Here is a 57,056-nt window from a genome sequence, read left to right on the forward strand (position 1 = left end):
ACTCGAGTTGGCTCTCGACGAGGCCATGATCTTCGATCGGGACGAGAATGCTTTTCATGAGATTATTGTCGCGCGCCAGGCCCCGCTCGGCAAGGGCCTTCGACGAAGGTGGCATCCCGGCCGGCGCGTCGTGTGAAAAACCGGGTCCACTTTTACGCACGATGCGCTAGGCGATGGTGAAGTCGTCGGGGTTCCAGGATACTTTGGGATATTGCGGGTTCATCTCTTCGAGGGTCGCCTTGACGATGGAGGCGATGGCCGCGTTGCGGACCCATTTCCGGTCGGCCGGGATGACATACCACGGCGCATGCTGCGTGGAGCAGCGGTGCAGCATGGTCTCGTAGGCTTCCTGGTATTCGTTCCAGAAGGCCCGGTCCTCGAGGTCGCCCGGGTTGAACTTCCAGTGTTTTTTCGGATCGTCGAGACGCTCCTGGAGACGCTCCTTCTGCTCGCCATTCGAAATATGCAGCATGAACTTGAGAATGGTCGTGCCGTTTTCGGTCAGCATTCTCTCGAAGGCGTTGATCTGGTCGTAGCGCTGCTCGACGGCTTCCTTCGGGGCGAGCTTCCTCACCTTCGCGATCAGGACGTCCTCGTAGTGGGAGCGGTTGAAGATTCCGATGGTGCCGCGCCTCGGGCAGGCCGCATGGACGCGCCAGAGATAGTCGTGCGCAAGCTCCTGTGTCGTCGGGACGCCGAAGGCGGTCACGGAGACCCCCAAGGGGCCGGTTGCGTTGAATACGGTGCGGATCGTGCCGTCCTTGCCCGAGGTATCGGTGCCCTGAAGGACGACCAGGAGGGCGCGCGAGCCCTCCGCATAAAGCCGGTCCTGCAGCACGTCGATGTCCCGGGCGATGGCGTCCGTGGCGGTCTTCGTCTCCTGCTCTGCGCCAAACAGGCTGGAATCGCGTGGGTCGCGATCTTTCAACCTGACGTGTTCTCCCGGTTTGACCCGCAGTCTCTCGATGATGGCACGCTCGTGATCCGTCATACCGGCACTCCAGAAATCCCTCAGGACGATAGGGCGGGCGACCGCGAAAGGAAGGTCCGGACGGGGCCGGGACCATCTTTACGAGCAGCTGTTGCCATCCTAGCAAGAGAGCTCCACGCTCACGAAAGGCGCCCTGCGATGTTGGTCCTCCATTACTATCCCGGCAATGCCAGCCTGCTGCCGCACATGATGCTGCGGGAGATCGGCGCGCCCTTCGAGATGCGTCTCGTCGACCGGGACAACAATGCCCAGAAGAGCCCGGAATACCTGAAGCTCAATCCGAACGGCCGCATTCCCGTGCTGGCCGACGGCGACCTCGTGCTGTTCGAGACGGTGGCGATCGCCCTGCATCTCGTCGACCGGTTCCCCGAGGCCGGTCTCGCTCCGCAGGTAGGAAGCCGTGAGCGGGGGGAGTTCTATAAATGGATGGTTCACCTGACGAACACGCCGCAGGCCGAATATCGCGCCTGGTTCTATCCGGACGAACACGTGACCGACGAGGCTGCCATTCCGGCCGCGCAGAAGGCCGCCGAGCAGCGTCTCTGCCGGATGTTCGACGTGATCTCCGACCAGCTCGGCGACAGGCAATGGCTCCTCGGAGATCGCTTCTCCGCGGCCGATCTCTTCTTGTTCATGCTGATCCGCTGGGGGCGGGCCATGCCGCGGCCGCCGCGGGCGCTTCCCAATCTGAACGCGTTGGCCGAGCGGGTGCTGTCGCGCCCTGCCGTTCAGGAGGCTCTCAAGGTCGAAGGAATTCAGGCGCCTTTCTTCTGAGAGGCGCGCTTCGAACGCCTTGCCTCGGGCAGAACCTGATCGATCGTCGCGATCCGGGCCCAGGGATCCTCCCGCAATGACGTGAGGCGCCGGTTCAGGGTCTCGACCGTAAAGCCGTTCGGCTTGAGGTCCGGCGTCAGCTCTTCCCAGGCGACCGGGGTCGCCACGGGCGCGCCGGGGCGCGAGCGGGTGGAGTAGGGGGCCACGGCGGATGCCTCACGGTTGTTGCGCAGGTAATCGATGAAGATCCTGCCCTCGCGCTCGGTCTTGAGCGATGTAGTTGTGTAGCGCTCCGGCTCGTCCCTCGCGACGGCTTCCGCCAGTTCGCGGGTGAAGGCCAGCACCTCCTTCCAGGACGCCTTCGGGGTCAAAGGCGCGACCAAGTGGAGGCCCTTGCCGCCGGTCGTCTTGACGAAGCTTTCGAGGCCGAGCGCCTGCAACCGCTGGCGGATGGCGAGCGCTCCCTCGATCACCTGGCGCCACGCGACCCCCTCGCCGGGGTCGAGATCGAAGATCAGCCGGTCGGGACGCTCCAGGTCCTCGAGCGTCGCGTTCCAGACATGCATCTCCAAAACGCCGGCTTGGACGAGCGCGACGACCCCTTGGATGTCGCCGACGGTCAGCACCTCCAGCGTGCCGGAGGGAACGGGCGCCCCCGTGCTGCGAACGGCGGGATTCATGCCCGCCCAGGAATGGCGCTGGACGAAGCATTTCTTCTGCGCGCCGCCAGGGCAACGGATCAGGGTCAGGGGGCGGTTGACGAGATGCGGCAGGAGCCATTCGGCGATGCCCGCGTAGAACTCGGCCAGCTCCTGTTTGGTCAGCCCCTGATCGTCCCACAGGACCCGTTCGGGATGGGTAAGAGGAATGCCCGCGACCTCGACGCTGTCGGACTTGGACGTCTCGGGCTTGGACGTCTCGGGCTTGGACGTCTTGTCAGGGGAAGGACGCTTCGCACGGGACGCGGGCTTATCCGCCGGGGAGGCCGCCGATGTCTTCGACGCCGCTTTCGACGCCGCTTTCGACGCCGCTTTCTTGGCCTTGGCGCCTCCGGCCGTCCGGCCGGGCGCAATCTCGTCGAGGGAGCGGCCGGATTTCACGGACAGGGGCTGTTCTTCGAGAATGTCCGGATCCCGATCCGTGCGGGCATAGGCGTCGTCGGCCTTGATCAGCAGCCAGGATTCCTGGCGTTCGCGCGGGCGCTTCGCCATGCGGACCAGATGCCACGTGCCGTGCAGCTTCTCGCCGTCGAGGCGGAACGTGAGACGGCCCTTGTCGTAGCCCTCGTTCGGATCGCCCTCCGGCTCCCAGGTGCCCCGATCCCAGACCAGAACCGTCCCGCCTCCATATTGCCGTTCGGGAATCGTGCCCTCGAAATCCGCATAGGCGAGGGGATGGTCCTCCACCTGGACCGCAAGGCGCTTCTCGCCCTTGACGAGGCTCGGCCCCTTGGCGACGGCCCAGCTCTTGAGCACGCCGTCGAGCTCCAGGCGGAAATCGTAGTGCAGGCGCGAGGCGTCATGCTTCTGAACCACGAAGGAGAAGCCCTTGCGCCGTGCGGCCGTGCCCTCCGGTTCGGAGGTTTTGGTGAAGTCGCGCTTGGCGCGATAGGATGCGAGCTTTGCCATGGCGCGGAGTCAAGTCCGCCCCCTGGATTTCGGTTCCAGCGTCAGGAGGCCAGGGGGCGGCCCCCGGCCCCGGAGGTCTCGCGCTCGGCCAGGAAGGCGGCGGCGATCAGGTCCCGGGTATAGGCCTCGTGCGGGCGTTCGAAGATCGCCTCGGCGCTGCCGCGCTCCACCACCTTGCCGGTCTTCATGACCATGATCTCGTCCGACAGCGCCCTGACGACCGCGAGGTCGTGGCTGATGAACACGTAAGCCAGGCCATGCGCCTTCTGGAGGCCGCGCAACAGTTCCACGATCTCCTTCTGCACGGAGCGGTCGAGGGCCGAGGTGGGCTCGTCGAGCACCACGAGCTTCGGATGCAGGATCATCGCGCGGGCGATGGCGATCCTTTGGCGCTGGCCGCCCGAGAATTCATGCGGGAAGCGGTTGCGCCAGGCCGGGTCGAGCTGCACCTCGTCGAAGGCCTGCGCCGCCCGGCGGTCGCGCTCCTTGCGGGAGATGCTCGGTTCGTGAACGAGCAGGCCCTCGGTGACGATCTCGCCCGCCGTCATGCGCGGGGACAGGGAGCCGAAGGGGTCCTGGAACACGAGCTGGAGATGGCGGCGCAGCGGGCGCATGCCCGAGCGGTCGAGCGGCATGAGGTTGCGGTCCTCGAACCGCACCGTCCCGGAGGCGGGGAGGAGCTTCAGGATCGCGCGTCCGAGGGTGGATTTGCCCGAGCCCGATTCGCCCACGACGCCCACCGTTTCGCCGGCCCGTACGGTGAGGCTGACGTCGTCGACGGCGCGCAGGATGTGCGTCGCCTTGCCGAAGAGGTTCTTCTCGAGGGCGAACGTCACCTTGATGTTCCTGGCGTCCAGGATCACGGGCGCGCCGGCCGGCGCCGGTTCCTTGCGGCCGCGCGGCTCGGCGTCGATCAGCATCCGCGTATAGGGATGCTGGGGCGCGGCGAAGATCTCCGCCGTGATCCCGCTTTCCACCACCTCGCCGCGTTTCATCACATAGGTGCGGTCCGCGAAGCGGCGCACGATGCCGAGGTCGTGGGTGATGAACACGATGGACATCCCCAGGCGCTTCTGCAGGTCGCGCAGCAATTCGAGGATCTGCGCCTGAACGGTCACGTCGAGGGCCGTGGTCGGCTCGTCCGCGATCAGCACGTCCGGGTTGTTGGCGAGCGCCATGGCGATCATCACGCGCTGCCGCTGGCCGCCGGACATCTCGTGCGGATAGGCATCGATGCGGCGGGCGGGATCGGGAATGCGCACGAGTTCCAGAAGCTCGATGGCGCGCCTGCGCGCGGCCGCCTTGCTCATCTTCCCATGAGTCGTCAGGGGCAGGGCGAGCTGATCGCCGATCCGGTAGAGCGGATCGAGCGAGGTCATGGGCTCCTGGAAGATCATGGTGAGCTTCGAGCCGCGATAGGCGTTGAGCTTCTCGGGGGGAAGGCCGATGAGCTCCTGGCCGCGATATTTCACCGAGCCTTCGGCCCAGCCGTTCGACGCGAGGAGGCCCATGACGGACATCATGGTCTGGCTCTTGCCCGAGCCCGACTCGCCCACGATGGCGACGGTCGCGCCGGGCGGAATATCGAGATCGATCCCCTTGACGGCATGGAGGATGCCGTCCCCCGTGCGGAAGCGGACGTGAAGGTCGCGGACGGAAAGAACGGGTTCGGCCATGTCACCGATCCTTCGGGTCGAGCGCATCGCGCAGGCCATCGCCGATGAAGTTGAGGCAGAACAGGATCGCGACAAGCGTGATGGAGGGATAGATCAGCATCCAGGTGGCGCCCTGGATGTTCTTGGCGCCTTCGGAGATCAGCACGCCGAGGCTGGTATTGGGTTCCTGCACGCCGAGGCCGAGGAACGAGAGAAAGCTCTCCAGCAGGATCACCTTCGGCACGAGGAGCGTCATGTAGACCACGACCGGCCCCAGCGTGTTCGGGATCACGTGGCGGCGGATGATGCCCTTCGTCTCGACCCCGAGCGCCTCCGCCGCCTGGACGTATTCCTGGCGCTTGATCGAGAGCGTCTGGCCGCGCACGATGCGGGCCATGTCGAGCCATTCCACCGCGCCGACCGCGATGAACATCAGGATGAAGTTGCGGCCGAAGAACACGACCAGCATGATCACGAAGAAGATGAAGGGCAGCGAGTAGAGAATGTCGACGACGCGCATCATCACGAGGTCGGCGCGCCCGCCGAGATAGCCGGAGGTCGCGCCGTAGATCACGCCGATGAGGATGGCCACGAAGGTGGCGAGCAGGCCGATAGCGAGCGAGATCTGGCCGGCCTTCATGGTTCGGGTCAGGAGATCGCGCCCGTTCGTGTCGGTGCCGAAAAAGAAATGGAGCTGCTTCACGGGCACGTCCACGACGAGCCTGCGGCCTTCGTCCTGGCGCTCGACGACCTTCGCGGCGCCGAAGAAATCGGAGCGTTCGAAATAGGCGAGCAGCCGCTCGTCGATGGGGCGGGTGCTGGTGCTCATCAGGGTGAGATGCACGATGCCGTTGTCGATGCCGATGTTTTCCGCCTTGGCCCGGACCCGTGAGCCGATGCGCTCGATCTGGGGTTCGATCTGGTCGGCCTTGGGATAGGCCTCCATGCTCGCGGGGACCTTCACGTAATCCGGGTAGACCCGGTCGAAGGGGTGGCCCGTGAAGAACGGGCCGAAGATGCAGGCCAATGCGATCAGGCCCAGCACGATGATGCTGGTCAGGGCGGCCCGGTTGCGGACGAGACGCCCGCGTGCCTCGGCCCAGAGGGAGCGGCCCGAGACCACCGGTCCGGTCATGGTTTCGAGAGGAAGAGCGGCGCCTTCGGCCATGATGACCCTCAATCGTAACGGATGCGCGGATCGATCAGCGCGTAGAGGATATCGACCACGAGGTTGAAGAGCAGGACGAAGACGGCCACGACCACGACGGTGCCCATGACGAGCGTGTAGTCGCGGTTGAGGGCGCCTTCGACGAAGTAGCGGCCGATCCCGGGAAGGCCGAAGATCGTCTCGACGACCACCGAACCGGTGAGCAGGGCGGCCGCCGCAGGGCCGAGATAGGACACGACCGGAAGCGCTGCTCCCCGAAGGGCGTGGGCGACGACGGTGCGCGTCGGCAGGCCCAGGGAGCGCAGGGTGCGGATATGGTTCGAGCGCAGGTTCTCGATCATGGCGGCGCGGGTCATGCGTGCGACGACGGCGATCTGGGGCAGGGCCAGAACGACGACCGGCATGACGAGATGGCGCGGGTTCCCGTCGGCCCATCCGGCGACGGGCAGCATGGCGAGCGCGAGGCCGAAGACGAGCTGCAGGATCGGGGCGACCACGAAATTCGGGATGGTGAGCCCGAGCGCGCCGGCGCCGGTGACGAGGTAGTCGATCGTGCTGTTCTGGCGCAGGGCCGCGATGGTGCCGAACGTGCCGCCGACCAGGATGGCGAGCGTCAACGCGAGGGCTCCGAGGGTCATGGAGACCGGCAGCCCGCGCGCGAAGAGCTCGGCGACCGAGAAGTCGCGCAGAATGAAGGACGGGCCGAAATCGCCGTGCATCAAGGCGCTGAGATAAAGCCAGTATTGCTCGATCAGCGGCTTGTCGAGCTGGTAGATCCGGTTGAGGTTCTCCATCACCTTCGCCTCGAGGGGACGCTCGAGATCGAACGGGCCGCCGGGTGCGAGCCGGATCAGGAAGAACGAGATCGTGACGATGATGAACAGCGTCGGGATCGCCGAAAGGAACCGGCGGATGATGAAGGAGAGCACGGCGGGCTCCTCCCCTGAAACGCGGTAACAGATAAAAGAATAGGGCGGTCTATGGATTGGACCGCCCTGTTCCGGACACTATTTTACTGCGTCTTCGAGAGGAAGCGCGACGGATAGACGCCGCGCGTGTTCTGAACGAAGCCCTTGATCTTCGGCGAGATCAGGTTGCTCTTGCCGTAATACATGATCGGGATCCAGGGCATGTCCTTCATGAGGATCGTCTCGGCCTGCTTCATGAGGTCCGCGCGCTTCTTCAGGTCCAGTTCCCTGGCCGCGTCGTCGAGCAGCTTGTCGAACTGCGGGTTGTTGTACTTGCCGTAGTTGAAGCCCTTGTTGTCGCTCTTGAGCAGGAACAGGAAGTTGTTCGGATCCGAGTAATCGGCGATCCAGCCGTAGCGGGCGACGTCGAAATCACCGCCGTCGCGCAGATAGGCGAAGTGGGTCTTGCCGTCGGTGTTGATGAAGGACGTCTCGACGTTGGCGGCCTTCCACTGCTCGGCGACGGCGATCACCGTGTTGCGGTTGTTGTCCGTCGTGTTGTAGCGGATCTCGACCTTCAGCGGCTTGCCGGGACCGAAGCCGGCCTCCTTGAGGAGCTCCTTGGCCTTGTCCTCGCGATCGATCGGCGACGTGTCCTTATAGTCCATATAGGCCGGCTCGCCGTAATTGCCCACGCCCGGAGGCATGAACGAGTAGCCGGGCTGCATGGTCTGGCCCCAGATCTGCTCGGCGATGAACTCGCGGTCGACCAGCATCGAGAGGGCCTGGCGCACGCGCACGTCGCTGAAGGGGGCCTTGGAGGAGTTCACGACGAGGAACCAGGTGCCGAGATAGGGACCGAGCTTGACCTGATCCTTGAAGCGCTCCTTGAGCGACTTGATCTGATCGGCCGGCAGCTCATCCATGGAGTCGAGCTCTCCGGCCTCGTAGCGGCGCACGGCAGCGGCCAGATCCGGATGCGGGATGAAGTTCACCGTATCGATCTGGACGTTCTTGGCGTCCCAGTAATTCTCGTTCTTCACGAGCTTGATGTGGGAGTTCGGGGCGAACTCGGCGAGCTTGTAGGCGCCGTTCGTCACCATGTTGCCGGGCTTCACGAAATCCTTGCCGAACTTCTCGACCGAGGCCCTGTGGACGGGCAGGCTCGTCTGGTGGGTGAGCAGTTCGATGAAATAGGGGGTCGCGGCCTCGAGGGTGATCTCGACCGTCTTGGGATCGACGGCCTTCACGCCCAGCTCCTCGGGCTTGGCCTGGCCCTTGCTGATCTTCTCGGCGTTCTTGATCGGGTAGAGGATGTTCGCGTATTTGGCGCCCGTGGCCGGATCCATGATGCGGCGATAGGAATAGACGAAGTCCTCGGCCGTCACCGGATCGCCGTTCGACCACTTGATGCCGTCACGGAGCGTGAAACGGTAGGTCAGGCCGTCGTCGGACACCTCCCATTTCGCCGCTTGGCCCGGAACGGCCTCGCCCTTGGCGTTGTAGGTCACGAGGCCTTCGAGCATGTCGCGCAGGATGTGGGCTTCCTGGACCGTCGAGGTCTTGTGGGTGTCGAGAGTTTCCGGCTCGCCCGTATTGCCGCGGTTGTAGACCACCTCGGCGGAGGCAGCGTTCATGGCGCCCATGAGGGCTGCCGTAGCGACGGCGGCAAGTGCCGTGCGTTTGATCCATGATGACATCGGACGCGTTCCCTTCTGGTTATATCTTTAAGATTTTTGAATGTTTCGGTCGGAACCTTTGCGGCAGCAACCTTGTCCCATTAGTTGATCAATCAACAGTTCGTGTCCAGTCCCACCCGGGTTTCGGTCCGGAACCCGGGGGTGTCGAGGGGGCCGGATCGCCGGGGGCGTTACGCTCCGGCGTCGAACACGAGGCCCACGGCCCCGATCCCGCCCGCGGCGGCGATCTCGTCATTGTCGGAGGTGTCGCCGGATACGCCGACGGCTCCGAGGATATGGCCCTGGGAATCCTTGATCAGCACGCCGCCCGGCACCGGCACGAGCTGCCCGCCCACCGCGTGGGTGGCGGCGGCGACGAAATAGGGGCGGTCGGTCGCCATCTTGTGGAGGGCCCGCGAGCCGACGCCGAGGGACAGCGCCCCATAGGCCTTGCCCATGGCGATCTCGGCGCGCTTGAGGCTCGTGCCGTCCTCGGACAGGAGTGCTTTCAGGGCGCCGCGCGCATCATAAACGACGACCGAGAGCGGCTTGAACGCCTTGTCGCGGGCGGTCTTCAGGGTCGCTTCGGCGATGGTCTGGGCAGTCTTCAGGCTGAGTTCGGACATGAGGTCCTCCATTGGGGTGTTTGTCGGTGGGGGGTATTTTCGTCCGGAATTCGCGGTTTCAGCGCGCGGCGGTCTCGCGGCTCGCCAGCCAGACGGCGACGGCCTTGCGCTCGTCCGGGGTCATCTCGGTGATGTTGTTGGGCGGCATGGCGTGGGTCAGCACGGCCTGGATCCGTATGATCTCCGCATGGCGGGCGATCTCCTCGGGCGTGTCGAGCCGCACGCCCTTGGGCGCGATGGCGATGCCGTCCCAGACCGGCTCGGCCGCATGGCACATGGAGCAGCGGGACTGGATCGCGAGGGTCGCCTCCTCGAAGGCGGCCGCGGGCTCCACGGCGGTCGCGGCGCTCGCCCGGCCGTCGTTGCCGGGCTTTCCGACGATCGACAGCCAGATCGCGAGCGCCAAGGCGGCGGCGGCGACCCCCCAGGTCCACCAGGGCGAGCCCTTGCCGGCGTGCTGGGAATTGAAGAAGTGCCTGATGATCGCGCCGGCGATCAGGACGAGGCCGATGATGCCGACCGCGTAGCGGGACGACCACGCCAGCGGGTAGTGGTTCGAGAGCATCAGGAAGATGACGGGCAGGGTCAGGTAATTGTTGTGCGTCGAGCGCAGCTTGGCTTCCTTGCCGAGCTTCGGATCGGGCGAACCGCCCGCCAGCAGGGTCGCCACCACCTTCTTCTGGTTCGGAATGATGACGAAGAACACGCTCGCCGACATCCAGGTGGCGATCATCGCGCCCGTATGAAGGAAGGCGGCGCGCCCGTTGAAGACCTGCGTGAACGCGAAGGCGGCGAGAAGAATATAGGCGAAAAGAACGACGCCGAGCACGAGCCCGTTCTTGCCGAGCGGCGAGCGGCAGAGGCCCTCATAGACGAACCAGCTCACCGCGATGCCGCCGATGCCGAGGGCGGCGGCCTGCCACGGGGCGAGGGCCCGCACGGACGGATCGATCGTGTAGAGGTCGGCGTGGAGATAGTAGACCCAGACGATGAGGAAGAAGCCGCTGATCCAGGTGGAATAGCTCTCCCATTTGAACCAGGTGAGCTCCTTCGGCAGCTCCGGGGGCGCGACGAGGTATTTGCGCATGTTGTAGAAGCCGCCGCCATGGACCTGCCAGGCCTCGCCGCCGACGCTTTCCGGCAGCCCCTCCCGCTTCTTCAGGCTCAGATCGAGATGAATGAAATAGAAGGAGGACCCGATCCAGGCGATCGCCGTGATCACATGGGTCCAACGCAGGATCTGGCTGATCCATTCGGAGATTTGCGGGTCGATCATGCAGCCACTTCGATCATGACGGAAACGTTAGCCTAGGGCGATGCCCCTCGTTGCGGAAGGCCTTCCCGGGCGCTTTTTCAACAGGAACACCTCCCTGTAAAACCTGGACTTTCGGATGAGTTGAGCATCGAATGCTTGACCTCGGAGGCGGGACCCCAAAAAGATTCCCTCCTTTCCTCACGCCTTCGGAGGTTCCATGGGCCGTCTGTCCACGCATGTTCTGGATACTGCCTCCGGCACGCCCGCCCAGGGGGTCGCCATCGCGCTCTTCGCCGTCGAGGGCGAGAGCCGCCGCTCCCTGCTGCGCACCGTCACCAACCCGGATGGCCGCACGGACGCTCCGCTGATGAGCGGCGAGGCGTTTCGTCCCGGCACCTACGAACTCGTCTTCTCGGTCGGCGATTACTTCAGGACGCGCGGGACCCCCGCCGCCGAGCCGCCGTTCCTGGACATCGTTCCCATCCGCTTCACCATTGCGGAGGCCGACGGTCATTACCACGTGCCGCTCCTCGTCTCCCCCTGGAGCTATTCCACCTATCGCGGAAGCTGACCCCCATGCCCGACACCACCTATCCCCGCGACCTCGTCGGTTACGGACGCAACCCGCCCCACCCGCGCTGGCCGGACAATGCGCGGATCTGCGTGCAGTTCGTGATCAATTACGAGGAGGGCGGCGAGAACAACATCCTGCACGGCGACCGCGCCTCGGAGGCCTTCCTGTCCGAGATCGTGGGGGCGCAGCCCTGGCTCGGCCAGCGCCACATGAGCATGGAGTCGATCTACGAATACGGCTCCCGCGCCGGCTTCTGGCGCCTGTGGCGGATGTTCACCGCGCGCAAGATGCCCGTCACGGTCTACGGCGTCGCGACCGCCCTCATGCGCAATCCGGACGCGGTGGCGGCCATGAAGGAGGCGGATTGGGAAATCGCCAGCCACGGCCTGAAATGGATCGACTACCGCGACTTCTCGGCCGAGGAGGAGCGGGCGCATATGAAGGAGGCGATCCGCATCCACACCCAGGTGACCGGAGAGCGCCCTCGGGGCTGGTACACGGGGCGCACCTCGGAGCACACCAACCGCCTGGTCGCGGAAGAGGGCGGGTTCCTCTACAGCGCCGATTCCTATGCCGACGAGCTGCCCTACTGGGAACAGCACGACGATCGCCTCCAGCTCGTCGTGCCCTACACGCTCGACGCCAACGACATGCGCTTTGCCACGCCCCAGGGCTTCAACGCGGGCGACCAGTTCTTCACCTATCTGAAGGATTCGTTCGACACGCTCTATGCGGAGGGCGAGAGCGCGCCGAAAATGCTCTCGGTCGGGCTGCATTGCCGTCTCGCAGGCCGTCCGGGGCGGGCCGCGGCGCTTGCCCGTTTCCTCGATTACGTGGCCTCGCATGAGGATGTGTGGGTCGCCCGGCGCATCGACATCGCCCGGCTGTGGACCCGCTACCACCGTCCGGCGGATCTCCGGCCGAGCACGATGAGCAGGGCCGTCTTCGTCGAACTGTTCGGCGACGTGTTCGAGCATTCGCCCTGGATCGCGGAACGCGCCTACGAGTCGGGCTTCACGGCGGCGCAGGACACGGCGGAGGGCCTCCACGCATCCCTGGTGCATGTCCTGTCGGAAGCATCGCGCGACCAGAAGGGAGTTCTCATCCGGGCGCATCCCGATCTGGCGGGGCGTCTGAAGCTCGCCGATCTGACGGCCGATTCGCGCCACGAGCAATCTTCAGCCGGACTCGACAGCCTGACGCAGGAGGAGCGCGAGCGCTTCATCGCGTTGAACGACGCCTATAAGGAGAAATTCGGCTTCCCGTTCATCATGGCCGTGAAGGGGCGGACGAAGGAGGAGATCCTGGCGGCCTTCGAGGAACGGCTGGAACACGACCCGGAGCAGGAGTTCGAGACGGCCATCGTCCAGATCGAGCTGATCGCCCTCCTGCGCCTCAAGGAGCGGTTGCCGTCCCTGGCGGATGTGTTCTCGAACCTGGCCTGAAACGGAACTCTTCCCCGCGATCGCGCGTCTTCGTCTCACCTTGGCCGGACACAGGGAGCCGGTTCGAGAGGAGGAGGACATGGGTCTTTTCAAGTTCATCAAGGATGCCGGCGCCAAGCTCTTCGGCGGCAGCGCCGCTGCGGCAACGCCCGAGACATTGGAGAAGGAAGTCCAGGGACACGGCTTCGACGCGAGCAAGCTCGGGATCCAGGTCGATGGCGACAAGGTGAAGCTCTCCGGTCATGCGATGAGCCAGGAAGAGGCGGAGAAGATCATCCTCTCCCTCGGCAACACCTATGGCGTTGCCGAGGTGGACACGAGCGATCTTCAGATCCAGCAGCCCTCCGCGCCCGCGACCATGTACACGGTCCAGAAGGGCGACACGCTCTGGGAGATTGCAGAAAAGCATTACGGCAAGGGCAAAGGCGCAAAGTATACGGAAATCGTCAAGGCGAATTCTCCGCCGGTCAAGGATCCGGACATGATCCAGCCCGGCTGGGTTCTGCGGATTCCGCCTCTCGCATGAGCCGTTCCATCGTGCAGATGGGAGGTTTAGCATCTGCACGATGCGCCGGTCGAAAAGGGCATCGGGGCAACCGCTTTCGAACCCCCGTCGCACGCGGGCGATTGTCATCCTTCCTCCAAAACCGATATGAAGAAGGCCTTGGAGGAGGGAGTGTTTGATGAGCGCATCTATGCCGGGGATCGTCGATCTCGATCGTGACGACATCAGGAAAGGGCTTCAGGACGGCTCGATCCTGCTCGTCGATGTTCGCGAACCCCACGAATACGCGGCGGGCCATATCCCCGGAGCGATCCTGCACCCGCTCTCGTCCTTCGATCCCGCGTCTCTTCCGAAGGATAAGCGGATCGTCTTTTCCTGTGCGGCCGGGGTCCGGTCGGCCCGTGCGCTCGAATACGCGCAGGCCGCCGGGCTCGACATTCGCGAACATTACAAGGGCGGCTTCAAGGATTGGGCGGCCGCGGGAGAGCCGGTCGAGTGAACGTCCCTCACAGAGATTTGTATGGGACGAGACTACTCTGCCGCAGGATTTAATGCACTACTCGGTTTCGCAGGGCCGCTTTCGAGATGGGCGGCTCTCGAAGAATCAAAGGGAAGAACCTCTATGAAGCGTACCGTTTTCGTCGCCAGCCTTCTGGCGCTGGGTGTGACTGCGGCCATCGCCCAGAGCGACGTGGTCAAGGAACGTCAGGATCTGATGAAGCAGATGGGCGCGCAGACGCGGCCGATCGGCGGCATGCTGCGCGGTCAGGAGCCGTTCGACCTCGCCAAGGTGCAGGACAGCCTCAAGATCATTGCGACCAGCGCCGAAAAGGTCGCCCCGCTCTTCCCAGAGAATTCGAAGAACGTCGGCAAGACCGAGGCCCTCCCGTCCGTCTGGGAGAACAAGGCCAAGTTCGATTCCATCCGCTCCAAGCTCCACCAGGACGCGCAGATGGCTCTCGCCACGATCAAGGACGAGGCCTCCTTCAAGTCCGAAATGCCGAAGGTTCTCCAGAATTGCGGCGCCTGCCACAACGATTTCCGCAAGAAGAGCTGACACGGCCTGGATGATCGCACGGGCGGCCTTGAAGAGAGGCTGCCCGCTTCATGACGGGAAGAGCGATGCGTAAAGCGATTCTGGGTTTGGGCGTTCTCGTGCTTTGCGGCGCATTGGGTTTTCTGGCGCTGACGTCGCCATCGGCCTACCGCATGCTGCGCGCACAGGCGGCGCCCGCTCCGACCGATCACAAGCCCGATCCGGACAATGGCCGCGTCATGTTCTTCGCGGGAGGCTGCACCTCCTGCCACGCGACCCCCAACCAGGACGACAAGCTCCGGCTCGGCGGCGGTTTTGCCCTAAAATCCCCGTTCGGGACCTTTCACGTCCCGAATATCTCACCGCACAAGCAGGATGGGATCGGATCCTGGAGCACGGCGGATTTCATCCGCGCCATGCACGAGGGCACCTCGCCGGAAGGCCGCCACTATTACCCTGCTTTTCCCTACACGTCCTACCAGCGCATGCGCCTGGAGGACCTCGCCGACCTTTTCGCCTTCCTGCAGACCCTTCCCGCCGTGGACGGGACGGCGCCACCCCACGATCTGCCCTTTCCCTACAGCATCCGCCGCGGAGTCGGTCTCTGGAAGCTCGCTTTCCTCGATGGGAAGCCGTTCACGCCCGATCCCTCGAAATCCGAAAGCTGGAACCGGGGAGCCTATCTGGTGAATGGGCCGGGCCATTGCGCAGAGTGCCACAGCGAGCGCAATTTCGCAGGGGCCATCATCGAGGAGAGGCGCTTCGCGGGCGGGCCCAATCCGGAGGGGGGCAGGGGCTCCGTCCCCAACATCACGCCGAGCCCGAGCGGGATCGGCGGCTGGACCGAGGACGAACTCGTCACGCTGCTCACGACGGGCGAGACGCCGAATTTCGACACGGTCGGCGGGCCGATGGGATCCGTCGTGCACAATACCGCCCAGCTGCCGGAGACCGACCGCCGGGCGATCGCGGAATATCTGCTCTCGCTGCCGCCCAAGCAGGGCTACGCCGCGCCGAAATCGTGAGGTGAGGCGCGTGAGGTGAGGCGAGAGCCTCAATCCATCACGGCGGCCTTGAGGATGCAGACCATGGTGGCGCGGCCCGGCGTGGTGCCCACGCAGCGCACGGAATGGGGGCGGTCGCAGCGGTAGCGCAGGGATTCGCCCGCCTTGGCCTGCTGGGTCACGCCCCCGACCTCGACCTCGAACTCGCCTTCGAGCACGGACAGGCATTCCACGGAGCCGCGCTGGTGGCTGTCGGAATCGAGCACGCCGCCGGGCTCGGACTGCACGTCGTACCACTGGAGCCACTCGATGGTCTTGATCCAGCCGATGATGGCGAGCCTCATCTTGCCGTCGTCGGAGACGAGGATGGGGGTGTCGGCCTTGGAGGATTTCTCGATGAACGGCTCCTCGTCGGCCGAGGCGAGAACCCGCTCGATGGAGACGTCGAGGGCCTGGCTCAGGCGCCAGATGGTGGCGAGCGTCGGATTGGTCTCGTTCCGCTCGATCTGGCTGATGATGGATTTGGCCACGCCGGATTGTTCGGCGAGTTCCGACAGGGACAGGTTATAGGCCTTGCGCAGGCGCTGGATCGTCTTGCCCATGTTCCCGGACAAGACCTGTGCGCCCGTTTCCAGGTCCCGCTGCCGCTCTTTGCCTTCGACGCCCATACCCTGCCTCTGTCCTGAAAAACCGAACGCCCGTTCCTTTAAACGGTTGTGAGGTAAGAGACAGGGTGGGTCAAGACCATAGGAGTTGGCTGAGAGGATTTTCGCCGTTCAGGCTCCGGGCCGCTGCGGCGCCACCTTGAGCTCCTGGGTCCGCTCGAGACCGAGCTGGCGCTCGCGCCAGACGATGAAGAGCCCCGTGGCGGACACGATGGACGCGCCGACCAGGATGGTCTGGGTGGGCAGATCCGCGAACATGAGCCAGCCGAGCAGAAGCGCCCAGATCATCGACGTGTATTCGAACGGCGCGATCACGGAGGCATCCGCGTAGCGGTAGCTCTCGGTGAGGAGAATCTGCCCGATGCCGCCCAGAATGCCCGCCAGGATGAAAAATCCCAGGTCGGATGCGTCGGGCATGTTCCACCCGAGGACGATGGTGCAGAAGGAGAGGCCGGCGGCCAGGATGAAGAAATAGAACACGATGGCGCCGGTCTTCTCCGTCCCGGTCAGCCGCCGCACCTGGATCATGGCGCCCGCGGAGAGCACCGCGGCCACGAGGGCGCATCCGGCGCCGAGGGCCGGACCGGCCGTCATGCCGCCTGCGAATGTTTGCGGCGTCAGATAGGGCGAGAGCATGATCATCACGCCGACGAAACCCACGGCCACGGCCGTCCAGCGATAGGCGCGCACCCTCTCCTTGAGGAGAAGGGCTGCCAGGATCACGAGAACCAGCGGCGAGGCATAGCCGATGGCGATGGCTTCGTGGAGGGGAAGATAGGACAGGGCGGCGAAGCTCAGGGCCATGCTGACCGTGCCGAGGAAACCGCGCTTGAAATGGCCCAGCACGTTCTGGGTCCGCAGGCTGCCGATCAGATCCCCGCGCCAGGCCAGCCAGGCCAGGAGCGGCAGGATCGCGAAGGCAGAGCGGAAAAACACCACCTCACCGGTCGGATATCGGTCTGTCAGAGTCTTGAGAGTGGCCGACATCATCGTGAAGACGAGGGCGGACAGGACTTTGAGGGAGATCCCCAGGAGAGGTTTCACGTCGACGAGCCATTGAGCGAACGAGATGCACAAGAACCACGGCTGAACCGTAACGGGAAGCCCTTATCGGGAGGGGGCGCCTAGCGTCTCGTGCATGGCCGGCCGGAACGTCGTCACAAATTCGCAACCGGATCGTCACAGGAGCGAGACGCGAATCCGGTTTGGCTTATGCGAGATCATGCCGAGAAAGGGCGCCGCATGCCGAGGGACCTGGATACGATCCGCGTTCGCACGCTGTTCCTGTCGGATCTCCATCTGGGCACGAAAGGGTGCCAGGCGGAGGCGCTGCTGGATTTCCTCAGATCCTACGACGCCGAGACGATCTATCTCGTCGGCGACATCGTCGACGGCTGGCGGCTGAAATCGGGCTGGTACTGGCCGCAGAGCCACAACGACGTGGTGCAGAAGTTGCTTCGCAAGGTGCGCAAGGGCTCGGCGCTCGTCTACGTGCCCGGAAATCACGACGAGTTCCTTCGCGACTATGTGGGCGTCAACCTGGGCGGGATCGAGCTGGCCGACCACGCGATCCACGAGACGGCCAACGGAAAACGCTATCTCGTGATCCATGGAGACCAGTTCGACCTGGTCGTCCGGCATGCCCGCTGGCTCGCCCTTCTCGGGGACGGAGCCTATACGGCGGCCCTTTTCGTCAACACCTACCTCAATATCGCGCGGCGCAAGCTCGGGCTCACCTATTGGTCCCTGTCGGCCTGGGCGAAGCTGAGAGTGAAGAACGCGGTCAATTTCATCAGCCGGTTCGAGGAGCTTCTGGCGGCGGAAGCGCGGCGGCAGGAGGTCGACGGCGTCATCTGCGGCCATATCCATCACGCCGCCATGCACGAGAATTACGGCATCGCCTACGTGAATACGGGCGATTGGGTGGAATCCTGCACCGTCGTGGTCGAACACTGGGACGGCACGCTCGAACTGATCCGATGGAGCGACACGCAAAGGCGCAGCCTGCTGCCGGCTCCGGACCTCGACGTGACGGTCGAGACGCCCCGGGTCCTCGATGGAAAGGCCGCCTGATGCGCGTGCTCGTCGTCACCGATGCGTGGAGGCCGCAGATCAACGGCGTCGTGCGCTCGCTCGAACACATGGCGGAGCAGGGACCGTCCTTCGGCATGGAGGTCTCGTTCCTGACGCCGGACCGCTTCCGCTCGGTCCCGATGCCGACCTATCCGGACATTCGCCTGTCCCTGACCACGCCGGAGCGGGTCGGACGCATCATCGCCGAGACCGCTCCCGACCACGTGCATTTCGCGACGGAGGGGCCGCTCGGCTGGTCCGCCCGCCACGCATGCCGGCGCCAGCGCCGGGCTTTCACGACGAGCTATCACACACGCTTTCCCGAGTATCTCGCGGCTCGCATGCCGGTGCCGGAGGCATGGTCCTACGGCGTCCTGCGCCGGTTCCATCGGGACGCGAAAGCCGTGATGGTCAGCACGCCGTCGATCGAGCGCGAGCTGACCGCCCGCGGTTTCGCCAACATCGTGCGCTGGACGAGAGGGGTCGACACCGCGCTGTTTCGCCCGCGTCACGAGCGGGTCCTCGATGTTCCCGGCCCGGTCTTTCTCTATGTGGGCCGCGTCGCGGTCGAGAAGAATCTGGAAGCGTTCCTGTCCCTCGACCTGCCGGGCAGCAAGGTCGTGGTCGGCGATGGACCCGCCCGTCGGGAGCTGGAGCGGCAATACGGCCGGGTCCGCTTCCTCGGCGCCTTTGCGGGCGAGGACCTGGCCCGGGTCTATGCGTCCGCGGACGCCTTCGTGTTTCCGAGCCTCACGGATACGTTCGGGATCGTTCTGCTCGAGGCGCTGGCCTCCGGTGTTCCCATCGCGGCCTTTCCGGTGCCGGGCCCTCTGGATGTCGTCGGGGCGTCGGGGTGCGGGATCCTCGACGGGGATCTGCGCAAGGCCGCTCTCGCGGCCCTGGAGATCCCGAAGAGCCGGTGCCGGGCCTATGGAGAGACCTTCACCTGGAGAGAGAGCGCGCGTCAGTTCTTCTCCCATATCGAGGCTGCCCACGCGGCCACCTGAAAAATCGGGGCTCCCGTCAACAGATCCGTTCGCATCGGCTCTTGCATCGGCTCTTGCATCGGCGCTTGCATCGGCCGTTGGATGCCGTAACGACATGTCTCAAACAGACATTCCTCGTCGTTCCCGCTGATTCCCGCCGCGCCGCCCCCCCCGATTCCCGAAAGCCCCCTCCTTGACCTTTCCGACCAGAGCCCTCGAAATCCGCCTGGGTGCCTTGCAGGCGGCGAGTTTCGTGAGCCACGGCGTCTATCTGCCGTTCTTTCCCCTCTGGCTTCAGAGCAAGGCATTGTCGCCCACGCTCATCGGCCTCGTGGTCGCCATTCCGATCGTGGTGCGCATCATCGCGACCGCGCCCCTGCTCAGCCTCGCCGACCGGGCCTTCGGGGCGCGGCGTCTGCTGATCGCCAGCCATATGGGCCAGATGGCGTGCTTTCCTCTGCTGCTGCTCGCCGACAACAGCCTGACGATCGTCGGGCTCGTGGCTCTCGTCGCCTTCGCCCAGGCGGCGATCCTTCCCGGCAACGATCTCGTGTCCACGAACGCGGTCCAGCGCCATCCCGGCCTTCATTACGGGCGCATCCGCGGCATCGGCTCGGTCGCGTACTTCATCACCAATATCCTGGCCGGTTATCTCGTGGGCGCCTTCGGGCCCACGATGGTGATCCTGGCGCTCACGTTCATTCCGGTCCTCGGCATCGCGGCCACCATGGCGTCCGTTCCGGACGAGGTTCCCGACCGACCCTCCCGAAATCCGGGCAAGGGGACGAAAGCCGATCTTGCGCTGCCGGGCGTCCTCTGCCTCCTCCTGGTCGCAGGCGCGGTCACGCAGGGCAGCCACGGCGCCCTCAACGCCTTTGGCAGCATCTACTGGCACTCGCTCGGCTTTTCGGATTCCGTCATCGGCTATTTCTGGGCCGTGGGGGTGATCGCGGAGGTCCTGGTGTTCGTCTTCCTCGGCCGGGCGGTGGGGCGCAGCTCCGGCGTCTGGCTGATCCTTCTCGGATCGGCGGCCACCATCGTCCGCTTCTCGCTGATGTCCCTCCAGCCGGGGCTCGCCGTAAGCCTCCTCCTGCAGATCATGCACAGCCTGACCTATGCGGCCACCCATATCGGCACCATGGCGGCCCTGGCCGCGCTTGCGCCGATGCGGGCGCGGGGACGGGCTCAGGGCATCTACGGGTCTCTCGCCGCCCTGACGACGGCGATCTCCACCATCGGCAGCGGCATGATCTACGAGCAGGCCGGGTCCCTGGTCTTCGCCGCGATGGCTCCCCTGGGGGCCGCCGGCTTCATTCTCATGCTGATGGTGATTCGCATGCTGAAGGCTCAACCCCAGAGGGCGGGCTCCGGCGGATAGACGAGGCTACCCTCGTATCTCAGGCCGGGCTCCCGGTCCCTGGCGAGGAGCAGGGGGCCGTCCAGGTCCACGAAGCGGCAGCGGGGCGCGATCACCAGGGCCGGGGCCATGGCGAGGGACGTTCCGACCATGCAGCCGATCATGAGGGAGAAGCCGAGGCGCTCGGCCGCATCGGCCAGTGCCAGCGCCTCCGTGAGGCCGCCGGTCTTGTCGAGCTTGATGTTCACCACGTCGTAGAGCCCGACGAGACGCTGCAGGCCCTGCCGGTCATGGACGCTCTCGTCGGCCATGATGGGGACCGGCCGCTCGATCTGGGCCAGGAACCCGTCGGCCTTGGCCGGGAGGGGTTGTTCCACCAGGGCGTAGCCTTCCTCCGCGCAGGCGGCGAGATGCGCCTCGATATTGGCCTCGGTCCAGCCTTCGTTGGCATCGGCGATGAGGGTCGCATCGGGGGCGGCCCGGCGCACGGCGCGGATCCGCGCGATGTCGCCGTCCGGGCCGCCGAACTTTACCTTCAGGATCGGGCGGTCCGCGGCCTTGGCGGCCGCTTCCGCCATCTCCTCGGGCGACCCGAGGCTGATCGTATAGGCGGTGGTGACGGGCTGCCACCGGGTCAGGCCCGCCGTGACATGGGCCCGGATGCCGGAGCGCTTCGCGTCCAGGTCCCAGAGCGCGCAATCGACCGCATTGCGCGCGGCGCCGGGGGGCATGGCCGATTGAAGCGCCTCGCGGGTCAGACCGGCCTCGATCCGTGGGCGCAGCGCCTCGATGGCGGCGGCCACGCCCTCGACCGTTTCGCCGTAGCGCGGGTAGGGCACGCATTCCCCATGCCCGACGGCGCCGTCCTCGGCGATGGTGGCCGTCACCACCACGGCCTCCGTGCGCGAGCCGCGCGAGATGGTGAATTTGCCCGCGATGGGGAACCGGTCGACGGAAACGGTAAGCTGGCGCATTCTCTTGGCTTCCCTTTGGAAGTTCATCTCGACTTCTGCCGCAGCTACACGCTATCACCAAGCGGAATCAATGCCGGAAGGATCACAGTGGCGCAGAGCACCCTGGCTCAAGAGCCGCAGCTGACAATCGAGCGCACAGGAAACAAGGTCACGGCCCTGCTGGCCGGCCCCTGGACCGCCGAGCACGCGCGGGCCGTCGAATCGCTCGCGGACGAGATCGCGGCCCAGGCCGACCGGCATCATCTCATCATCGACCTTGCCGGGGTCCAGCGGCTCGACACCCTGGGGGCCTGGGTTCTCGACCGCACCCGCCACGAGCTCGGCGGGAAGGGGCTGGCGTCGGATTTCGTGAACGCCACCCAGGAGCAGGAGATCCTCCTCAACGAGGTCGCCTATCGGGGCTTCCAGGAGCGGCCCAGGGCCCGGCGCTCGCGCCTCGTCGATTTCCTCGCCGATGTGGGCCATACCGTGGCCGAGGCCGGAGGCGATCTGGTGCGCGGCGTCGCGTTCCTGGGCGAGCTCGTCGGGGCCTTGATGCGGGTCGTCGCCCATCCCCGGCGGTTCAGGGGCGCGGCGGTCGTGAACCAATTGGAGCAGATCGCCTATCGCGGCGTGCCCATCATCGTGCTGATTTCATTCCTGGTGGGGGCGATCGTCGCCCAGCAGGGCATCTTTCAGCTGGTCAAGTTCGGCGCCACGCCCTTCGTGGTGGATCTCATCGGCATCCTGGTGCTGCGCGAATTGGGCGTCCTCCTGACCTCGATCATGGTGGCGGGCCGCTCCGGTTCCGCCTTCACGGCCGAGATCGGCTCGATGAAGATGCGCGAGGAGATCGACGCCCTGCGGGTCATGGGGCTCGATCCCATCGAGGTGCTGATCCTGCCCCGCATCCTCGCCCTGATCATCGGCCTGCCTCTGCTGGCCTTCCTGTCGTCCATCGCGGCGCTCCTCGGCGGCGGAATCACGGCCTGGGTCTATGGCGACATCAGCCCGGACGTGTTCCTGACCCGCCTGAAGGCGGCGGTCGCGTTCAATACCTTCATGGTCGGCCTCATCAAGGCCCCGTTCATGGCCATGATCATCGGCATCATCGCCACTCTCGAGGGCCTGGCGGTGGCGGGCTCCGCCGAATCCCTCGGCCGGCACGTGACATCCTCGGTCGTGAAGGCGATCTTCATGGTCATCGTGCTCGACGGTCTCTTCGCCATGTTCTTCGCCGCCATCCGGTACTGAAACGATGCTCGAACGGCACAATTCCGCTTCTTCCGCGAATCGTGAGGTGATCATCCGCGTGCGCGGCGTCGAGGTGGGCTTCGGCGACAGGACAGTCCTCAAGGACCTCGATCTCGACGTCTATCGGGGCGAGATCCTCGGCTTCGTCGGCGCCTCGGGCCAGGGGAAGTCGGTGCTGACCCGCGCCATCCTGGGGCTCATTCCCAAGCGCGCGGGCACCATCGAGGTTCTGGGCCGGAACCTCGACGAGCTGTCCCCGGCCGATCGCCGGGTCATGGAGAGGCACTGGGGCGTGCTGTTCCAGCAGGGCGCCCTGTTCTCGGCGCTCACCGTGAAGCAGAACGTCCAGGTCCCGATGCGCGAGCATCTCGACCTCTCCGAGCGCCTTCTCGACGAACTCGCCCTGCTGAAGATCGAGATGGTGGGCCTCGGCCCGGATGCGGCGGACAAGCTCCCTTCGGAACTCTCCGGCGGCATGATCAAGCGCGCGGCGCTCGCCCGGGCGCTTGCGCTCGACCCCGACATCCTCTTTCTCGACGAGCCCACATCCGGTCTCGATCCCATCGGTGCTGGCGATTTCGACGAGCTGATTGCGACGTTACAGCGGACTTTAGGGTTAACCGTATTCATGGTAACGCACGATCTCGACAGCCTTTACACGGTCTGCGACCGGATCGCGGCGCTGGGTGAGGGAAAAATACTGGCGGAGGGCCCCATCGAGGCGATGCTGGCATCGGATCACCCATGGCTCCGCTCCTATTTTCACGGAAAGCGGGCACGCGCGGCAGCAGCCGGCGGCGCGTAAGGGGCAGTAATGGAAACGCGTGCGAATTATGCTCTCATCGGCATCTTCACCCTGGCGGTGATCGCGGCGGCGTTCGGCTTCGTCTATTGGTTCTCCGGCGGCAGCCGGGGGCAGGAGCGTCAGGCCGTCCGGATCGTGTTCTCGGGCTCCGTGTCGGGACTGTCCCAGGGTTCTAGCGTGTCCTTCAACGGCCTGCGTGTGGGCGAGGTGACGCAGATCAGCCTCCTTCCCGAGGATCCGCGCCGGGTCGTTGCCATCGTCCAGGTGGACAGGAACACCCCGGTCCGCGCCGATACCCGCGCCCGCCTCGAATACCAGGGTCTGACCGGCGTGGCGAATATCGGCCTCTCGGGTGGCGAGCCCGGCGCTCCTCCGCTGGCGGCCGGTCCCGGCCAGCCGATGCCGACCATCTTCGCGGACCGTTCCGACTTCCAGGATCTGATCGAGACCGCGCGCAACATCGCCCGCCGCGCCGACGACGTGCTGGAGCGGGTGGGCCGCGTCATCGCCGACAACGAAGGCTCGATCAACCGCACCGTCCAGAATGTCGAGCGCTTCTCCCAGGCGCTGGGCGAGAACGCGGAGGGCATCGACCGCTTCCTGGCCCAGGTCGGGCAGGCGGCCGAGAAGATCGGTCCCCTCGCCGAGAAGCTCGACACGCTCGCCACCAATGTCGATCAGGTCGTCCGCGCGGTCGAGCCGCAGCGCGTGACGCGCATCGTCGAGAACGTGGAGACCTTCACCGAGGCCCTCGGCGAGAACCGCGAGGCCGTCAGCGCCGCCCTGCGGGATGCCTCGGCCCTCGTGCACAGCCTCAACGACACCGCTCCGAAGCTCGATTCCGCCGTGACCGAGATCTCGGGCCTCGTGAAGGCCATCGATCCGAACAAGGTGAGCCGCACCGTCGATAACGTCCAGAGCTTCACCGACACGTTGAACCGCCGCAGCCCCGATATCGACAAGGCCATCCAGGAGGCGCGTTCGATCACCGAGAAGCTGAACAAGTCCGCCGACCGCATCGATGCGGTCCTGGCGGGCGCCGAGAAGTTCCTGGGCTCGGCCTCGGGCGAGACGGGCAGGGGAGCCTTCGACGAGATCAAGGCGGCGGCCGTCTCCGTGCGTGAGCTGGCCGACGACCTGAACGCGCGCACCAGCGGCATCGAAGGGGTCGTGAAGGGCTTCGGCCGCTTCACCGATTCGGGGCTACGCGAGTATGAGGCGCTCGCGGTCGAGGGCCGCAAGACGCTGGAGGATATCAGCCGTGCGGTCCGGAGCATCGAGCGTAATCCACAGCAGTTTCTTTTCGGTGGCCGTTCGAACCTCCCTGAATACAATGGACGCCGCTAAGTAAGCCCCATGCGTGGATCCTCCGTGTCATTCCCCTCGACCGAATTCCGGCTGCTCCGGCGCCTGATGCCCGTGGCGCTTCTGGCGGCACTGGCCGGCGCCTGCTCGTCGAGCCCCGCGCCGACGTCGTACGATCTCTCCGCGCCGACATCCCGGATCAGGGGCGCTGCCGGCGTCCAGGTGCTCGTGAACGAACCGGCCGCCCTGCAGACTCTGGCGAGCCAGCAGATCCTGGTGAAGGATGCCAGCGGCACGGTCTCCTTCCTGGGAGGCGCGCAATGGGCCGACAACCTGCCGCGTCTCATCCAGACGCGCCTGATCAACACGTTCGAGAACGCGTCCCAGCTGCGCGGCGTGTCGCGCCCCAGCAGCGGCGCGGTCGCCGATGTTCAGCTCATCTCGGAGCTTCGCAGTTTCGAGATCGCCACCCCCTCCGGCGAGGCCGTGGTGGAGATCTCCGTGAAGATCGTGAGCGATCAGAACGGGCGGATCATGAGCGGCCGCATCTTCCGCGCCCGCGCCCCCGTCGCGGCGGTGGATGCTCCCAACGCTACGCGGGCGCTCGACGAGGCGCTGTCGACGGTGATGCTCGACATCGTGCGCTGGGTCAGCGGCAGCCCGCTGCCCCGCCGCGAGGAGCCGGGCGATTTGCGCAGCGAAGCTCCGGCGAAGGAACGGGCGCCGACTTAATCGCACTCGTCATCTTGGATGCGTTCAGGGCCCCGAGCCGATCGGGGCCTTTTTTGTCGCCGGTCGAGCGACTTTCGCTATAGAGTATCGCATCGTTCTTGCGAGAAACCGCGTCCACTTTCTTGCACGATGCGCGAGCCGTCCTCTTCTGACGCACTCCTGTCATTCCGAGGCCGCGCAGCGGCGCCCGGGATCCATTCCGCTGACGATGCCGGAACGAGCGCGAAGGCACCCGTTGTGCTCTTCCTTCAAACGTCGTGGCTATGATCCCCGCCTGCGCGGGGATGACGCAGAAGCCCGTCAAAATAAAAGCGCGGCCACTTGGGCCGCGCTTTTCGTCTCGTCTCGGGGTTCGTCAGGCTTGCTCGAACCGCCCGCTCGCATGGGCCAGCATGGTGTAGACCTTGCCGGTTTCCGACGTGAGATAGGTCTTGGTCAGCGTCGAGTCGCGGTCGTCGCGGGAGACTTCGGTGAGGAGGCGCTCGAACTCGTCGACATAACGGTCGACCGTCTGGCGGAATTCCGCGTCGCGGCGATACTTCTGCCGGATCTCGTCGAAGGTCTGCTGGCCTTGCGCCGTATAGAGGCGGCGGCTGAACACGTTGGTCTCGCCGCGGCGATAGCGGTCCCACAGATCCACAGCCGCATCGTGGTCGATCATGCGGGCGATATCGACCGAGATCGAGTCCAGGGACTCGAGACCGTTGGCGCGGGCGCGCGCCGAGCCGCGCGCGGGCTCTTCCTCGTCGCGCGAGGCGCGGGTCAGAAGGTCCGAGAGCCAGCCGCCGCGGGCGGAGCCGGCGTCGCGAGCGGGCGCGGCCTCTTCCCGACGCGGGGCAGGGCGCTCCGCAGGCGCCTGACGGACCGGCGCGGGAGCCGGAGCCGGTGCCGGTGCCGGACGGGGCTCGGGCTGGCGTGCGACATTCGGCGCGGCAGCCGGGGCCGGAGGAGCGATGCGCTGCTCGACCGCGGCGGCGACCGCAGCCATCGTCGCGGCGACCGGGGTCTCGTTCACGGCGGCGCGGCGCGGCTGAGCGGCAGGAGCCGCATCGACCACGCGGTTCGACCGCGAGACGAGAGCCGAGAGCTCGTTGAGCGCCTTGATCTGGTCAGCGACCACACGGCGCATGTTGGCCGTGGTTTCCTGAGTTTCCTGCGGCAGCTCGACCACGCCGCGACGCAGCTCGGCGCGGGTGGCTTCCAGCTCGCGCTGGATCTGGCCGGTCATGCCGCGCAGTTCGCCCATGGTTTCGCGGAACTTCGCGGTGGCGCCGCCGAGCGCCTCCGCCATCTCGGCAGCGGCCTTCTCGTAGGTCGTCCGCAGGCTCGCGGCGGTGCGCTCGCTTTCCACGCCCGTGGTGAGGCGGATGCGCTCGAACTGCTCGCCGATCGCCTGGGTGGTGGTGGTGGCGGCCTCCGACAGGACGGAACCGATCTGGCGCGCCTTGCTCTCGGCGTTCTCGAGCGAGCCTTCCACGAGGGTCGTGAACGCGCGGGTGACGGATTCGAGATCCTGCGAACGCTCCTGGATGCGGCCGAGCAGCTCGTCCAGAGCGCCCTGGCGGCTGGCCACGGCCTCGTTCATGCGGCTCTCGACACGCTCCAGGGCGGAAGCCGCCTGGGTGAGGGTGTTGATCTGCTCGTAGGTGGTCTCGGTGAGCGTGCGGCCGCGCTCATCCAGAGATTGAGCGAGGTCCATGGCCTTCTGGATCGCCCCGGAGGAGACGCCGCGCAGAGCCTCGACCTGATCGGCCACCTGCTCCGACGCGCGGTTCGCCTGCGAGGCGACTTCCGAAAGGAGGGTCTCGATCTGCTGCACGCGGCCGCCCAGGCCGTCCTCGACGGCGCCGAGATTGCCGCTGGCGGAGGCTGCCACCTCCTGCAGTGTGCGGCTTGCCTCCTGCAGGCGCCCGAGCACGTCCGCGAGTTCGCCGCGCAGGCGCTCGTTGGTGCCGACAAGGGTCTCGACCGTCCGCTCCGCGCCGTCGTCGATGGCCGTGCGCATAGCCTCCGTCGACTGCGCATAGGAGGAGGTGAGCTCCATCGTGCGCTCCTGGAGCGACGACAGCATGGTCTTGCTGCGTTCCTCGAGGGCGCGCAGCGTGTTCTCGGTGATGGTCTCGACCTCGCGGCCGATCACTTCGCCGCGGCTGCCCAGAGTCTCGACGAGCGAGTTGCCCTGCGTGTCGAAGATCGACCGGATCTCGCCGATACGGCTGTTGAGGGAGGAGACGACGGCCTGGCCGCGCTCGTCGATGGCTTCCGCGACGCCGCCGAGGCGGTTGACCACGCGTTCCTCGAATTTCGACACGCGCTCGTCCAGCGTCGAGGCGATCTCGTCCGCGCGGCTGCCGAGGGTCTGGTTGATCTCGAAGGCGCGGGCGCCGAGGGCCTCGGCGATCTCGTCCGAGCGGTCCCCGAGGATCTGGTTGATGGTGGAGATGCGGTTCTCGAGCGTCTGCGCGATCTCGCCGACGCGGGTGCCGAGGATCTCGTTGATGCTGGAGGCCCGGACGTCAAGGGTCTCGCTGATCTGCTCCGCCCTGGAGGAGAGGGTATCGGCGATGGAGCTGGTCTTCGCCGTGATCGCCTGGCTGATCTCGTCGACGCGGGTCTGAAGGGCGTTCGCCACGTCGCGGCCGCCTTCCGCCATCACGCGGGCCAGTTCGCCGGTGCGCACCACGAGCGCCTCGCTCAGGGCCGTGGAGCGGGCGCTGAGAACGCCGTCCACGCGCGCGACGATGGTGTCGAAGTTGGAGGTGATTTCCGTCGTGCGGCGGGAGGCGTGCTCCTCGAGGGCGGAGAGCTGGGTCTCGATGGCGGTCGTGGCCTCGCGGGCGCGCTCGGCGAAGGTTTCCGCCACCGTGCGGCCCTGCACGGTGATGAGCTGGTCCATCTCCTCGAAGCGGCCGCTGATCGTCTCCGTGAGGGAGCCGACGTCGCGGGAGATCCGGTCGGCGAGTTCGCCGCCGCGGCCCATGACGCTCTCGAAGGCTTCGAGGCGGGAGCCGAGCGATTCCTCGACTTCGCGGGTGCGGGTCTCGACGGTGCTCGTGAGGTTCTCGGCCGTGCGGTTGAGGACGTCGTTCACGCGCGCGCCCTGGGTGGCGATGGCGAGGACGATGTCCTTGCCCGTGCCGGCGAGGCGCGTCTGCGCTTCGTCCGCATGCCGCGAAAGGGTCTCGGAGAATTCCTGGCCGCGATTGTCGAGCGAGGTCTGGAACTCCTCGACCCTGGAGCCCAGGAGGGAGGAGACGCGCTCGCCGATCTCGGTGAGGTTCGACTCGAGAGCCTGGCCCTGGACCGTCACGGACTCGCTGACGCGCTGGCTGGCGGTCTCGAGACGAAGGGCGAGATCCTCGACACGGCTGCCGATGGAGTCGTCGGCCAGGCGCACGGCGCTTTCGAGGTGCTCGCGCACCTCGTTGCCGCGCAGGGTGATCTGGCTTCCGACCTCGGACGCCGTGGCGGCCAGATGTTCGCGGAACTCGTTGCCGCGGGCGATGATGTCGCCGGTCACGTCCGAGCCGGTGCTGGCGAGTTGCTCCCGCAGGGCCGAGCCGCGCGCCGTGAGCTCCTCGCTCACGGCGAGGCCGGCGGCGGCGATCTGATCGCGCATCTCGGTCGTGCGGGCGGAAATGTCGTCGCCGATCACGCCGCCGGTCGCGGCCAGCTTCTCGGTGATCTCGCTGCCGCGCTGCACGAAGCTCTCTTCCAGGTTCCTGGCCGTCTGCTCGAACGCCTCGCGCACGTCGTTGCCCTGCTGGGCAAGGGCGTCGATGACGCCGCGGCCGGTCTCGGCCAGGGTGCGGGTGACCTGGCTCGCGCCTTCCTGCAGGTGGCGGGTGAGGACGTCGCCGGTGCGCTCGAAGGCGCCGGTGATGTCCTGGGCCTTGCCTTCGAGGGCGCTCGTGATGGTGGTGCCGACCTCGGCGATGCCCGTCTTGATCTCCTCGCTGGCGCCCGAGAGGCGGTCCACGAGCTCGACGCCACGGCTCGCCATTTCCTCGACGACGCGTTCGCCGGCGCGGCCGAGCGCCTGGGTGATCTGGTCACCCTGCTGTTCGAGGGAGCCGGTGACCTTGTCGCCCGCGCCGCCGACGGCAGTGACGACGCGCTCGCTGGCGGTGTCCAGGTCCTGGATCAGGTTCTGATGGGCGCCCGTGATGGCGCCGCGCACACGCTCGGCGTTGGACACGATGGCCTCGCGCTGAGCCACCAGCTCGTCGATGAGGGAGCGGATGCGGATCTCGTTGTCGGAATAGGCGCGCTCCAGGGTCGAAATCTCGCTGCGCACCAGGGTCTCGAGCTCGCCGGCGCGGGCAAGCGCGCGTTCCACGCCGTCACCCACGGCCGCCACCTCGCGGCGCACGGCCTGCGAGACGGAGAGGACCGCGTCGGTCGAGAAGTTTTCGGGCTGGGCGAGGCGCACGGCCACTTCGCCGACGGCGCGCGCCACCAACTTCATCTCCTGCGAGCGGATGGTGAGCATCGCGGCGATGAAGAACAGGAAGAGCGGAGCAACGACGGCGACGGCGCCAAGCGTCAGCTGCGAGGTCGAGAAGGCGGCGAGCAGGTGCTCGGGCGCCGCGATCCCCTGAGCGTAAAGGAAGTAGCCGACGGCCCCGACCCAGAGCAGGGAGGCGAGGGCCGCGACGACGTAAGCGCGGGAGGAGGGGCGAACCTGAAGCGCCTGAAGCATCACCCCGACGTTCTGGCGGTCGTCGTTGGCGACGGCGGCGCGGTCGGGCGCGAGGAAGCCGGAGCGGGGCGCATCCTCCAGCCTCAAGTCGCGCTCCTGCGAGCGGCCGTCCTCGTCCTCGCCCGGAACGTCGGGATTGAGGGAGAAGGGACCCTTCGTGAAGTCGTGCGCGTCGATATCCGGAAGCCTGGGCTCGTCGGAAGAAGACTGGCTGTTCGGCTGCCCAGGCGAGGAGATCTCGAACGTCTCGTCGAGATTGAGCGCCTGCTCGACAGCCGAAAGGGCCGCCTCCGCCGGGTCTTTTATCTTCTTCTGCTCGGTCGCCATGATCCGCCCTCGTGACGCAACTGATGGTGGTTGAAGCCGCCGCATGCCCTTGACCGTCAAGAGGCGATTGCGTGACGTCAGCCGGCACGGAAAACTGCTGACAGTCCTTCCGCACGGTAATCTACTGTTTACCAAGCGAGTTTAGCGGCCGGTCATGCTCATGGAAACCCGGTATCCCCTGCCACTTGCGAACGTCGTTAACGGCTCAGTAACCTGCACTACCGGGGAAAATGCGGCGAAAAGACGGCAAGCCCACGGTCGTCTCTCGTCATCCGGCGCGCCGTATCTTAAATATGCGCCGTCACAGAAAGGTCCGCAATGATCAACATTACTTTCATCGATGCCGAGGGCACAGCCCGGACCGTCGAGGCTGAGGAGGGCTCGACGGTCATGGAAACCGCCATCCGCAACGGCATTCCCGGTATCGAGGCCGAATGCGGCGGCGCCTGCTCCTGCGCGACCTGCCACGTCTATGTCGACGAGGAATGGGAGCCCGTCACCGGCCAGCCCCAGCCCATGGAAGAGGACATGCTGGACTTCGCCTTCGACGTGCGTCCCAATTCGCGCCTGTCCTGCCAGATCAGGGTCCGGCCGGACATGGACGGTCTCGTCGTTCACACTCCCATCCGTCAGGGCTGATCCGGAGGTTACGCCATGTTCAAGACAATCCTGGTTCCCATCGATCTCGGCGAGGTCGGAGCGGCCAAGGCCGCTCTCGACAAGGCGGTCGAGCTCGTCGAGAACGGCGAGGGCAGCATCCGTCTCATCTATGTGCGCGCCATCGTCCCCGTCACCTATATGGAATTCATGCCTCCGGCCTTCGACCAGGAGCAGCAGGACGAGGCCGAGCAGAAGCTCGCCAAGCTCGCAGCCCAGGTGAAGCTCCCCGCCGAGCGCGTCTCGGCCGTGGTGCGCCTCGGCTCCATTTACGGTGAGGTGCTCGACGAGGCCGAGAAGACCGGCGCGGACCTCATCGTCGTCGGCTCGCACCGCCCGAGCATGGCGACCTTTCTTCTGGGCTCCAATGCCTCGACCATCGTGCGCCACGCCAAGTGCTCGGTCCTGGTGGTGAGGACCTGACGGGCGCGATCGCCGTCCCAACGCGCCTCTGGTGTCCCCGCGAAGGCGGGGATCCATGACCACGACGGTTCAGGAAAGAGGCAGCGGACGCGGAAGGCAGGGACCGGCCCACGGATCGGGTCCGGGTACGGCCATGGCCATGGCCATGGCGGCAGAGGCCGTTCAGCCCGCCTTCGGCATCAGCTCGTCCGGCAGTGCGCCGGACGTGAAGGGGCGGGGCTTGTTGAGGCGAACCATCGGCTCGATCTGCCAGATGCCCACCACGGCCAGCAGCGCGCCGATCAGGGCGACGCCCATGGCCCCCATCCGGAGGGCCTGCCAGATCAGGTAGGCCGTCACGAGAAGCGACAGGACGGCGACCGCCGCGGTCGAGAACCAGAGCCACCAGGGCTTGCCGGCGACGAGGCGCGCCTGAGGATTGGCCCTCGCGATGGCCACGCACAGGCTTTGGGCGAAGGCCCGGTACTCGGTCGTCATCTCCTGCGCCTCGATGAGGCTGCGCCAGTGGAGCGACCCGAAGGTGAAGGCCTTGCCGTCCTTCATCGTGACCTTCGTGCGGAAGGACCTCTGGCCGATGCGGCCGGGCTCGTAGGTCATGCGCACGGTCTCCACCGCGCCGAGGCGAACCTCATTCACCTTGCGGCCGGAATCCACGATCAGCCGGTCGCCCTTGATGGCAAAGCTGATCGGCCCGCCGATCGGGCGGGGGTTGTGGGTATAGGTCTGGCTCATGCGGTCACCGTACCAGTTCGCGCATGGCGTGGTCTATGCCTTCGAGGGTGAGCGGATGCATGCGCCCGGCAAAGAGCTGCCGCATGAGCGAGACGGACTGAGTATAGGTCCAGTGGTTCTCCGGCACGGGGTTCAGCCAGACCGCTTTCGGGAAATGATCCAGGATGCGCCGGATCCAGACCTGGCCCGCCTCCTCGTTCCAATGCTCCACCGAGCCGCCCGGATGGGTGATCTCGTAGGGACTCATGGAGGCATCGCCCACGAAGACCACGCGATAATCGGACGGATAGGTGCGGATCACGTCGAGGGTCGGGATCTTCTCGTCGAAGCGGCGGCGGTTCTCCTTCCACAGGTGCTCGTAGACGCAGTTGTGGAAATAGAAATGCTCGAAGTGCTTGAATTCCAGACGCGCCGCCGAGAACAGCTCCTCCGCGGCCTGGACGTGCCAGTCCATCGAGCCGCCCACGTCGAGAAAGAGCAGGACCTTCACGGCGTTGCGGCGCTCGGGCCGCAGGCGCAGGTCGAGATAGCCCTTGTGCGCGGTCTCGTGGATCGTCCCGTCGAGATCGAGCTCCTCGGCCGACCCCGTGCGGGCGAAGCGGCGCAGCCTCCGCAGCGCGACGCGCATGTTGCGCACGCCCAGCTCCACCGTGTCGTCGAAATCCTTGAACTCGCGCCTGTCCCACACCTTCACGGCGCGGAAGTTGCGGTTCTTGTCCTGGCCGATGCGGACGCCTTCCGGGTTGTAGCCATAGGCGCCGTAAGGGGAGGTGCCGGCGGTGCCGATCCACTTGTTGCCGCCCTGGTGGCGGCCCTTCTGCTCTTCCAGCCGCTTCTTCAGGGTCTCCCAGAGCTTGTCCCAGCCCATGGTCTCGAGCTGTTTCTTCTCGTCCTCGGTGAGGTAGCGCTCGGCGAGCTTGCGCAGCCATTCCTCGGGGAGCTCCGTCCGGCCCAGGGCCTGGCCCATCCGCTCGAGGCCCTGGAACACATGGGCGAAGACCCGGTCGAAGCGGTCGAGATGGCGCTCGTCCTTCACCAGACAGGCGCGGGAGAGATAATAGAACTCATCCACGCTCTTGTCGGCGAGGTCCCGGTCGAGCGCCTCCAGGAGGGAGAGGTATTCCCTGAGCGAGACCGGCACCTTTGCCGCGCGCAGCTCTGTGAAGAAGGTGAGAAACATCGGGTCAGTGTCGGGCAAGTTGCGGCAAGGTCAAGGGCCGAGGCAGGAGACCTCATGAGGGGCGCATGAGGAGTCCCCATGAGGAGGCCCTATGAGCCGGCCCCCTCGGGTCTCATTTGCCCACGGTGCGGCGCGCCCGGAACTCGATGCGCTCCGGCTTCCTGTTGTTCTGTTTCAGTATGGCCCGGAACTCGTCGCGCCGCTCATGGATGGAGGCGATCACGAGCCCCATGGGCACGCCGATATCCGACAGCACCGCTTCGCTCAGCTGCAGCGAGGCCTCTATGGTTTCAGGAACCGCGTCGTCGACGCCGAGCCCGTAGAGCCGGGTCGCGTGCTTGGCGTCTCGCGCGCGGGACACGATGGTGATGTCGGGGCGCTCCTGACGGACCGCCGTCACCACCGCCTCGATGGCGCTCGGGGTGTCGAGGGTGATGACGAGGGCGCGGGCCTGCTCGATGCCGCAGGCGCGCAGGAAGCCCGAATGCGCCCCATCCCCGAAATAGACCGGTTTGCCGGCCTTGCGCTCCTCGGCGACGCGCGCGGGGTCCATGTCGATGGCGAGATACGGCACGCCGTGGCGCTGGAGCATGTCGCCCACGAGCCGCCCGACCCGGCCGTATCCGGCCACGATGACGCGCCCGGCCTCCTCGGGCGGCGGCGGTTCCGCGGCTTCGGGGCTCAAGGGGCGCTTGCGCTCCAGCCCGCGGCTCACCCGGCGGGCGAGCCGGGCCAGGAACGGAATCGCCACCATGGTCAGCGTGGTGACGAGAAGCAGGTTGTGGCCGACTTCCATGGGAATGAGACCCGCTGCCATCGCGGCCCCGAGTATGACCAGGGCGAACTCGCCGCCCGGGCCCAGGAGCAGGCTGGTCTCCGCCGCCTCGGGGGCGTTCAGGCCGAAGGGCCGACCGAGCCAGAAGATGATGACGCTCTTGGTGGCGACCAGGAAGGTCGCGACGGCCAGGATCGTGATCGGGGCCGCCAGGAACCGGATGAGATCGAGGTTCATGCCGACCGAGACGAAGAACACGCCGAGCAGGAGCCCCTTGAAAGGCTGGATCGTCGTGTCGATGGCCCGGCGGTATTCGGTTTCCGACAGGAGAATGCCCGCGATGAAGGCGCCGAGCGCCATGGAGAGGCCGCTGACGGCGGCCACGAGGCTCGTGACGAACACGACGAGCAGACAGGCCGCCATGAACAGTTCGGGGCTCTTGGTGGCGGAGACCAGCTGGAAGAAGGGCCGCAGGACGAGCCGTCCGAGCCCCACGATGATCGCGAGCGCCAGTGCCGCCTGGACGAGGGCGGTCGCGAAGGACGTCATGGTGACTTCGGGCTGGTGCGTGTCGAGGGCCGCGATGGTGAACAGGATCGGCGCCACGGCGAGGTCCTGGAACAGGAGCGCGGAAAAGCTCGCGCGTCCCGCGGCCGAGTTGAGGCGTTTCTGCTCGGCCAGAACCGGCAGCACGATGGCCGTCGAGGACAGCGCCAGGGCTATGCCGATGAGGGCCGACGCGGCGAGGGAATCGACGGCCTTGTAGGCGAAGAGCCCCAGGGCCAGGGCGCAGAGCGCGACCTGCAGCGAGCCGAAGCCGAAGACCTGGCGGCGCAGGACGCGAAGGCGCTGCCACGAGAGCTCGATTCCGATGGTGAAGAGCAGGAACACCACGCCGAATTCGGCGATCCGCGAGGTGCCTTCCGCATTCGAGAAGGTCACCCAGTCGACCCAGGGAAAGTCGGGAATGAGCCGCCCGAGCCCATAGGGGCCCAGAAGCGCGCCGGCGGCGAGAAAGCCCAGAACCGGACTGATCTTCAGCCGGTGGAAGACCGGGACGACGACGCCTGCCGTAGCCAGAAAAAGAATGGGCTCCTGATAGGCATGCAGGTCGATCGCGGTACTCATGGGGTCCTTCCGTTGCGGCGCATTGTGGTTCGAGGCGCAAGATCAGCGCAAGCGCAAACTGCCTACATGCGACGGCATGAACGGAATGTTGTCCGCCCGGCGCTCGTCCTCCCCATCCGGGCGGCCCGATAATTCCCAGGACGGAGACGGCCGGGACCGATCCCCGGATCGGGTCCGGGGACGGCCACGGCGGGTGGAGAGGCGCACTCCACCCGCGATGACGCCCTGGTGCGTTACCCGATCGTCGCCAGAGCCTGGGCGAGATCCGCCACCAGATCGTCGGGATGCTCGATGCCGATGGAGACGCGGATCGTGGCGTCGCTCACGCCGAGCCTGTCGCGGGTCTCCTTCGGCACGCCGGAATGGGTGGTCGAGGCCGGATGCGAGATCAGGGATTCCGTGCCGCCCAGGCTGACCGCCAGCTTGAACACCTGAAGCGCATTGAGCACCTTGAAGGCCTCCGCCTCGCCGCCCTTCACGTCGAACGAGAAGGTGGAGCCGGGAGCATCGCTCTGCGCCTCGTAGACCTCTTTGGCGCGGGAGCCCTCGGGCAGATAGGCCAGGTGGTGAACCTTCACCACGCCCGGATGCTCGTGCAGGAACCTGGCCACGATCTCCCCGTTGCGGTTGGCCGCCGACATGCGCAGGGCCAGGGTTTCGAGCGAGCGGCCGATCATCCAGCATGAATGCGGATCGAGCTGGGTGCCGATGGCCGAGCGGAGCAGGCGCACGGCCTTCATGTGGTCCTTGGAGCCCAGGGCCGCACCGGCGATCAGGTCGGAATGGCCGCCGACATATTTGGTGAGCGAATAGACCGAGATGTCCGCGCCGTGCTTCAGCGGCTTCTGGAAGAGGGGGCCGAGCAGGGTGTTGTCGCACACCACGATCGGGCGCTGGCCTTGAGCCGCGCCGATCTCGTCCGCGATGGTCCGGATGAGGGCCACGTCCACCAGTGTATTGAGCGGGTTCGAGGGGGTTTCGATCATGACGATCGAGACCCGGCCCTTGCCTTGCGCCTCCTTCGCGGCGGCGCGGATGCCCGCCTCGTCGACTCCGTCGCCGAAGCCCACGGCCTGGATGCCGAAATTCGCCAGCGTCTTGGCGATCAGGGTCTCCGTGCCGCCATAGAGCGGCTGGGAATGCAGAACCACGTCGCCGGGACGGGCAAAGGCCAGGATCGTGGTGGCGATGGCCGACATGCCCGAGGAGAAGAGCAGGCCCGATTCCGCCTCCTCGAAGATGGCGAGCCGGTCCTCGACGATCTCCGCGTTCGGGTGATTGAAGCGCGAATAGACGAGGCCGGCGGCTTCGCCCTTGGGCGGCTCCTTGCGGCCCGAGACGTAGTCGAAGAACTCCTTGCCGTGCTCGGCGCTGTTGAACACGAAGGTCGACGTCAGGAAGACGGGCGGCTTCACCGCGCCTTCCGAGAGGGTCGGGTCGTAGCCGTAGCCCAGCATGAGGGTTTCCGGCTTCAGCTTGTGGTTGCCGATCCGATCCTTGTGATAGCGGTTATCAGTCATAGTCACATATCCTCCCATGTTTGCTATGGGCTTACATGATGAGAGCGGTTGCCGAAAGCCGTCGACACGACATAGGCTCCGCGCGTGGACAAGGAATGGTGAGGATGGCGCGTTTTACCGGAACCGAAAGCTATGTGGCGACCGAGGACCTGACGGTGGCCGTCAATGCGGCGATCACCCTGGAGCGTCCGCTCCTCGTGAAGGGCGAGCCCGGCACGGGCAAGTCCGTCCTCGCGGAGGAAATCGCCCGGTCCCTGAATGCGCCGCTCCTCACCTGGCATATCAAGTCCACCACGAAGGCCCAGCAGGGCCTCTACGAATACGACGCGGTCTCGCGCCTGCGCGACAGCCAGCTCGGCGACCCGCGCGTGTCGGATATCCGCCACTACATCAAGCGCGGCAAGCTGTGGGAGGCCTTCCAGTCGGAAACCCGGCCCGTTCTGCTGATCGACGAGATCGACAAGGCGGATATCGAGTTCCCGAACGATCTCCTGCTCGAACTCGACCGCATGGAGTTCTTCGTCTACGAGACCGGCGAGACGGTGAGGGCCGCCCGGCGCCCCATCGTCATCATCACCTCGAACAACGAGAAGGAGCTCCCGGACGCCTTCCTGCGCCGCTGCTTCTTCCACTACATCAAGTTCCCGGATGCCGACACCATGGCGCGCATCGTCGAGGTGCATTATCCCGGCATCAAGCACCGGCTCGTGGAGGAGGCGCTGAAGATCTTCTTCGAGGTCCGAGAGGTCCCGGGCCTGCGCAAGAAGCCCTCGACCTCCGAGCTGCTCGACTGGCTCAAGCTCCTCCTGTCCGAGGATGTCGGTCCTGAAAGCCTGCGCGAGCGGGACACCCGCAAGCTCATCCCGCCGCTTCACGGGGCGCTCCTCAAGAACGAGCAGGATGTGAGCCTGTTCGAGAAGCTCGCGTTCATTTCCAGGCGGGAAGGGCGGTGATGCTGCGCCTTCTTCTCCTCCGCCATGCCAAGGCCGCCTGGCCGTCTGGCATTCGCGACGTGGATCGGCCGCTGGCCCCGCGGGGGCGCGAGGCTTCGGTCGCCATGGGCAACTACATGAAGCGCGAATGCCTGGCACCGGACCTCGTCATCCTGTCCCCGGCGCGCCGGACCCAGGAAACCTGGGAGCTCGTGCAGCCGATTCTCGGCGAGGTGCCGAGCCGCCTCGACGGGCGCATCTACGAGGCTCCCCTCGCGCGGCTTCTCACGGTTCTGCGGGAGATCGAACCGGAAGCGCAGACGGTTCTGATGATCGGCCATAATCCCGGCTTCGAGGATCTGGCGAGCTTCCTGATCGGCGAGGGGGACATGGACGGGATTCTGCGGCTCGGGCACAAGTATCCGACGGCCGGTCTCGCCGTCGTCGATTTTTTGCACGAGAGCTGGGACCAGGTGAAGCGCAAGTCCGGAAGGCTGGAACGCTTCGCGACGCCCAAATCCGTCGGAGCCGGCGAGGACGATTAGACGCTCAGGCTTCCCGTTCCTGGAAGTCGATGACGAGCAGTTCCTCGTCGTAGAAGACGCCGCCGACGCGCAAGGCCTTGCGTTCGATCCCATAGGGCCTGAAGCCGAGGGCGCGATAGGTGCGCCGGGCATTGTCGTTCGTGAGGCCGACCGCCGCTTCGAGCATGATCACGTGCCGCGTGGCGTGATCGATCACCTGCTGGACGAGCCGCCTTCCCAATCCCTGGCCGCGCCGGTCCGCTTGGACATAGACCCCCCACATCACGCCTTTGTGGGACGCCTTGGCGCGCTCATGGACCGCAAAGCCCGCCATGCCCACGAGGCGGCCCTCCGCAAAAGCTCCGAAAATGGCGTTGGGGCCGCAGGCGGGAATGCGCGCCCGGACAGCCTCGAGGGGAAGGGGAGCTTCCTCCTCGTAACTCGAGCCGAAGGCTTCCGGGCTGGCCGCGAGGGCTTCCAGCCTCAGGTCCCTGTAGGCTCGGGCGTCCGTCGGCTCGAGGATTCGGATCGGGATATCGGCTGTCATGAGGGAGCTCTTAGGACGGATCGCCTATTCGTGAAGCGGGCGGACCCGGAGGTCAAGGCCGCGGATGCCGTGGCCTTGCGGCATGAACCTATCCGGTCCGCCATCGTTTCTCCCGAAACCGTCTTCAGAAATCTTCGGGCGTTCGCGGGATCGACATCTCATCATGCTGCTTCAGACGCTTCTTGCGCTCGGGCTTGCAGGCCGCGCCCTGCTCCCCGAGATCGCGGATTTTTCGGCTCCGGAGCAGGCGCTCCGGGTTCGTTACGAACCCAGGAGCCGCGAGGTGACGAACTGGCGCTCCGAGGCGGTCGACGCGCTCGAGCCGAAGCTCGTGATCACCCTGGCGGCTCTCCTCAAGGCGGAGCGCCCCATCGTGACCCGTTGCGTGAAGCTGAACAATTACTGGTGCATCAAAAGCGCCCGCTGGAACGGGGAACTCGCCACCGACGGCGAGGGGCATGTGGGCTTCGCCTCCGCGCATCACGGCGCGGATGCGGCGGCGCTGCTCCTGAAACGCTATTATCTCGATTATGGACGCAAGTCCGCGCTCGACATCGTGCGCCGCTGGGCTCCGCCCGAATGCGGCGTCCCGGCCGGGATCGGCGGGATCGCGGTGCTCGCCGTGCGGGGGATCGGCGGAACGGTCCGCGCCCAGTATCTCGCGTCGCGCCGCAAGGGGAACGTGGTGCGGTATACGGCGAAGGGCGTCTCCGGCGGCAAGCCGGGCCGGGTTTCGATCGTCATTCCCGTGAAGCCGAAGACACCGGAATACCGCGTGCCGAGCATCGCTGTCGGAATGGGCGAGAAGCCCAAGGCTCCCGATCCGAGGCCGCTCGTCGTCGAAAAGCCCAGGCCCAAGCGGGAAGCGGCGGCGAAAGCCCCCGCGGCTCCCAATCCGCGGGCGGTCTCCGCCTGCGCTCCCGACGAGCAGCGCCTGCGCAACTACGCGGCCCGCATCGTCGAGGGATTGGGGCTAGGACCCAAGGACGATCTCAAGCTGTTCGCGGTGGACGGCAAACCCTTGCCGAACCTCGCTCCGGTGATGCTGGCCATGTCGGCCGTCGAGCTGGGGGCGCTCCAGGCCAGTCCGGATCTGGTCAAAGCCGCCATCGAGCGGGCGGTCCGGAAAATCGACACGAGGGCCGAGACCCTCGAGGCTCAGGAACAGGAGAGCCGCCTTGCGCGATAGGACTCCAGGCCCCACCTTTCAGCTTGGCTTGAGAGAATTAGGTTCATCTGCGTGTCTGTCATCACCGATCTTGCCTCCCGCGCCGGGTCCGCTGCGCAATCTCTGTGGGAAGCGTCCGGTCAACTGATCCAGCCTTCGCTCCGCCTCGGCGTCACGGGGCTCGCCCGTTCCGGAAAGACAGTGTTCACCACGGCGCTCGTGCATCATCTGACCCGCGGCACCAGTCTTCCCGCCTTCCGGGCCTCCGCCGAAGGCCGCATCCGGCGCGCGCACCTCGCCCATCAGCCCGACGACGCGGTGCCGCGGTTCCCGTTCGAAGAGCATATGGCCTCTCTCACGGAGGATCGCCTGTGGCCGCAATCCACGAGCCGGATCAGCGAGCTGCGGGTGGACGTCGAATATGAACGCAAAGCGGGCTGGCGCCCGGGCCCGGCATCCCTCGCCCTCGACATCGTGGATTATCCCGGCGAATGGCTGCTGGATCTCGCCCTTCTCGACGCGAATTATGCCGACTGGTCCCGCCAGACGGTCCAGGCCAGCCGCCGGCCGGACCGGGCGGCCGTCGCGGGCCGCTGGCACGACATTCTGAAGAGCCTCGATCCCTCGGGCCCCGCCGACGAGGTGCTGGCGGCGAAAGCGAGCGAGATCTTCAAGGATTACCTCCTGGCTCTCCGCTCGGGCGCCGAGGCGGTGGCGACGACTCCGCCGGGGCGCTTCCTCATGCCGGGCGATCTGGCGGGCTCGCCCGCCCTGACCTTCGCGCCTCTCGACCTGCCGGCGGGGCGGGGCATCGCGCCGGGCAGCTTCGCGGCCCTCATGGAGCGCCGGTTCGAGGCCTACAAGACCCACGTCGTGAGGCCTTTCTTTCGCGATCATTTCCAGCGCATCGACCGGCAGATCGTCCTGGTGGACGTGCTCGCCGCCATCGATGCCGGGCCCGCGGCCCTGGCCGAACTCGAGGAGGCGCTCGACCAGGTGCTGATGGCCTTCCGGATCGGGCGCAACACGCTGCTCTCCCGCGTGTTCTCGCCGCGCGCCGACCGGGTGCTGTTCGCGGCGACCAAGGCCGATCACATCCACCACACCGATCACGACCGGCTCGACGCGGTTCTGCGCCTTCTCGTGAACCGGGCCGCCCGCCGCACGGAGGCAGCGGGAGCGCGGGTCGGCACGGTCGCGCTGGCATCCCTGCGGGCCACCCGCGAAACGACCATTCGCGAGGGCCGGGAAACCCTTCGGGCGGTGGCCGGCGTGCCCGAGGCGGGCGAGCGGGTCGGGGACGAGATTTTCGACGGCGAGACCGAGGCTGCGATCTTTCCGGGCGAGCTGCCGGAGCATGCGGAGGCCATATTTCAGGACGCGATCGAGCCCGGTTCCTTAAGGTTCCCGCGCTTCCGGCCGCCCAGGCTCCCGGTCGACGCGGCGGGCCGCATGGCCAAGATGCCCCATATCCGCCTCGACCGCGCCCTTGAATTCCTGCTGGGGGACCGTTTCGCATGAGCCGCCAACCTCGCGCCTTCCGCCTCGACGATCCCAACGTGACCGGCGGCTCGATCCAGGTCACGGAGGATCCCTTCGACGCCATCGAGGCGGCGGACGGCGTCGTCGTCCCCATGGGCGAGCGGCGGCGCGCGCCCTGGACGGGCATACTTCTCTCGGCCGTATCGGGGCTCGTCGTCCTGGGGCTCGGCCTCGCCCTCGAGAACCTGATCGCCGATCTCTATGCGGTCGCTCCCTGGCTCGGTTGGGTCGCACTGGCGCTGGCGGTCCTGGCGGCCCTGGCTTTTATCGCCATCATCGGGCGCGAGGTTCGCGGGATCTGGCGGGAGCAGAAGATCGAGCGGCTGCGCGAGGCTGCCGTCGATGCCCTCGCGGTAAAGGACCACAAGGCCGCCAAGGGCATCGTGGACGATCTCGCGAGCCTGTACGGGGCGAGGAGCGGCTCCGCCCGCGCCAGCGCGCGCCTCAAGGAGCTGACCGACGAGATCATCGATGCGGATGACCGGCTCGCCATCGCCGAGCGCGAGCTGCTCGCCCCGCTCGACGCGCAGGCGAAACGCGCGATCGCCGCCGCGGCCAAGCAGGTCTCCCTCGTCACGGCCGTGAGCCCCCGGGCCATCGTGGACGTGGCCTTCGTGATTTTCGCGGCCGTGCGGCTGCTGCGCACGCTGGCGCGGATCTATGGCGGCAGGCCGGGGCTGTTCGGCTTTCTGAGGCTGGCCAAGGCGGCGCTGAATCACCTCGCGGTCACGGGCGGAATGGCCGTCGGCGACAGCCTGCTGCAGCAGGTCCTGGGGCTGGGTCTGGCGGCCCGGATTTCGGCGAAGCTGGGCGAGGGCGTCCTGAACGGACTCATGACCGCGCGATTCGGACTGGCCGCGCTGTCCGTCTGCCGGCCGCTGCCCTTCGTCCGGGAGGAGCCCCCGAAGATCGGGGACGTGGCGGGAGAGCTGGTCAGCCGCGCGGAGGCCGCTACCTCTTAGGGGGTAGGGATGCGGCGGTGCGGCAAATCGTACGGGCGTCAGCTTCTCCTTGTAATTCAATGGTTTCCGGAACTGCCGAGCCGGCATTTAGACGAATCGATGACGCTCAAGAGCGTTGTGGTGCGACTCGCTTCCCTATATAGGGGCGCCACAGTTCATCGGGGAACAACGGCCGAACATGACAGACATCGTTATTGATGAGGGATATCGACCGACAGAAGACGAGCCCTTCATGAATGAACGGCAGAGGGAGTATTTCCGGCGTAAGCTGATCCGCTGGAAGAGCGACATCCTCAAAGAGGCTCAGGAAACCCTCGCCACCTTGCAGAGCGAGAACGAGAATCATCCTGACCTGGCGGACCGCGCCTCTTCCGAAACGGATCGGGCCATCGAGCTTCGCGCTCGTGACCGTCAGCGCAAGCTGATCGCCAAGATCGATGCGGCGCTCGCCCGGATCGAGGACGGCTCCTATGGGTATTGCGAGGAAACCGGCGATCCGATTTCCCTCAAGCGCCTCGAGGCTCGCCCCATCGCGACCCTCTCGCTGGAGGCTCAGGAGCGGCACGAGCGCAATGAGCGGGTCTACCGGGACGACTGACCCTCTTCCGTCATTTCCAAAAAGAAAAAGGGCTCCGGCAACGGAGCCCTTTTTCGTTGGGTTGCGATGCTCTACAGCATCGGACATGAAATCGGACCCACATCCGATGCTGTCAGTCTGTGGTTTTCTGAGCATCTTTCCACGCAAAACCGGTTCCCACTTTTGCGTCCGATGCTCTAGTTCCGCTTGCCCGCATCGAGCGGACGCCCGAGGAGGCGGGCGAACTCGGCCTCGATTTCCTCCACGGAGAAGGGATCGGGCTCCTTCTGCGCCTTGGAGGCTGCGGCAGGCTCCGGCTGCTGCGGAGGCAGCGGGGACGGAGCGGGCCGCACGGCTTCGGCGGCCGGGCGGGGTTGCTCGGGCTCAGGTTCGGGAGCGGGCTCCGCGACGGGTTCCTCATGGTCCTCGCGGCCGAAATCCACGCGAACCTCCTCGGCGGAGGCGGATTCGAGCAGGTCGTCCTCCTCCTCGATCTCCTCGTCATGGGTCTCATAGGCGGGCGCGGGAGGAGGCGCCACCGTCGCGGCTGGGCGCTTCAGGGCTTCCTCGAGCTGCTTGGCCATGTTGGACAGGACCGCTGCATCGGGCCCCGCCTTGACGGCAGGAGCGGCAGGAGCGGCAGGAGTGGCAAGAGGAGCGGCAGGAGCGGCAAGAGGAGCGACAGGAGCCGGGCGGACCGGCTCTGCCGGTGGGGGAGGCGCGGGCGGAGTCGGTGCCGCCGACGTTGCGGCCGTCGGTGTGGCCCGCGACTGGAAGGGCGGTGGCGTGAAGGCCACACGAGGCTCAGGGCGCTCCACCGGAGGAACGGCGGCGGCCGGCGCGCCGGGGACGGGCGTGGACCGCGCTTCGGCGCGCAGGCCAGGAATAGGGCCAGGAATGGCGGATGACGCGGATACCGAGACGGTATCCGGCTTCAGAACGGGTTCAGGGCGCGCCGGGACAGGTGCGCTGACCGAGGCCACGGCCGAAAGCTCCTGGTCGACGTCGGATTCCTCGGAGGGCCGGCGCACGAAGGCGTCGAGCTGAGCCGCGAGCTGGGTTTCGATGGAGGGACGCCCGTTGGCTTCCACCTGCGCGGGGCGCGGAGTCTGATCGAAGGCGGGCTCGAAGCGCTCCGGTCCGGCTTCGTTGGCGGCGGCCGGAATGCGCGCGCCCGCCGCGCGCACGATGTTCGTCTCGATGACCGCATCGTTGGGGCCGCCGATCAGGAGGAGGTGCTCGACATTGTCACGCCGCAGCAGAACGAGCTGGCGCTGACGGTCGAGGTCGTAAACGTCGACGATGCCGAGGCGCGGCTGGCGGCTGCGGGACCGGTCGCTGCCCGGCATCATGAGGCGGGCGCCGGTCAGCTTGCGCAGCACCAGGCCGAACAAGGCGACCAGGGCCAGGATGATCGCGAACGCGATCACGAAAAGGACTGCCCGCGACGCTTCGATACCAAAAAATGATGACACGATGAACTCTCAAGCCTTGTGGGGGGCCTTTGACGGGCCAGTTCTGTGTTGGTTGTACCACATTGACCGTCAAAGCCAGTTGCAAGGTTAACAGATGGTTAACAGTGCAAATCTGCTTTGCGGCATATAGGGTTCAGGAGAAACCCCGCAATCCGCAGGGGAAGGTCGAAGGAGCCCTCAACCACCTAAATGTGGCCTGCGCGGGGCAGTCTAAGAATTATTCCTCGGAGAAACGAGCCTCTTGTGCCTCTTGCGCGGCCTCTTGATGCCGCCTTAGAGGACAATCAATAAATTCCGTGTAGGACGCTTCGAGGATCGGGCGCCGGGCCAGGCTCTCTCACCCGCTGCCGCTCACGCCGGCGTTCCTGGGCGCGTCCGCCCTCCTGAGGGATAGTGAAGAGATATGGCACAGCGAGGCGACATGCCGAAGGGCGCGACCATCGACCGTTCTGACCGTCCCGGCCATTTCGGATGGGTCCTGCTGCTGGCCGCCGTTCTGGCCGGCGCCGTCCTGGGCTTGCGCTTCCTCGGCAGCGAGCAGGCGCAGCCGCTGATCCTGGGCCTCCTGGCCTTCTTCGCCATGGCCGGCGTGTTCTTCCTCTTCGCTCTTGCGATCGGCGTCGTCCGGCTCGCGGGCCAGACCGTGCGCAACGACATCACAAAGATCATGGCCGACACGGCCGGCGAGGGCCTGGCCGTGATCGATGACGATGGGCGGATCGTCTACGCCAATGCGGCCTATCTCGCCTTTTCGGGCTCCGACGAGGCGGAGGTGCGGCCGGTCGAGCGCCTGTTCATGGGCGCTCCGGAGGTCTCGGAGGCCATCTACCGCCTCGCCCAGGCGGGGCGCGAGCGCCGGACCGGGATCGAGGAGATCCGCCTGTCGCCGTCCCTCGACGGAATGCGGGAATTCGGCTGGTATCGGGTCAGCGTGCGGCCCGTGTCGCGCTCCGGCAGCCGGAACGCCACCCTCTGGACCGTCGCCGACATCACCCATGAGAGGGAGCGCCAGGAAAACGTTTTCCAGGAGCTCCAGCACGCCATCGATTATCTCGACCATGCGCCCGCGGGCTTCCTGTCCATCGATCCCAACGGCGCGATCCTCTACCTCAACGCCACGCTGGCGAGCTGGCTCGACTATGACCTCGCCCAGGTCGGCTCCGGCGGCCTGAGCCTCGGCGATATCGTGCCGCGCAACGTGGTGGCGATGATGACCTCGCTCAGCGGGGATCCGGGAAGCGTGCGGACGGAGACCTTCGATCTCGATCTGCGCCGCCGCAACGGCCAGTTCCTGCCCGTGCGCCTCTATCACCGCATCGCTTTCGGGATGGACGGACGGATGGGCGCATCCCGCACCCTTGTGATCGACCGTTCGCCCGGCGTGGAGGTGGACGAGGGCCAGCGCGCGGCCGAGGTGCGGTTCGTCCGCTTCTTCAACAACACGCCGATCGCGATCGCGACCGTGAACCGCGCCGGCCGCATCGTTCACGCCAACGCGCCCTTCTCGAAGCTCTTCGGCATCCTGCCGCGGATCGGCGACAATGCGGGCGAAGGTCCCTTCCTCTTCGAGAGCTTCCGCGACAGCGGCCCCCTCGACGCCGCTCTCAAGGCGGTGGCGGAGAACCGGGGCGACATCGCTCCCCTCGAACTCCAGACCGCGGGCGAGAACGGAAGCTCCGTGCGGGTCTGGGTCACGCCCGCGGGCGATTCCGGCCCGGACGGAGAGACGGCGATCCTTTATGCCCTCGACACCACGGATTTCCGTAAAGTGGAGGAGCAGCTCGCCCAATCGCAGAAGATGAACGCCGTCGGCCAGCTCGCGGGCGGAGTGGCGCACGACTTCAACAACGTGCTCCAGGCCATCATCGGCTACAGCGACCTGCTGCTCGCCAACCACCGGCCCACCGACCCGTCCTTCCAGGACATCATGCAGATCAAGCAGAACGCGAACCGCGCCGCGAGCCTGGTGCGCCAGCTGCTCGCCTTCTCGCGACGCCAGACCCTGCGCCCCGAGGTGCTCAACCTCAGCGACCGGCTCTACGATCTTTCCATGCTCCTCAAGCGCCTCCTGGGCGAGCGCGTCGAGCTGGATCTCAGTCACGGCCGTGACCTGTGGTTCGTGAAGGCGGACGTGAACCAGTTCGAGCAGGTGGTGGTGAACTTGGCGGTCAACGCCCGCGACGCCATGCCGGACGGCGGCAAGCTCGCCATCCGCACCGCCAACGTCTCGGCGCAGGACGCCGCGCGCCTCGACGTGAGCGGCATGCCGCCCGCCGACTACGTGCTGATCGAGGTGTCCGACACCGGCATCGGCATGACCCCCGAGGTGGTCGACAAGATCTTCGAGCCCTTCTTCACCACCAAGGAAGTCGGGAAGGGAACGGGTCTCGGCCTGTCCACCGTGTTCGGGATCGTCAAGCAGTCGGGCGGCTATATCGACGTGGATTCGAAGCCCGGGCATGGCACGACCTTCCGCATCTACCTGCCGCGCCACGTGGCGCAGGCGCAGGAGGCGCCCGAGGAGGTCAAGGCCGACGCCCCCAGGAAGCCCGCCGCCGACATGACGGGGCAGGGCACCATCCTTCTCGTGGAGGACGAGGATCCGGTCCGCGCCGTGAATGCCCGGGCGCTCTCGGCGCGCGGCTACACGGTGCTGGAGGCGGCCTCCGGCATCGAGGCTCTGGAGATCATCCAGGAGCGGGGCGCTCCGGTCGACCTGGTGGTATCCGACGTGGTCATGCCCGAAATGGACGGGCCCACCCTGCTGGGCGAGCTGCGCAAGCTCTATCCCGATCTCAAGGTGATTTTCGTGTCCGGTTATGCGGAGGAAGCCTTCCGCAAGAACCTGCCCGAGGGCGAGGATTTCAACTTCCTGCCCAAGCCCTTCAGCCTGCGCCAGCTTGTCGAGACCGTGAAGCAGGCGATCGGGCGTTAACTCTCTGTCAATATTGTAGAATTCCGCTGCGGCAATCTGGCCCGGCGGAGGAGTGTGAATTCCCGCGCGAGAACAAAAAAAGAACTTGTGCGGGAGAACAAACTGAGTACATATATTCCCTCAACACCGCGTTGAGATTCACTCCTCCTCCTGCCATAAGAAGGTGTCTGATCATGTCGCAGTCTTCTCTGAGACTGGTGGAAAGCTCATCAATGGATAAAGACAAGTCGAAAGCTCTCGACGCGGCGCTCTCACAGATCGAGCGCGCCTTCGGCAAGGGCTCGATCATGCGGCTCGGCAAGGGGCAGCAGCCGGTCGAAATCGAAACCATCTCGACGGGGTCGCTCGGCCTCGACATCGCGCTCGGCGTGGGCGGGCTGCCCCGCGGCCGCATCATCGAGATCTACGGGCCGGAATCCTCCGGTAAGACCACGCTGGCGCTGCACACCATCGCCGAGGCCCAGAAGAAGGGCGGCGTCTGCGCCTTCGTGGACGCGGAACACGCGCTCGATCCCGTCTATGCCCGCAAGCTCGGCGTCAACCTGGACGATCTCCTGATCTCCCAGCCCGACACCGGCGAGCAGGCCCTTGAAATCGCCGATACGCTGGTGCGCTCCGGCGCGGTGGACGTGCTCGTCATCGACTCGGTGGCGGCGCTCACCCCGAAGGCCGAGCTCGACGGCGAAATGGGCGAGGTCCAGCCGGGCCTCCAGGCCCGCCTCATGAGCCAGGCCCTGCGCAAGCTCACCGGTTCGATCTCGCGCTCGAACACGATGGTGATCTTCATCAACCAGATCCGCATGAAGATCGGCGTCATGTACGGAAGCCCGGAGACGACCACGGGCGGCAATGCCCTGAAGTTCTACGCCTCCGTGCGCCTCGACATCCGCCGCATCTCGACCCTGAAGGATCGTGACGATCCGATCGGCAACTCGGTGCGCGTGAAGGTGGTCAAGAACAAGGTCGCACCGCCCTTCAAGCAGGTCGAGTTCGACATCATGTTCGGCGAGGGCGTGTCCAAGGTGGGCGAACTCGTCGATCTCGGCGTCAAGGCCGGCATCGTCGATAAGTCCGGCGCCTGGTTCTCATACGACAGCCAGCGCCTCGGCCAGGGCCGCGAGAACGCCAAGCAGTTCCTGCGCGACAACCCCGAGGTCGCCGATAAGATCGAGGGCCTCATCCGCCAGAATGCCGGCCTCCTTGCCGACCGCATCCTGGAACAGGCGACCCCGACCACCGAAGACCTGGACGAGGGATCCGCCGACTAAAAAGGTTTTGCTCTCCTTCAAGGGCAAAGGACAGGCCGTCGCGAGAGATCGCGGCGGTCTTTTCCGTTGCCTTCCTTGAGCCTCGCCCAGGCGAAATCAGATGATCAGGAAGTCGCTGCGGGTGACGTCGTCGGGGCTGCCCGCGAGGGTAGCAAAATGCACCTTCGGGGTTGGGCCCGTGCCGTCCCGGTCATAATAGAGCGCGCCGGTGACCTTATCGTAGATGATGCGGTCGCTCGCATCCATGGCAGCCGTCCCGATCCGAAAGGCCGCGGCCGTGAGAGGGCCCTCGGCCAGTCCCTTGAAGAATTCGTTTTCAAGGGCGATGCGGTCGTCCTTGTGGCTGAAGTCGAGGATCGTGTCGCGGTTGGCGCTCGACGGTTTCGTGTCGAACACGAAGGTGTCGTTACCCGGCCCGCCCGTCATCTGGTCGAGGCCGAGCCCGCCGTACAGCAAGTCGTTGCCGCTCCCGCCAAAGAGCCTGTCATTGCCGGCCCCTCCGCTGAGCAGGTCGTTTCCGGCTTTGGCGTCGAGGGTGTCGTTGCCGCCCAGGCCGAAGAGCTGATCCTTGTACCCGCTGGCGGTCATCCGGTCGTTTCCGGCGGCTCCGATGATGTTGAGTTGCGTCCCGTTCGTGTCGCGGGCGGCTCCCCGAAGCAGAATATCGGGCGTCAGCGCGAGGAGCCCCGGGATCAAAACGCCGCCCTGCGGACCCGTCTGACTGCCCAGGGCGATCGTCAGATGCGCAAGCTGTTCCAGTCTGTTGGCGTCGTTTCCCACACGATACAGCTCGGCCGATGCGATCATGCCGCTCACGCCGAAAATCCCATTGAAGTCCAACTTGGTTCCGGTGGTGGCGATTTCGTACCGAGGATCCGACGGGACACCATTGTCGTTCAGGATCCGGAAATAGCTTTTGCCCGCCGTCGTCCCGCTGAGCCCGCTCCCTTCCCAGGAGACAGGGAGGCTCCCGGAGAAGAACAGGTCGGTGTTGAAGCCTTTTACAGTGTCGATGGTGAGGGTGAAGACGGCCATGACTCGGTCCTCCGGGTGCCCGATGCACCAGATACCCCCCATGTTCCCTGGGTCACGATATCATCCTTTGATCCTGACAGCTCTTCAAACTTGGCTTTTCCATTCCGGAGTTGGGCCGAGGGACGATAGGATAGACGACACGCCGCCTCGACAGGGCGTCTGCGGACGGCTAAAACCGCCGTCGAAATCTTGTCTTTCCGGGCCCGAAAGGCCCCTGCATCCGAGTTTGAGAACCCATGAGCGGCGTCAACGAAATCCGGTCGGCCTTCCTCGATTACTTCGCCAAGAACGGCCATGAGGTCGTGGCCTCGAGTCCCCTCGTGCCGCGCAACGACCCGACCCTGATGTTCACGAATGCCGGCATGGTGCAATTCAAGAACGTCTTCACGGGGGCCGAGAAGCGCCCCTACAGCACGGCGGCGACGGCCCAGAAATGCGTGCGCGCGGGCGGCAAGCACAACGATCTCGACAATGTGGGCTACACGGCGCGCCACCACACCTTCTTCGAGATGCTCGGCAATTTCTCGTTCGGCGACTACTTCAAGGAGCGCGCCATCGAGCTGGCCTGGAACCTGATCACGAAGGAGTTCGACCTGCCGAAGGACAAGCTCCTGGTCACCGTCTATCACGACGACGACGAGGCGGCGAACCTCTGGAAGAAGATCGCCGGGTTCTCGGATTCGAAGATCATCCGCATCCCGACCTCGGACAATTTCTGGCAGATGGGCGATACGGGCCCCTGCGGCCCGTGCTCGGAAATCTTCATCGACCAGGGCGACAAGCTCTGGGGCGGCCCTCCTGGCAGCCCTGAGGAGGACGGCGACCGCTTCCTGGAGTTCTGGAACCTCGTGTTCATGCAATACGAGCAGATCGAGCCCGGCAACCGCATCGGCCTGCCCAGGCCCTCCATCGACACCGGCATGGGGCTGGAGCGCATCTCCGCGATCCTGCAGGGCGTCTATTCGAACTACGACACGGATCTGTTCCGCACCCTCATCGAGGCCGTGGCCCACGCGACCGGCATCGCGCCGGAAGGCGACCGCAAGGCTTCGCACCGCGTGATCGCGGATCACCTGCGCACCTCCTGCTTCCTGGTGGCCGACGGCGTCCTGCCCTCGAACGAGGGGCGGGGCTACGTGCTCCGGCGCATCATGCGCCGCGCCATGCGCCATGCGCAGCTGCTCGGCGCGAAGGAGCCGCTCATGTACCGCCTCGTGCCCGTTCTCGTGCGCGAGATGGGGCAGGCCTATCCTGAGCTGATCCGCGCCGAGGCGCTCATCACCGAGACCCTGAAGCTGGAGGAAACCCGCTTCCGCAAGACCCTGGAGCGCGGCCTCTCGATCCTCGACGAGGAAAGCCGCAGCCTCACCAAGGGCCAGAACCTCTCCGGCGACACGGCCTTCACGCTCTACGACACGTATGGCTTCCCGCTCGACCTGACGCAGGATGCGCTGAAGCCCCGCGGCATCGGCGTCGACACGGAGGCCTTCAACGCCGCCATGGAGCGCCAGCGCGAGAAGGCCCGGGCGGCCTGGTCCGGCTCGGGCGAGGCGGCGACCGAGACCGTGTGGTTCTCCGTGAAGGAGAGAACGGGCGCGACCGAGTTCCTCGGCTACGACACCGAGAATGCGGAGGGCGTCGTCCTGGCCCTGCTCAGGGACGGCAAGGAGGTCTCCGAGCTGAAGGCGGGCGAGACCGGCCTCGTGGTTCTCAACCAGACCCCGTTCTACGGCGAGTCCGGCGGCCAGGTCGGAGACACCGGCGTGATGCAGGGCGAGGGCGCGCGCGTCTTCGTGACCGATACCGAGAAGAAGCTCGGCGATCTCTTCGTGCACCATGTCACGGTCGAGCACGCCTCCCTGAAGCCCGGCCAGTCGCTCGAGCTGACGGTGGATCACGACCGCCGTTCGGCCGTGCGCGCCAACCACTCGGCGACCCATCTCCTGCACGAGGCCCTGCGCCAGGTTCTGGGCGACCACGTGGCCCAGAAGGGCTCGATGGTCGCGCCCGACCGCCTGCGCTTCGACTTCAGCCATCCCAAGCCCATCGAGGATGCGGAGCTGAAGTCCGTCGAGGAAATCGCCAACAGGGTCCTGCTCCAGAACGAGCCGGTCGTGACCAAGCTCATGGCCGTGGACGAGGCCATCGAGTCCGGCGCCCGCGCGCTCTTCGGCGAGAAATACGGCGACGAGGTCCGGGTCGTCTCCATGGGCAAGGCGGAAGGCAACAAGACCTTCTCGGTCGAGCTCTGCGGCGGCACCCACGTGAACCGCACGGGCGATATCGGCGTGATCACCATCGTGTCCGAGAGCGCCGTCGCGGCCGGCGTGCGCCGTCTCGAAGCGATGACGGGCAACGCCGCGCGCCACCACCTCGAAGGCGAGAGCCGCAGGCTGCGCGAGGTCGCGGGCCTCCTGAAGACTCCGGTGGACGAGGTGTCTTCGCGCCTGACCGCTCTTCTCGAAGAGCGCCGCAAGCTCGAGCGCGATCTCGCCGAGGCGCGCCGCAAGCTCGCCATGGGCGGCGCGGGCGGCAGCGAGCCGATCAAGGACGTCAACGGCACCAAGCTCATGGCGCGCGCGGTGACGGGCGTCGAGATGAAGGACCTCAAGAGCCTCGCCGACGAGGGCAAGAAGCGTCTCGGCTCGGGCGTCGTGGCCATCGTGGGCGTCGCCGAGGACGGCAAGGCCGGCATCGTCGTCGCGGTGACCGAGGACCTGACCGGGAAGTACGATGCGGTCTCGCTGGTGAGGATCGGCTCGGAGAAGCTCGGCGGAAAGGGCGGCGGCGGACGCCGCGACATGGCCCAGGCCGGCGGCCCGGACGGGGCGCAGGCGGAGGCCGCGCTCTCCGCCATCGAAGCGGCCTTGTCCGACGCCGCCTGAGGGACCGGGCGCCGTGCCGAGGGTTCATTCACACCCGACGCGGCGCAGGATCTACGAAATCCTTGAACGCAGCAGCGTGAACGACCCCGTCGTTCACGCTGTTCACCTGTTCCTGATCCTGCTGATCGCCGTGAACGTCACGGCGGTCGTCCTCGAGAGCGTGCCGTCCCTGCAGGATGCCTACGGCACGCCTTTCCTGATCATCGAACTCGTCAGCGGCGCCATCTTCACGGTGGAGTACGCGGCGCGGCTCTGGTGCGCGCCGGAATATCTGCCCTTCCATCACATGAAGCCGTGGCGGGCGCGGATGAGATGGGCTCTCCACCCGCAATCCGTCATCGACCTGGTGGCGGTCCTGCCGTTCTATCTCGCTTACTGGGACGTGGGGGGCCTGCGCGCTTTCCTGCTTCTCCGGCTGTTCCGCTTCTTCAAGCTCGCGCGCTATTCGCCGGGCCTGGCAAGCCTCGCGGAGGCCGTCTATGCCGAGCGGCGGGCGCTGATCGCCTGCGGCGTGATCCTCATGGGGGCCATGCTTCTGGCGGCTTCCGCGATCAATCTCGTCGAACGGGACGTGCAGCCCGACAAGTTCGGCACCATCCCCGAAGCCATGTACTGGGCCATCGTGACGCTCACCACGGTGGGCTACGGCGACGTGGTGCCCGTGACGGCGCTCGGGCGGGTGATCGCCGCCCTGACGGCCGTCGCGGGGCTCGTCATGCTGGCCCTGCCGGTCGGCATCATCGCGAGCGCCTTCTCGCGGGAGATCCACCGGCGGGATTTCGTCGTCACATGGAGCATGGTGGCGCGGGTGCCGCTTTTTGCTGACCTCGACGCCGACGAAATCGCAAGCGTCATGCAGTGCCTGAGTTCCCGCAGCTGCACGCCCGGGGAGGTCATCGTCCGCAAGGGCGACGAGGCCCATTCCATGTATCTCATCGCGGCGGGCGACGTGGAGGTCGTGCTGCCCGGCGAGAATGTCCACCTCGGCCCCGGCGACTTCTTCGGCGAGATGGCGGTCCTCAAGCGGCGGCGGCGCGCCGCCACCGTCAGGGCCCTGACGCCCTGCCGCCTGCTCGTGCTCGATGCCGGCGATCTTCACGACCTGCTCGAAGGCAACCCGGCGCTGGCCGAACACGTTCATGCGGTCGCCCGCTCCCGAGGCGGGGAGACGGACAGGTGAGCGGCGTCAGTCGTGATCGGGATGCTGCCGGGAAGCCATCTTCTCCAGCTCTTCAGGCGTCGCAATATCCGCCGTCCGCTTGCCCGGAAGGGTGTGCAGCGTTTCAAAGGCGGGGAGCTTGCCCTCGATGCCGTACTGAATCTCCGGCGTGACCCGGCCGGGCTCGTCGAGGCTGCCGATGGAGACGCTGATCCGGTCGTTCTCCAGATAGGAATAGGTCAGCGGCGTTCCGCAATCCCGGCAGAACCCGCGCTCCACGGCCTCGGAACTCCTGAAGATGCCGGGCCGCCCCTTCGTCCAGACCAGATCCTTGCGGGGCACGCCGGTCAGGGACGCGAAGTAATTGCCGAACGCCTTCTGGCACATGCGGCAATGGCAGATGCTCGCCTGCGTCGGCTCGGACATCAGCGCATAGCGCACCGCGCCGCATTGGCAGCCGCCGGTTATGGTTGAACTCGCCTTCATAGGGGGAGAACCCCGCGCCAAGGCAGAAGTTGCGATTATGGGTCAGCCTCCGCAGACGTGCTATGATGCTTGCGGCAGGCATTCGTGGGCGCAATGCGCCTTGGATGCCCTGCGCAGCAGAGCATGGAGAGCCGCCATGCCGACAACGAGCGATCAACGAACCGTATCAGTCCTGAAGCCGGCCATCGCTCCGCCTGTCTTCCCGAGCACCGGGACAGAATTCATCAACGTCATGGCCCATTATCATCGCGCCGAGATCGCCCGGATGGCCGGCTGGCGGGACCGGATCGATCGGACGAGCAACTGGGCCATCACGGTCGTGGCAGCCATGCTGTCGGTCTCTCTTTCCACGCCCACGGCCCACCACGGCGTCCTGCTCTTCGCCATGGTCCTGATCCTGCTGCTGCTGGTGATCGAGGCCCGCCGCTATCGCTTCTTCGACGTCTACCGCAATCGCGTGCGTCTCATGGAGAGGAACTACTACGCGCAGATCTTCTCGCCTGAAGATGGGACGACGGACGATTGGATTCACAGGCTCGGCGACGATCTGCGAAGGCCGGTGTTCCTGATCAGCCTGAATCAGGCCATCTCGCGCCGGCTCCGGCGCAATTACTGCTGGATGTTCCTGATCCTCCTGCTGGCCTGGCTGGTGAAGACGACCTTCATCAGGATGCAGGAGAATGCGGTCGAGGCTCACATCGTCACATCCGTCGGGGAATGGATGCGGAATGCGGCCGTGGGACCGGTGCCCGGATGGGCCGTCCTCGTGGCCGTTGCCATCCTCTACGGCTGGATCCTGTATGCCTCTCTGCGCCAGCCCCTCGGAGAGGGAGAACTCGCCTTCGGCAACGTGCATGTCTGAGGAAGCGGCCGAGACGCAGAGCCTGTCCCATCCACAACGGCATGACACCGCTCCCCGATGCGCACAGGGTCCGGCCCGGAAACAAAAAAGCCCGGCTCGCGCCGGGCTTTTTCTATCGTGTCGCAACGATGGCCTTAGGCCGGCATTAGGCCGACATGGCGATTTTGAGGTTTTCATCGATCTTGTCGAGGAAGCCGCTGGTGGAGAGCCACTTCTGCTCGGCGCCGACGAGGAGCGCGAGGTCCTTGGTCATGAAGCCGGCCTCGACCGTGTCGACGCAGACCTTCTCGAGCGTGGCCGCGAACTTGGCCAGCTCCGGGTTGTCGTCGAGCTTGGCGCGATGGCTGAGGCCGCGGGTCCAGGCGAAGATCGACGCGATCGAGTTGGTCGAGGTTTCCTTGCCCTTCTGGTGCTCGCGGTAGTGGCGCGTCACCGTGCCGTGGGCGGCTTCCGCCTCCACGGTCCGGCCGTCCGGCGTCATCAGCACCGAGGTCATCAGGCCGAGCGAGCCGAAGCCCTGCGCCACCGTGTCCGACTGCACGTCGCCGTCGTAGTTCTTGCAGGCCCAGACATAACCGCCCGACCATTTCAGGGCCGAGGCCACCATGTCGTCGATCAGGCGGTGCTCGTAGGTGATCCCGGCCGCCGCGAACTTCGCCTTGAACTCGGCCTCGTAGACCTCCTGGAAGATGTCCTTGAAGCGCCCGTCATAGGCCTTGAGGATGGTGTTCTTGGTCGAGAGATAGACCGGGTACTTGCGCATCAGGCCGTAGTTCATCGAGGCCCGGGCGAAGTCGCGGATCGACTCGTCGAGGTTGTACATCGCCATCGCCACGCCGGCGTCGGGGAACTTGAACACTTCCTTCTCGATGACGGTGCCGTCCTCGCCCTCGAACTTGATCGTCAGGCGGCCCTTGCCGGGCACCTTGAAATCGGTCGCGCGGTACTGGTCGCCGAAGGCATGGCGCCCGACCACGATCGGCTGGGTCCAGCCCGGCACGAGCCGCGGCACGTTCTTGCAGATGATCGGCTCGCGGAAGATCACGCCGCCGAGGATGTTGCGGATCGTGCCGTTGGGCGACTTCCACATCTCCTTGAGGTTGAACTCCTGCACGCGCGCCTCGTCGGGCGTGATCGTGGCGCATTTGACGCCCACGCCGTACTTCTTGATCGCCTCGGCGGCCTCGACCGTGACCTTGTCGTTGGTGGCGTCGCGGTGCTCGATGCCCAGGTCGTAGTACTTCAGGTCGATGTCGAGATAGGGGTGGATCAGCTTGTCTTTGATGAACTGCCAAATGATGCGGGTCATCTCGTCGCCGTCGAGCTCGACGACCGGATTGGCAACCTTGATCTTCGCCATGATCTCACCTTGCGCTTCTTGAGGAGCTGGAACAGGCCTGCCGGCGGCAGGCGGTTACCGGGGCCTATAGCGCGGTTATGGCCGACGGGGAAGGTGGGGGGAGGCCGGGAATTCAGCGCTTTCCGGCGCGACGGGGAGTTTTCCCAGTCTCGATGCAGGGCGCGATGGTAAAAAGGGTGTTCGCCAGGGCCGCCTTCGCCTTGGCGGCGTCGTCGATCCTCCGGCGCTGGGACAGGAAGGCGGTCGCCTTCAGGAAGGCCCGGTCGCAGGAGCAGGCGCCCCGTCCGCGCCGCTCGTAGCACAGATCGTGCGCGCGGCAGGCCGCATCGAGGGCATCGATCGGCTTCCTGCGGTTCATGTCCCCGAGCCCGCACCAGTTGCCGTGAAAAAGGGAGGGAGCAGGCTGGGCGACCGGCGCCGTCGAGGGGGCGGCCACGGTGAGGGCCGGAACGAGGACGCCACAACAGGCAAGAAGAAGGATCGGGCGCAGGCGAGACAGGGAACCTCTCCGTGCATG

At 66.1% G+C, this 57,056-nt stretch carries 50 protein-coding genes (1 of these 50 only partly in view); 27 read left to right on the forward strand and 23 right to left on the reverse strand.

Features of this window, described 5'->3' with window-relative positions; translation table 11 throughout:
• Both RE429_RS07890 and RE429_RS07895 read right to left on the reverse strand, forming a co-directional pair.
• Positions 1-115 carry the 5' portion of a universal stress protein gene (locus tag RE429_RS07890; protein ID WP_414473762.1) on the reverse strand. The gene continues 779 nt to the left of window position 1, outside the view, so the window shows 115 of its 894 coding nt (coding positions 1-115); it begins with the start codon at positions 113-115; its stop codon lies beyond the left edge, outside the window.
• Between the two features lie 51 nt (positions 116-166).
• Positions 167-991 carry a polyphosphate kinase 2 family protein gene (locus RE429_RS07895; RefSeq protein WP_414473763.1) on the reverse strand — a complete coding sequence of 275 codons (825 nt, stop codon included), beginning with the start codon at positions 989-991 and terminating at the stop codon, positions 167-169.
• 138 nt (positions 992-1,129) lie between these two features.
• Between RE429_RS07895 and RE429_RS07900 the strand changes: the two genes are divergently transcribed.
• Positions 1,130-1,765, forward strand: a complete 636-nt coding sequence (locus RE429_RS07900; RefSeq protein ID WP_414473764.1) for a glutathione S-transferase family protein — start codon at positions 1,130-1,132, stop codon at positions 1,763-1,765.
• On the opposite strand, the gene ligD is transcribed toward RE429_RS07900, so the two are convergent.
• From ligD to RE429_RS07935, 7 genes are all read right to left on the reverse strand, one after another.
• Complete coding sequence (ligD, locus tag RE429_RS07905) at positions 1,747-3,393, reverse strand: non-homologous end-joining DNA ligase (RefSeq protein WP_414473765.1); 1,647 nt, start codon at positions 3,391-3,393, stop codon at positions 1,747-1,749. The genes RE429_RS07900 and ligD overlap by 19 nt on opposite strands.
• Before the next feature lie 41 nt (positions 3,394-3,434).
• On the reverse strand, positions 3,435-5,069 hold the full coding sequence (locus RE429_RS07910) for an ABC transporter ATP-binding protein (protein ID WP_414473766.1): 1,635 nt from the start codon (positions 5,067-5,069) through the stop codon (positions 3,435-3,437).
• 1 nt (position 5,070) lies between these two features.
• Positions 5,071-6,216, reverse strand: a complete 1,146-nt coding sequence (locus RE429_RS07915; protein ID WP_414473767.1) for an ABC transporter permease subunit — start codon at positions 6,214-6,216, stop codon at positions 5,071-5,073.
• Positions 6,217-6,224: 8 nt separating this feature from the next.
• Positions 6,225-7,145: an oligopeptide ABC transporter permease OppB gene (gene oppB / locus RE429_RS07920; protein ID WP_414473768.1), complete on the reverse strand. Its 921-nt coding sequence runs from the start codon at positions 7,143-7,145 to the stop codon at positions 6,225-6,227.
• A gap of 83 nt (positions 7,146-7,228) precedes the next feature.
• Positions 7,229-8,824, reverse strand: coding sequence for a peptide ABC transporter substrate-binding protein (locus RE429_RS07925; RefSeq protein ID WP_414473769.1), 1,596 nt, complete (start codon positions 8,822-8,824; stop codon positions 7,229-7,231).
• A gap of 170 nt (positions 8,825-8,994) precedes the next feature.
• The gene (locus tag RE429_RS07930) at positions 8,995-9,429 is read right to left on the reverse strand and encodes a GlcG/HbpS family heme-binding protein (protein WP_414473770.1); all 435 of its coding nucleotides are present in this window, start codon (positions 9,427-9,429) and stop codon (positions 8,995-8,997) included.
• A 58-nt stretch (positions 9,430-9,487) separates the two neighbouring features.
• Complete coding sequence (locus RE429_RS07935; protein WP_414473771.1) at positions 9,488-10,705, reverse strand: urate hydroxylase PuuD; 1,218 nt, start codon at positions 10,703-10,705, stop codon at positions 9,488-9,490.
• Between the two features lie 196 nt (positions 10,706-10,901).
• Between RE429_RS07935 and uraH the strand changes: the two genes are divergently transcribed.
• The 6 genes from uraH to RE429_RS07965 all read left to right on the forward strand — a co-directional run bounded on the left by uraH (position 10,902) and on the right by RE429_RS07965 (position 15,269).
• Complete coding sequence (gene uraH, locus RE429_RS07940; protein ID WP_414473772.1) at positions 10,902-11,255, forward strand: hydroxyisourate hydrolase; 354 nt, start codon at positions 10,902-10,904, stop codon at positions 11,253-11,255.
• 5 nt (positions 11,256-11,260) lie between these two features.
• Positions 11,261-12,703, forward strand: a complete 1,443-nt coding sequence (gene puuE / locus RE429_RS07945) for an allantoinase PuuE (protein WP_414473773.1) — start codon at positions 11,261-11,263, stop codon at positions 12,701-12,703.
• 79 nt (positions 12,704-12,782) lie between these two features.
• Entirely contained in the window at positions 12,783-13,229 is a 447-nt protein-coding gene (gene lysM, locus RE429_RS07950) for a peptidoglycan-binding protein LysM (RefSeq protein WP_414473774.1), read from the forward strand.
• 157 nt (positions 13,230-13,386) lie between these two features.
• Positions 13,387-13,707, forward strand: coding sequence for a rhodanese-like domain-containing protein (locus RE429_RS07955; protein ID WP_414473775.1), 321 nt, complete (start codon positions 13,387-13,389; stop codon positions 13,705-13,707).
• Positions 13,708-13,830: 123 nt separating this feature from the next.
• Complete coding sequence (locus RE429_RS07960) at positions 13,831-14,265, forward strand: c-type cytochrome (protein WP_414473776.1); 435 nt, start codon at positions 13,831-13,833, stop codon at positions 14,263-14,265.
• 65 nt (positions 14,266-14,330) lie between these two features.
• The gene (locus tag RE429_RS07965) at positions 14,331-15,269 is read left to right on the forward strand and encodes a c-type cytochrome (protein WP_414473777.1); all 939 of its coding nucleotides are present in this window, start codon (positions 14,331-14,333) and stop codon (positions 15,267-15,269) included.
• Between the two features lie 29 nt (positions 15,270-15,298).
• On the opposite strand, the gene RE429_RS07970 is transcribed toward RE429_RS07965, so the two are convergent.
• Together RE429_RS07970 and RE429_RS07975 are read right to left on the reverse strand one after the other, a co-directional pair.
• The gene (locus tag RE429_RS07970; RefSeq protein ID WP_414473778.1) at positions 15,299-15,916 is read right to left on the reverse strand and encodes a helix-turn-helix domain-containing protein; all 618 of its coding nucleotides are present in this window, start codon (positions 15,914-15,916) and stop codon (positions 15,299-15,301) included.
• A gap of 108 nt (positions 15,917-16,024) precedes the next feature.
• Complete coding sequence (locus RE429_RS07975) at positions 16,025-16,957, reverse strand: DMT family transporter (protein ID WP_414473779.1); 933 nt, start codon at positions 16,955-16,957, stop codon at positions 16,025-16,027.
• A gap of 198 nt (positions 16,958-17,155) precedes the next feature.
• Between RE429_RS07975 and RE429_RS07980 the strand changes: the two genes are divergently transcribed.
• The 3 genes from RE429_RS07980 to RE429_RS07990 all read left to right on the forward strand — a co-directional run bounded on the left by RE429_RS07980 (position 17,156) and on the right by RE429_RS07990 (position 20,350).
• The gene (locus RE429_RS07980; RefSeq protein WP_414473780.1) at positions 17,156-17,986 is read left to right on the forward strand and encodes a UDP-2,3-diacylglucosamine diphosphatase; all 831 of its coding nucleotides are present in this window, start codon (positions 17,156-17,158) and stop codon (positions 17,984-17,986) included.
• A complete protein-coding gene (locus RE429_RS07985; protein WP_414473781.1) occupies positions 17,986-18,993 on the forward strand; it encodes a glycosyltransferase family 4 protein in 1,008 nt (335 codons plus the stop codon). The genes RE429_RS07980 and RE429_RS07985 overlap by 1 nt, the downstream gene beginning before the upstream one ends.
• Before the next feature lie 172 nt (positions 18,994-19,165).
• Complete coding sequence (locus RE429_RS07990; RefSeq protein ID WP_414473782.1) at positions 19,166-20,350, forward strand: MFS transporter; 1,185 nt, start codon at positions 19,166-19,168, stop codon at positions 20,348-20,350.
• On the opposite strand, the gene dgcA is transcribed toward RE429_RS07990, so the two are convergent.
• A complete protein-coding gene (gene dgcA, locus RE429_RS07995) occupies positions 20,320-21,303 on the reverse strand; it encodes an N-acetyl-D-Glu racemase DgcA (RefSeq protein WP_414473783.1) in 984 nt (327 codons plus the stop codon). The two genes, RE429_RS07990 and dgcA, sit on opposite strands and share 31 nt — an antisense overlap.
• Positions 21,304-21,405: 102 nt before the next feature.
• Between dgcA and RE429_RS08000 the strand changes: the two genes are divergently transcribed.
• From RE429_RS08000 to RE429_RS08015, 4 genes are read left to right on the forward strand one after another with little or no spacing between them, the layout of a single operon-like run.
• Positions 21,406-22,536, forward strand: coding sequence for an ABC transporter permease (locus tag RE429_RS08000; RefSeq protein WP_414474150.1), 1,131 nt, complete (start codon positions 21,406-21,408; stop codon positions 22,534-22,536).
• A gap of 4 nt (positions 22,537-22,540) precedes the next feature.
• On the forward strand, positions 22,541-23,341 hold the full coding sequence (locus RE429_RS08005; RefSeq protein WP_414473784.1) for an ABC transporter ATP-binding protein: 801 nt from the start codon (positions 22,541-22,543) through the stop codon (positions 23,339-23,341).
• Between the two features lie 9 nt (positions 23,342-23,350).
• Positions 23,351-24,688 (forward strand): MlaD family protein, encoded by a 1,338-nt coding sequence (locus RE429_RS08010; RefSeq protein ID WP_414473785.1) that lies wholly within the window; start codon positions 23,351-23,353, stop codon positions 24,686-24,688.
• Positions 24,689-24,712: 24 nt separating this feature from the next.
• On the forward strand, positions 24,713-25,378 hold the full coding sequence (locus RE429_RS08015; RefSeq protein WP_414473786.1) for an ABC-type transport auxiliary lipoprotein family protein: 666 nt from the start codon (positions 24,713-24,715) through the stop codon (positions 25,376-25,378).
• 355 nt (positions 25,379-25,733) lie between these two features.
• On the opposite strand, the gene RE429_RS08020 is transcribed toward RE429_RS08015, so the two are convergent.
• Positions 25,734-30,407: a hypothetical protein gene (locus RE429_RS08020; protein ID WP_414473787.1), complete on the reverse strand. Its 4,674-nt coding sequence runs from the start codon at positions 30,405-30,407 to the stop codon at positions 25,734-25,736.
• Between the two features lie 318 nt (positions 30,408-30,725).
• Between RE429_RS08020 and RE429_RS08025 the strand changes: the two genes are divergently transcribed.
• Both RE429_RS08025 and RE429_RS08030 read left to right on the forward strand, forming a co-directional pair.
• Positions 30,726-31,046, forward strand: coding sequence for a 2Fe-2S iron-sulfur cluster-binding protein (locus tag RE429_RS08025; RefSeq protein WP_370436884.1), 321 nt, complete (start codon positions 30,726-30,728; stop codon positions 31,044-31,046).
• A gap of 15 nt (positions 31,047-31,061) precedes the next feature.
• Positions 31,062-31,487: a universal stress protein gene (locus tag RE429_RS08030; RefSeq protein ID WP_414473788.1), complete on the forward strand. Its 426-nt coding sequence runs from the start codon at positions 31,062-31,064 to the stop codon at positions 31,485-31,487.
• Between the two features lie 162 nt (positions 31,488-31,649).
• Here RE429_RS08030 and RE429_RS08035 read toward each other — a convergent pair whose 3' ends face one another.
• The 4 genes from RE429_RS08035 to RE429_RS08050 all read right to left on the reverse strand — a co-directional run bounded on the left by RE429_RS08035 (position 31,650) and on the right by RE429_RS08050 (position 36,822).
• The gene (locus tag RE429_RS08035) at positions 31,650-32,219 is read right to left on the reverse strand and encodes a hypothetical protein (protein WP_414473789.1); all 570 of its coding nucleotides are present in this window, start codon (positions 32,217-32,219) and stop codon (positions 31,650-31,652) included.
• A 4-nt stretch (positions 32,220-32,223) separates the two neighbouring features.
• On the reverse strand, positions 32,224-33,399 hold the full coding sequence (locus RE429_RS08040) for a vWA domain-containing protein (RefSeq protein ID WP_414473790.1): 1,176 nt from the start codon (positions 33,397-33,399) through the stop codon (positions 32,224-32,226).
• A gap of 112 nt (positions 33,400-33,511) precedes the next feature.
• Entirely contained in the window at positions 33,512-35,302 is a 1,791-nt protein-coding gene (locus RE429_RS08045; protein WP_414473791.1) for a cation:proton antiporter, read from the reverse strand.
• Positions 35,303-35,535: 233 nt separating this feature from the next.
• Positions 35,536-36,822 carry a cystathionine gamma-synthase family protein gene (locus RE429_RS08050; protein WP_414473792.1) on the reverse strand — a complete coding sequence of 429 codons (1,287 nt, stop codon included), beginning with the start codon at positions 36,820-36,822 and terminating at the stop codon, positions 35,536-35,538.
• Between the two features lie 104 nt (positions 36,823-36,926).
• Between RE429_RS08050 and RE429_RS08055 the strand changes: the two genes are divergently transcribed.
• Together RE429_RS08055 and RE429_RS08060 are read left to right on the forward strand one after the other, a co-directional pair.
• Positions 36,927-37,775, forward strand: a complete 849-nt coding sequence (locus tag RE429_RS08055; protein WP_414473793.1) for an AAA family ATPase — start codon at positions 36,927-36,929, stop codon at positions 37,773-37,775.
• Entirely contained in the window at positions 37,775-38,299 is a 525-nt protein-coding gene (locus RE429_RS08060) for a SixA phosphatase family protein (RefSeq protein ID WP_414473794.1), read from the forward strand. Before RE429_RS08055 ends, RE429_RS08060 begins: the two co-directional genes overlap by 1 nt.
• Positions 38,300-38,303: 4 nt before the next feature.
• Here the strand turns inward: RE429_RS08060 and RE429_RS08065 are convergent, their stop codons facing one another.
• Positions 38,304-38,825, reverse strand: coding sequence for an N-acetyltransferase family protein (locus tag RE429_RS08065; protein ID WP_414473795.1), 522 nt, complete (start codon positions 38,823-38,825; stop codon positions 38,304-38,306).
• Positions 38,826-38,988: 163 nt separating this feature from the next.
• Between RE429_RS08065 and RE429_RS08070 the strand changes: the two genes are divergently transcribed.
• The 4 genes from RE429_RS08070 (at position 38,989) to dksA (ending at position 43,095) form a co-directional block, all read left to right on the forward strand.
• Positions 38,989-40,014, forward strand: coding sequence for a hypothetical protein (locus RE429_RS08070; RefSeq protein ID WP_414473796.1), 1,026 nt, complete (start codon positions 38,989-38,991; stop codon positions 40,012-40,014).
• Positions 40,015-40,065: 51 nt separating this feature from the next.
• Positions 40,066-41,514, forward strand: a complete 1,449-nt coding sequence (locus tag RE429_RS08075; RefSeq protein ID WP_414473797.1) for a YcjX family protein — start codon at positions 40,066-40,068, stop codon at positions 41,512-41,514.
• The gene (locus RE429_RS08080; RefSeq protein ID WP_414473798.1) at positions 41,511-42,497 is read left to right on the forward strand and encodes a YcjF family protein; all 987 of its coding nucleotides are present in this window, start codon (positions 41,511-41,513) and stop codon (positions 42,495-42,497) included. The genes RE429_RS08075 and RE429_RS08080 overlap by 4 nt, the downstream gene beginning before the upstream one ends.
• A 178-nt stretch (positions 42,498-42,675) precedes the next feature.
• Positions 42,676-43,095, forward strand: a complete 420-nt coding sequence (gene dksA / locus RE429_RS08085) for an RNA polymerase-binding protein DksA (protein WP_370436899.1) — start codon at positions 42,676-42,678, stop codon at positions 43,093-43,095.
• 176 nt (positions 43,096-43,271) lie between these two features.
• Here the strand turns inward: dksA and RE429_RS08090 are convergent, their stop codons facing one another.
• The gene (locus tag RE429_RS08090) at positions 43,272-44,549 is read right to left on the reverse strand and encodes a hypothetical protein (protein ID WP_414473799.1); all 1,278 of its coding nucleotides are present in this window, start codon (positions 44,547-44,549) and stop codon (positions 43,272-43,274) included.
• Between the two features lie 403 nt (positions 44,550-44,952).
• Between RE429_RS08090 and cckA the strand changes: the two genes are divergently transcribed.
• Complete coding sequence (gene cckA / locus RE429_RS08095; protein ID WP_414473800.1) at positions 44,953-47,484, forward strand: cell cycle histidine kinase CckA; 2,532 nt, start codon at positions 44,953-44,955, stop codon at positions 47,482-47,484.
• Positions 47,485-47,657: 173 nt separating this feature from the next.
• A complete protein-coding gene (gene recA / locus RE429_RS08100) occupies positions 47,658-48,752 on the forward strand; it encodes a recombinase RecA (RefSeq protein WP_414473801.1) in 1,095 nt (364 codons plus the stop codon).
• A 96-nt stretch (positions 48,753-48,848) separates the two neighbouring features.
• Here recA and RE429_RS08105 read toward each other — a convergent pair whose 3' ends face one another.
• Positions 48,849-49,787 (reverse strand): calcium-binding protein, encoded by a 939-nt coding sequence (locus RE429_RS08105; protein ID WP_414473802.1) that lies wholly within the window; start codon positions 49,785-49,787, stop codon positions 48,849-48,851.
• Positions 49,788-50,023: 236 nt separating this feature from the next.
• On the opposite strand from RE429_RS08105, the gene alaS reads away from it, so the two are divergent.
• Positions 50,024-52,672, forward strand: a complete 2,649-nt coding sequence (gene alaS / locus RE429_RS08110) for an alanine--tRNA ligase (protein ID WP_414473803.1) — start codon at positions 50,024-50,026, stop codon at positions 52,670-52,672.
• A gap of 13 nt (positions 52,673-52,685) precedes the next feature.
• Positions 52,686-53,852, forward strand: a complete 1,167-nt coding sequence (locus tag RE429_RS08115; protein WP_414473804.1) for a cyclic nucleotide-gated ion channel — start codon at positions 52,686-52,688, stop codon at positions 53,850-53,852.
• Between the two features lie 6 nt (positions 53,853-53,858).
• Here the strand turns inward: RE429_RS08115 and RE429_RS08120 are convergent, their stop codons facing one another.
• The gene (locus RE429_RS08120; RefSeq protein WP_414473805.1) at positions 53,859-54,317 is read right to left on the reverse strand and encodes a GFA family protein; all 459 of its coding nucleotides are present in this window, start codon (positions 54,315-54,317) and stop codon (positions 53,859-53,861) included.
• Between the two features lie 136 nt (positions 54,318-54,453).
• Between RE429_RS08120 and RE429_RS08125 the strand changes: the two genes are divergently transcribed.
• Positions 54,454-55,179, forward strand: a complete 726-nt coding sequence (locus tag RE429_RS08125) for a DUF2270 domain-containing protein (protein WP_414473806.1) — start codon at positions 54,454-54,456, stop codon at positions 55,177-55,179.
• 145 nt (positions 55,180-55,324) lie between these two features.
• Here the strand turns inward: RE429_RS08125 and RE429_RS08130 are convergent, their stop codons facing one another.
• Complete coding sequence (locus RE429_RS08130; protein WP_414473807.1) at positions 55,325-56,539, reverse strand: NADP-dependent isocitrate dehydrogenase; 1,215 nt, start codon at positions 56,537-56,539, stop codon at positions 55,325-55,327.
• Between the two features lie 112 nt (positions 56,540-56,651).
• On the reverse strand, positions 56,652-56,975 hold the full coding sequence (locus tag RE429_RS08135) for a phospholipase A2 family protein (RefSeq protein ID WP_414473808.1): 324 nt from the start codon (positions 56,973-56,975) through the stop codon (positions 56,652-56,654).
• Positions 56,976-57,056: the final 81 nt, after the last annotated feature.

This window comes from Microvirga sp. M2, from assembly GCF_047497095.1.
Lineage (GTDB): Bacteria > Pseudomonadota > Alphaproteobacteria > Rhizobiales > Beijerinckiaceae > Microvirga.

What these genes read in the sequence shown, in the direction of transcription:
- RE429_RS08065 (WP_414473795.1), bottom strand. Translation starts at nt 38,825, where the DNA reads ATGACAGCCGATATCCCGATCCGAATCCTCGAGCCGACGGACGCCCGA.
- RE429_RS08070 (WP_414473796.1), top strand. Translation starts at nt 38,989, where the DNA reads ATGCTGCTTCAGACGCTTCTTGCGCTCGGGCTTGCAGGCCGCGCCCTG.
- RE429_RS08105 (WP_414473802.1), bottom strand. Translation starts at nt 49,787, where the DNA reads ATGGCCGTCTTCACCCTCACCATCGACACTGTAAAAGGCTTCAACACC.
- cckA (WP_414473800.1), top strand. Translation starts at nt 44,953, where the DNA reads ATGGCACAGCGAGGCGACATGCCGAAGGGCGCGACCATCGACCGTTCT.
- lysM (WP_414473774.1), top strand. Translation starts at nt 12,783, where the DNA reads ATGGGTCTTTTCAAGTTCATCAAGGATGCCGGCGCCAAGCTCTTCGGC.
- RE429_RS07915 (WP_414473767.1), bottom strand. Translation starts at nt 6,216, where the DNA reads ATGGCCGAAGGCGCCGCTCTTCCTCTCGAAACCATGACCGGACCGGTG.
- dksA (WP_370436899.1), top strand. Translation starts at nt 42,676, where the DNA reads ATGACAGACATCGTTATTGATGAGGGATATCGACCGACAGAAGACGAG.
- RE429_RS07985 (WP_414473781.1), top strand. Translation starts at nt 17,986, where the DNA reads ATGCGCGTGCTCGTCGTCACCGATGCGTGGAGGCCGCAGATCAACGGC.
- RE429_RS08020 (WP_414473787.1), bottom strand. Translation starts at nt 30,407, where the DNA reads ATGGCGACCGAGCAGAAGAAGATAAAAGACCCGGCGGAGGCGGCCCTT.
- RE429_RS07935 (WP_414473771.1), bottom strand. Translation starts at nt 10,705, where the DNA reads ATGATCGACCCGCAAATCTCCGAATGGATCAGCCAGATCCTGCGTTGG.
- RE429_RS08040 (WP_414473790.1), bottom strand. Translation starts at nt 33,399, where the DNA reads ATGTTTCTCACCTTCTTCACAGAGCTGCGCGCGGCAAAGGTGCCGGTC.
- RE429_RS07960 (WP_414473776.1), top strand. Translation starts at nt 13,831, where the DNA reads ATGAAGCGTACCGTTTTCGTCGCCAGCCTTCTGGCGCTGGGTGTGACT.
- recA (WP_414473801.1), top strand. Translation starts at nt 47,658, where the DNA reads ATGTCGCAGTCTTCTCTGAGACTGGTGGAAAGCTCATCAATGGATAAA.
- RE429_RS07980 (WP_414473780.1), top strand. Translation starts at nt 17,156, where the DNA reads ATGCCGAGGGACCTGGATACGATCCGCGTTCGCACGCTGTTCCTGTCG.
- RE429_RS07965 (WP_414473777.1), top strand. Translation starts at nt 14,331, where the DNA reads ATGCGTAAAGCGATTCTGGGTTTGGGCGTTCTCGTGCTTTGCGGCGCA.
- RE429_RS07970 (WP_414473778.1), bottom strand. Translation starts at nt 15,916, where the DNA reads ATGGGCGTCGAAGGCAAAGAGCGGCAGCGGGACCTGGAAACGGGCGCA.
- RE429_RS08050 (WP_414473792.1), bottom strand. Translation starts at nt 36,822, where the DNA reads ATGACTGATAACCGCTATCACAAGGATCGGATCGGCAACCACAAGCTG.
- RE429_RS08125 (WP_414473806.1), top strand. Translation starts at nt 54,454, where the DNA reads ATGCCGACAACGAGCGATCAACGAACCGTATCAGTCCTGAAGCCGGCC.
- RE429_RS08005 (WP_414473784.1), top strand. Translation starts at nt 22,541, where the DNA reads ATGCTCGAACGGCACAATTCCGCTTCTTCCGCGAATCGTGAGGTGATC.
- dgcA (WP_414473783.1), bottom strand. Translation starts at nt 21,303, where the DNA reads ATGCGCCAGCTTACCGTTTCCGTCGACCGGTTCCCCATCGCGGGCAAA.
- RE429_RS07955 (WP_414473775.1), top strand. Translation starts at nt 13,387, where the DNA reads ATGAGCGCATCTATGCCGGGGATCGTCGATCTCGATCGTGACGACATC.
- RE429_RS08060 (WP_414473794.1), top strand. Translation starts at nt 37,775, where the DNA reads ATGCTGCGCCTTCTTCTCCTCCGCCATGCCAAGGCCGCCTGGCCGTCT.
- RE429_RS08045 (WP_414473791.1), bottom strand. Translation starts at nt 35,302, where the DNA reads ATGAGTACCGCGATCGACCTGCATGCCTATCAGGAGCCCATTCTTTTT.
- RE429_RS07930 (WP_414473770.1), bottom strand. Translation starts at nt 9,429, where the DNA reads ATGTCCGAACTCAGCCTGAAGACTGCCCAGACCATCGCCGAAGCGACC.
- RE429_RS08030 (WP_414473788.1), top strand. Translation starts at nt 31,062, where the DNA reads ATGTTCAAGACAATCCTGGTTCCCATCGATCTCGGCGAGGTCGGAGCG.
- RE429_RS08035 (WP_414473789.1), bottom strand. Translation starts at nt 32,219, where the DNA reads ATGAGCCAGACCTATACCCACAACCCCCGCCCGATCGGCGGGCCGATC.
- RE429_RS08130 (WP_414473807.1), bottom strand. Translation starts at nt 56,539, where the DNA reads ATGGCGAAGATCAAGGTTGCCAATCCGGTCGTCGAGCTCGACGGCGAC.
- RE429_RS08025 (WP_370436884.1), top strand. Translation starts at nt 30,726, where the DNA reads ATGATCAACATTACTTTCATCGATGCCGAGGGCACAGCCCGGACCGTC.
- RE429_RS08120 (WP_414473805.1), bottom strand. Translation starts at nt 54,317, where the DNA reads ATGAAGGCGAGTTCAACCATAACCGGCGGCTGCCAATGCGGCGCGGTG.
- RE429_RS07895 (WP_414473763.1), bottom strand. Translation starts at nt 991, where the DNA reads ATGACGGATCACGAGCGTGCCATCATCGAGAGACTGCGGGTCAAACCG.
- uraH (WP_414473772.1), top strand. Translation starts at nt 10,902, where the DNA reads ATGGGCCGTCTGTCCACGCATGTTCTGGATACTGCCTCCGGCACGCCC.
- alaS (WP_414473803.1), top strand. Translation starts at nt 50,024, where the DNA reads ATGAGCGGCGTCAACGAAATCCGGTCGGCCTTCCTCGATTACTTCGCC.
- RE429_RS07925 (WP_414473769.1), bottom strand. Translation starts at nt 8,824, where the DNA reads ATGTCATCATGGATCAAACGCACGGCACTTGCCGCCGTCGCTACGGCA.
- puuE (WP_414473773.1), top strand. Translation starts at nt 11,261, where the DNA reads ATGCCCGACACCACCTATCCCCGCGACCTCGTCGGTTACGGACGCAAC.
- RE429_RS07910 (WP_414473766.1), bottom strand. Translation starts at nt 5,069, where the DNA reads ATGGCCGAACCCGTTCTTTCCGTCCGCGACCTTCACGTCCGCTTCCGC.
- RE429_RS07900 (WP_414473764.1), top strand. Translation starts at nt 1,130, where the DNA reads ATGTTGGTCCTCCATTACTATCCCGGCAATGCCAGCCTGCTGCCGCAC.
- RE429_RS08010 (WP_414473785.1), top strand. Translation starts at nt 23,351, where the DNA reads ATGGAAACGCGTGCGAATTATGCTCTCATCGGCATCTTCACCCTGGCG.
- RE429_RS08055 (WP_414473793.1), top strand. Translation starts at nt 36,927, where the DNA reads ATGGCGCGTTTTACCGGAACCGAAAGCTATGTGGCGACCGAGGACCTG.
- RE429_RS08080 (WP_414473798.1), top strand. Translation starts at nt 41,511, where the DNA reads ATGAGCCGCCAACCTCGCGCCTTCCGCCTCGACGATCCCAACGTGACC.
- ligD (WP_414473765.1), bottom strand. Translation starts at nt 3,393, where the DNA reads ATGGCAAAGCTCGCATCCTATCGCGCCAAGCGCGACTTCACCAAAACC.